This window comes from Sphingobium sp. FG11, assembly GCF_057809915.1.
The window spans coordinates 1-51346 of record NZ_JBMDKW010000020.1 but is presented as its reverse complement, the minus strand read 5'-3'; the positions used below and the strand labels follow the sequence as shown (position 1 = coordinate 51346).

General features: G+C 64.3%; 49 protein-coding genes, 3 tRNA genes, 1 other RNA gene and 1 pseudogene. 29 read left to right on the top strand and 25 right to left on the bottom strand.

Features of this window, described 5'->3' with window-relative positions; translation table 11 throughout:
- Positions 1-138: 138 nt before the first annotated feature.
- On the bottom strand, positions 139-468 hold the full coding sequence (locus tag ACODSN_RS14775; protein WP_489056246.1) for a TIGR02300 family protein: 330 nt from the start codon (positions 466-468) through the stop codon (positions 139-141).
- A 210-nt stretch (positions 469-678) separates the two neighbouring features.
- Here ACODSN_RS14775 and aroA point away from each other — a divergent pair, with 210 nt between their 5' ends.
- The 7 genes from aroA to ACODSN_RS14740 all read left to right on the top strand — a co-directional run bounded on the left by aroA (position 679) and on the right by ACODSN_RS14740 (position 7215).
- The gene (aroA, locus tag ACODSN_RS14770; protein WP_489056251.1) at positions 679-1998 is read left to right on the top strand and encodes a 3-phosphoshikimate 1-carboxyvinyltransferase; all 1320 of its coding nucleotides are present in this window, start codon (positions 679-681) and stop codon (positions 1996-1998) included.
- Positions 1995-2246 (top strand): CBU_0592 family membrane protein, encoded by a 252-nt coding sequence (locus ACODSN_RS14765; protein ID WP_489056245.1) that lies wholly within the window; start codon positions 1995-1997, stop codon positions 2244-2246. The genes aroA and ACODSN_RS14765 overlap by 4 nt, the downstream gene beginning before the upstream one ends.
- Entirely contained in the window at positions 2243-2878 is a 636-nt protein-coding gene (locus ACODSN_RS14760; protein ID WP_489056244.1) for a (d)CMP kinase, read from the top strand. Before ACODSN_RS14765 ends, ACODSN_RS14760 begins: the two co-directional genes overlap by 4 nt.
- Positions 2879-3063: 185 nt before the next feature.
- Positions 3064-4776: a 30S ribosomal protein S1 gene (rpsA, locus tag ACODSN_RS14755; protein WP_489056243.1), complete on the top strand. Its 1713-nt coding sequence runs from the start codon at positions 3064-3066 to the stop codon at positions 4774-4776.
- 162 nt (positions 4777-4938) lie between these two features.
- Complete coding sequence (locus ACODSN_RS14750; RefSeq protein ID WP_489056242.1) at positions 4939-5229, top strand: integration host factor subunit beta; 291 nt, start codon at positions 4939-4941, stop codon at positions 5227-5229.
- Between the two features lie 57 nt (positions 5230-5286).
- Positions 5287-5372: transfer RNA gene (locus tag ACODSN_RS14745), tRNA-Leu, on the top strand.
- A gap of 58 nt (positions 5373-5430) precedes the next feature.
- Positions 5431-7215, top strand: coding sequence for a cation:proton antiporter domain-containing protein (locus ACODSN_RS14740; RefSeq protein ID WP_489056241.1), 1785 nt, complete (start codon positions 5431-5433; stop codon positions 7213-7215).
- On the opposite strand, the gene ACODSN_RS14735 is transcribed toward ACODSN_RS14740, so the two are convergent.
- From ACODSN_RS14735 to ACODSN_RS14725, 3 genes are all read right to left on the bottom strand, one after another.
- On the bottom strand, positions 7212-8150 hold the full coding sequence (locus ACODSN_RS14735) for a glutaminase (RefSeq protein WP_489056240.1): 939 nt from the start codon (positions 8148-8150) through the stop codon (positions 7212-7214). The genes ACODSN_RS14740 and ACODSN_RS14735 overlap by 4 nt on opposite strands.
- Before the next feature lie 23 nt (positions 8151-8173).
- Positions 8174-10831, bottom strand: coding sequence for an alanine--tRNA ligase (gene alaS / locus ACODSN_RS14730; protein WP_489056250.1), 2658 nt, complete (start codon positions 10829-10831; stop codon positions 8174-8176).
- A gap of 111 nt (positions 10832-10942) precedes the next feature.
- A complete protein-coding gene (locus tag ACODSN_RS14725) occupies positions 10943-13027 on the bottom strand; it encodes a malate synthase G (RefSeq protein WP_489056239.1) in 2085 nt (694 codons plus the stop codon).
- A gap of 89 nt (positions 13028-13116) precedes the next feature.
- Here ACODSN_RS14725 and ACODSN_RS14720 point away from each other — a divergent pair, with 89 nt between their 5' ends.
- The 3 genes from ACODSN_RS14720 (at position 13117) to ACODSN_RS14710 (ending at position 17060) form a co-directional block, all read left to right on the top strand.
- Positions 13117-14040, top strand: a complete 924-nt coding sequence (locus ACODSN_RS14720; protein WP_489056238.1) for a LysR family transcriptional regulator — start codon at positions 13117-13119, stop codon at positions 14038-14040.
- A gap of 10 nt (positions 14041-14050) precedes the next feature.
- Positions 14051-16318, top strand: a complete 2268-nt coding sequence (locus ACODSN_RS14715) for an NADP-dependent malic enzyme (protein WP_489056237.1) — start codon at positions 14051-14053, stop codon at positions 16316-16318.
- 76 nt (positions 16319-16394) lie between these two features.
- A complete protein-coding gene (locus ACODSN_RS14710; RefSeq protein WP_489056249.1) occupies positions 16395-17060 on the top strand; it encodes a L,D-transpeptidase family protein in 666 nt (221 codons plus the stop codon).
- 24 nt (positions 17061-17084) lie between these two features.
- Here ACODSN_RS14710 and ACODSN_RS14705 read toward each other — a convergent pair whose 3' ends face one another.
- The 12 genes from ACODSN_RS14705 to ACODSN_RS14650 form a co-directional block, all read right to left on the bottom strand.
- On the bottom strand, positions 17085-17618 hold the full coding sequence (locus tag ACODSN_RS14705; RefSeq protein WP_489056248.1) for a hypothetical protein: 534 nt from the start codon (positions 17616-17618) through the stop codon (positions 17085-17087).
- The gene (gene hisI, locus ACODSN_RS14700; protein ID WP_489056236.1) at positions 17605-17976 is read right to left on the bottom strand and encodes a phosphoribosyl-AMP cyclohydrolase; all 372 of its coding nucleotides are present in this window, start codon (positions 17974-17976) and stop codon (positions 17605-17607) included. Before hisI ends, ACODSN_RS14705 begins: the two co-directional genes overlap by 14 nt.
- A gap of 94 nt (positions 17977-18070) precedes the next feature.
- Positions 18071-18147, bottom strand: a tRNA-His gene (locus ACODSN_RS14695).
- Positions 18148-18402: 255 nt separating this feature from the next.
- Positions 18403-18675 carry an HU family DNA-binding protein gene (locus tag ACODSN_RS14690; protein ID WP_489056235.1) on the bottom strand — a complete coding sequence of 91 codons (273 nt, stop codon included), beginning with the start codon at positions 18673-18675 and terminating at the stop codon, positions 18403-18405.
- Between the two features lie 159 nt (positions 18676-18834).
- On the bottom strand, positions 18835-21231 hold the full coding sequence (gene lon, locus ACODSN_RS14685; protein ID WP_489056234.1) for an endopeptidase La: 2397 nt from the start codon (positions 21229-21231) through the stop codon (positions 18835-18837).
- 187 nt (positions 21232-21418) lie between these two features.
- The gene (locus ACODSN_RS14680) at positions 21419-21742 is read right to left on the bottom strand and encodes a YbaB/EbfC family nucleoid-associated protein (RefSeq protein WP_489056233.1); all 324 of its coding nucleotides are present in this window, start codon (positions 21740-21742) and stop codon (positions 21419-21421) included.
- Positions 21739-23334, bottom strand: coding sequence for a DNA polymerase III subunit gamma/tau (locus tag ACODSN_RS14675; protein ID WP_489056232.1), 1596 nt, complete (start codon positions 23332-23334; stop codon positions 21739-21741). Before ACODSN_RS14675 ends, ACODSN_RS14680 begins: the two co-directional genes overlap by 4 nt.
- 70 nt (positions 23335-23404) lie before the next feature.
- Positions 23405-23502, bottom strand: an RNA gene (gene ffs / locus ACODSN_RS14670) — signal recognition particle sRNA small type.
- 56 nt (positions 23503-23558) lie between these two features.
- Complete coding sequence (gene blaSGM, locus ACODSN_RS14665) at positions 23559-24527, bottom strand: SGM family class A beta-lactamase (RefSeq protein WP_489056247.1); 969 nt, start codon at positions 24525-24527, stop codon at positions 23559-23561.
- Positions 24528-24538: 11 nt separating this feature from the next.
- On the bottom strand, positions 24539-24874 hold the full coding sequence (locus ACODSN_RS14660) for a 2Fe-2S iron-sulfur cluster-binding protein (protein ID WP_489056231.1): 336 nt from the start codon (positions 24872-24874) through the stop codon (positions 24539-24541).
- Complete coding sequence (locus ACODSN_RS14655) at positions 24871-25992, bottom strand: cysteine desulfurase family protein (protein ID WP_489056230.1); 1122 nt, start codon at positions 25990-25992, stop codon at positions 24871-24873. Before ACODSN_RS14655 ends, ACODSN_RS14660 begins: the two co-directional genes overlap by 4 nt.
- The gene (locus ACODSN_RS14650) at positions 25989-27038 is read right to left on the bottom strand and encodes a cysteine desulfurase family protein (RefSeq protein WP_489056229.1); all 1050 of its coding nucleotides are present in this window, start codon (positions 27036-27038) and stop codon (positions 25989-25991) included. The genes ACODSN_RS14655 and ACODSN_RS14650 overlap by 4 nt, the downstream gene beginning before the upstream one ends.
- Before the next feature lie 152 nt (positions 27039-27190).
- On the opposite strand from ACODSN_RS14650, the gene ACODSN_RS14645 reads away from it, so the two are divergent.
- Positions 27191-27847, top strand: coding sequence for an alpha/beta hydrolase (locus ACODSN_RS14645; RefSeq protein ID WP_340233281.1), 657 nt, complete (start codon positions 27191-27193; stop codon positions 27845-27847).
- Between the two features lie 56 nt (positions 27848-27903).
- Here the strand turns inward: ACODSN_RS14645 and ACODSN_RS14640 are convergent, their stop codons facing one another.
- The 3 genes from ACODSN_RS14640 to ACODSN_RS14630 all read right to left on the bottom strand — a co-directional run bounded on the left by ACODSN_RS14640 (position 27904) and on the right by ACODSN_RS14630 (position 29380).
- A complete protein-coding gene (locus ACODSN_RS14640; protein ID WP_489056228.1) occupies positions 27904-28791 on the bottom strand; it encodes a bestrophin family protein in 888 nt (295 codons plus the stop codon).
- 49 nt (positions 28792-28840) lie between these two features.
- Positions 28841-29020, bottom strand: coding sequence for a hypothetical protein (locus ACODSN_RS14635; protein ID WP_489056227.1), 180 nt, complete (start codon positions 29018-29020; stop codon positions 28841-28843).
- A 192-nt stretch (positions 29021-29212) separates the two neighbouring features.
- A complete protein-coding gene (locus ACODSN_RS14630; protein WP_489056226.1) occupies positions 29213-29380 on the bottom strand; it encodes a hypothetical protein in 168 nt (55 codons plus the stop codon).
- Positions 29381-29481: 101 nt separating this feature from the next.
- Here ACODSN_RS14630 and rpiB point away from each other — a divergent pair, with 101 nt between their 5' ends.
- The 4 genes and pseudogenes from rpiB to ACODSN_RS14610 all read left to right on the top strand — a co-directional run.
- A complete protein-coding gene (gene rpiB / locus ACODSN_RS14625; protein WP_489056225.1) occupies positions 29482-29919 on the top strand; it encodes a ribose 5-phosphate isomerase B in 438 nt (145 codons plus the stop codon).
- Between the two features lie 11 nt (positions 29920-29930).
- The gene (gene glyA, locus ACODSN_RS14620; RefSeq protein WP_489056224.1) at positions 29931-31238 is read left to right on the top strand and encodes a serine hydroxymethyltransferase; all 1308 of its coding nucleotides are present in this window, start codon (positions 29931-29933) and stop codon (positions 31236-31238) included.
- Positions 31239-31244: 6 nt separating this feature from the next.
- Complete coding sequence (nrdR, locus tag ACODSN_RS14615; RefSeq protein ID WP_489056223.1) at positions 31245-31706, top strand: transcriptional regulator NrdR; 462 nt, start codon at positions 31245-31247, stop codon at positions 31704-31706.
- Between the two features lie 16 nt (positions 31707-31722).
- Positions 31723-32433 (top strand): annotated as a pseudogene (locus tag ACODSN_RS14610) (RNA methyltransferase); the annotation flags it as partial.
- A gap of 4 nt (positions 32434-32437) precedes the next feature.
- On the opposite strand, the gene ACODSN_RS14605 reads toward ACODSN_RS14610, so the two are convergent.
- On the bottom strand, positions 32438-32734 hold the full coding sequence (locus ACODSN_RS14605; RefSeq protein WP_489056222.1) for a chorismate mutase: 297 nt from the start codon (positions 32732-32734) through the stop codon (positions 32438-32440).
- Between the two features lie 188 nt (positions 32735-32922).
- On the opposite strand from ACODSN_RS14605, the gene rpsD reads away from it, so the two are divergent.
- The 7 genes from rpsD to ACODSN_RS14570 all read left to right on the top strand — a co-directional run bounded on the left by rpsD (position 32923) and on the right by ACODSN_RS14570 (position 38120).
- The gene (gene rpsD, locus ACODSN_RS14600; protein WP_489056221.1) at positions 32923-33537 is read left to right on the top strand and encodes a 30S ribosomal protein S4; all 615 of its coding nucleotides are present in this window, start codon (positions 32923-32925) and stop codon (positions 33535-33537) included.
- 128 nt (positions 33538-33665) lie between these two features.
- A complete protein-coding gene (locus ACODSN_RS14595; protein WP_489056220.1) occupies positions 33666-35330 on the top strand; it encodes a M28 family peptidase in 1665 nt (554 codons plus the stop codon).
- Between the two features lie 70 nt (positions 35331-35400).
- The gene (locus ACODSN_RS14590; RefSeq protein WP_489056219.1) at positions 35401-36384 is read left to right on the top strand and encodes an agmatine deiminase family protein; all 984 of its coding nucleotides are present in this window, start codon (positions 35401-35403) and stop codon (positions 36382-36384) included.
- A 15-nt stretch (positions 36385-36399) separates the two neighbouring features.
- Positions 36400-37248: an N-carbamoylputrescine amidase gene (aguB, locus tag ACODSN_RS14585; protein WP_489056218.1), complete on the top strand. Its 849-nt coding sequence runs from the start codon at positions 36400-36402 to the stop codon at positions 37246-37248.
- An 11-nt stretch (positions 37249-37259) separates the two neighbouring features.
- Positions 37260-37481: a hypothetical protein gene (locus ACODSN_RS14580; protein WP_489056217.1), complete on the top strand. Its 222-nt coding sequence runs from the start codon at positions 37260-37262 to the stop codon at positions 37479-37481.
- The gene (folK, locus tag ACODSN_RS14575; protein WP_489056216.1) at positions 37482-38003 is read left to right on the top strand and encodes a 2-amino-4-hydroxy-6-hydroxymethyldihydropteridine diphosphokinase; all 522 of its coding nucleotides are present in this window, start codon (positions 37482-37484) and stop codon (positions 38001-38003) included.
- A 41-nt stretch (positions 38004-38044) separates the two neighbouring features.
- A tRNA-Lys gene (locus ACODSN_RS14570) sits at positions 38045-38120 on the top strand.
- Positions 38121-38529: 409 nt separating this feature from the next.
- Here the strand turns inward: ACODSN_RS14570 and ACODSN_RS14565 are convergent.
- The 3 genes from ACODSN_RS14565 to npdG all read right to left on the bottom strand — a co-directional run bounded on the left by ACODSN_RS14565 (position 38530) and on the right by npdG (position 41668).
- Complete coding sequence (locus ACODSN_RS14565) at positions 38530-39948, bottom strand: FAD-binding oxidoreductase (RefSeq protein WP_489056215.1); 1419 nt, start codon at positions 39946-39948, stop codon at positions 38530-38532.
- A 128-nt stretch (positions 39949-40076) separates the two neighbouring features.
- A complete protein-coding gene (gene cofD, locus ACODSN_RS14560; RefSeq protein WP_489056214.1) occupies positions 40077-41009 on the bottom strand; it encodes a 2-phospho-L-lactate transferase in 933 nt (310 codons plus the stop codon).
- Complete coding sequence (gene npdG / locus ACODSN_RS14555; RefSeq protein ID WP_489056213.1) at positions 41006-41668, bottom strand: NADPH-dependent F420 reductase; 663 nt, start codon at positions 41666-41668, stop codon at positions 41006-41008. Before npdG ends, cofD begins: the two co-directional genes overlap by 4 nt.
- 270 nt (positions 41669-41938) lie before the next feature.
- Here npdG and ACODSN_RS14550 point away from each other — a divergent pair, with 270 nt between their 5' ends.
- A complete protein-coding gene (locus ACODSN_RS14550) occupies positions 41939-42715 on the top strand; it encodes a sulfite exporter TauE/SafE family protein (RefSeq protein WP_489056212.1) in 777 nt (258 codons plus the stop codon).
- 13 nt (positions 42716-42728) lie between these two features.
- On the opposite strand, the gene ACODSN_RS14545 is transcribed toward ACODSN_RS14550, so the two are convergent.
- Entirely contained in the window at positions 42729-43505 is a 777-nt protein-coding gene (locus tag ACODSN_RS14545) for an N-formylglutamate amidohydrolase (protein WP_489056211.1), read from the bottom strand.
- Between the two features lie 14 nt (positions 43506-43519).
- Between ACODSN_RS14545 and ACODSN_RS14540 the strand changes: the two genes are divergently transcribed.
- Genes ACODSN_RS14540 through ACODSN_RS14530 form a run of 3 tightly spaced genes read left to right on the top strand, consistent with a single transcriptional unit; the run spans position 43520 to position 47300 of the window.
- On the top strand, positions 43520-44458 hold the full coding sequence (locus ACODSN_RS14540; protein WP_489056210.1) for a transglutaminase family protein: 939 nt from the start codon (positions 43520-43522) through the stop codon (positions 44456-44458).
- A 6-nt stretch (positions 44459-44464) separates the two neighbouring features.
- Positions 44465-45280 carry a transglutaminase-like domain-containing protein gene (locus tag ACODSN_RS14535; protein ID WP_489056209.1) on the top strand — a complete coding sequence of 272 codons (816 nt, stop codon included), beginning with the start codon at positions 44465-44467 and terminating at the stop codon, positions 45278-45280.
- A complete protein-coding gene (locus tag ACODSN_RS14530) occupies positions 45273-47300 on the top strand; it encodes a M3 family metallopeptidase (protein ID WP_489056208.1) in 2028 nt (675 codons plus the stop codon). The genes ACODSN_RS14535 and ACODSN_RS14530 overlap by 8 nt, the downstream gene beginning before the upstream one ends.
- A 3-nt stretch (positions 47301-47303) precedes the next feature.
- Here ACODSN_RS14530 and ACODSN_RS14525 read toward each other — a convergent pair whose 3' ends face one another.
- Positions 47304-48065 (bottom strand): competence/damage-inducible protein A, encoded by a 762-nt coding sequence (locus ACODSN_RS14525; protein ID WP_489056207.1) that lies wholly within the window; start codon positions 48063-48065, stop codon positions 47304-47306.
- A gap of 82 nt (positions 48066-48147) precedes the next feature.
- Here ACODSN_RS14525 and map point away from each other — a divergent pair, with 82 nt between their 5' ends.
- The 3 genes from map to glnA all read left to right on the top strand — a co-directional run bounded on the left by map (position 48148) and on the right by glnA (position 51076).
- Entirely contained in the window at positions 48148-48978 is an 831-nt protein-coding gene (gene map, locus ACODSN_RS14520; RefSeq protein ID WP_489056206.1) for a type I methionyl aminopeptidase, read from the top strand.
- Positions 48979-49235: 257 nt separating this feature from the next.
- Positions 49236-49574, top strand: a complete 339-nt coding sequence (locus ACODSN_RS14515; protein ID WP_489056205.1) for a P-II family nitrogen regulator — start codon at positions 49236-49238, stop codon at positions 49572-49574.
- An 89-nt stretch (positions 49575-49663) separates the two neighbouring features.
- Entirely contained in the window at positions 49664-51076 is a 1413-nt protein-coding gene (gene glnA, locus ACODSN_RS14510) for a type I glutamate--ammonia ligase (protein WP_489056204.1), read from the top strand.
- Positions 51077-51346: the final 270 nt, after the last annotated feature.

Genomic DNA, 51346 nt, shown 5'->3' with positions numbered 1-51346 from the left:
AACCGCTGACCTCCTGCATGCCATGCAGGCGCTCTCCCAGCTGAGCTAAGGCCCCAAATTCCGCGACGCCGCTATGGGTTGGCGTCGGAGGCGCTGCCATTAGGTGGCGGCACCCCCCTTTGCAAGCGGAAAATTCACTCAGTTATCGTCGTCGCCGTCGTCGCCGGTGGCTTCGACGCCCAGATCGTCGTCGCCGCCCAGATCGACGTCATTATCCGGCGAATCATCGTCTTCATCGACGTCGATGTCCAGATCGTCGTCCGCCGTTTCCAGCGCGCCATCGGCGGTTTCGATGACCTTTTTGGGCGCTTCCTCATAAGGCAGCGGCTGCTTCGACTTCAGCACAGGCTCGGGTTCCCAGCTGCTGTTGCAGTTGATGCAGACCACCGGGCTGTCATTGCCAAGATCGTAGAAGCGCGTGGCGCATTTCGGGCAGGTACGCTTCGTGCCCCATTCAGCCTTGACCATGTCCGGGCTAATCCTTTTCAACTCAAATAGAAATCACGCGGGCCGATGCTATGTCGCCCGCGAAGCGTCGCGCGCCTTGCCATAGGCAAACCGCGCTGTCAAAAGCCGGGCGCAATTTTTCGGTTCCCCGGCGCACCGATTCCTCCGGCCACATTCGGCCAGCCATTTGCGGATAGTCCTTTGAACGCTTCGTCCGACCACGCCCTGCCCATGACCTTTGCGCCCGCGCCGCCCCTGTCGGGCACGGTCGGCGTGCCGGGGGACAAGAGCATTTCCCATCGATCGCTGATGCTGTCCGCTCTGGCCGTGGGCGAAAGCCGCGTCGAGGGATTGCTGGAAGGCGAAGATGTGTTGGCCACGGCGGCCGCGATGCGCGCCATGGGCGCCGATATCGTCCGCGATGACACGGGCATCTGGCACATTCACGGCGTGGGCGTCGGCGGCCTACTCCAGCCCGAAACCGCGCTCGACATGGGTAATAGCGGCACGTCCACGCGCCTGCTCATGGGCCTGATCGCGTCCCACGCCATCACCGCCACATTCACCGGCGACGCTTCGCTTAGCAAGCGGCCGATGGCGCGCGTGACCCAGCCACTGTCGCTGATGGGCGCGAGCTTCACCGCCAGCCCCGGCGATCGGTTGCCGCTCACCATGCGCGGTGCCTGCCCGGCGGTGCCGCTCGACTATCGGCTTCCGGTCGCGTCGGCGCAGGTCAAGTCCGCGATCCTGCTGGCGGGTCTCAATACGCCCGGCATCACCCGGATCGTCGAGCCGATCCCGACCCGCGATCATAGCGAGCGGATGCTGCGCGGTTTCGGCGCGGAGCTGAATGTCGAAGTCGAGCCGGACGGCACGCGAATCATCACCCTGGTGGGCGAAGCGGAACTGCGCCCGCAGCAGATCATCGTCCCCGGAGATCCCTCCTCTGCCGCTTTCCCGATCGTCGCGGCACTCATAACACCGGGGTCGGATGTCACCGTCACCAATGTCGGCCTGAACCCGACCCGCGCGGGCCTGTTCGACGTGCTTTTGTCGATGGGCGCAGACCTGCGCTTTTCCAACCGCCGCGACGTCGGGGGTGAGCCGGTCGCCGATATCACCGCGCGCTACGGCCCGCTCACCGGGGTCGATGTGCCGCCCGATATAGCGCCGAGCATGATCGATGAATTTCCGATCCTGTTCGTCGCCGCCGCCTTCGCCAAGGGCCGTACCCGCACCAGCGGCCTTGAGGAGTTGCGAGTCAAGGAATCGGACCGGCTCGCGCTGATGGCGAAGGGCCTCGCACAAATCGGCGTACGGGTCTCGGAGACGGAAGACGGCCTCATCATCGACGGCACCGATGGGGCGCCGCTGCCCGGTGGCGCTTCTGCGCCGCTGATCGCCGCCTCGCTCGACCATCGTATCGCCATGAGTTTCGCCGTGGCGGGCCTTGCCACCCGTGGCGGCCTGACGGTGGACGATATGCGCCCCGTCGCGACGAGCTTTCCGGGCTTCACCGCACTGCTGCAATCGCTTGGGGCCTGGGCATGACCTTTGACCTTGCCAACGTCGTGGGGCTGGCCGGCAGCGCGCTGATGGTGATCGCCTTTGCATATAGCAATATGGTCAGAGCGATGAACCTGACCGTATTCAACTTGTTAAATCTTGTCGGATCGCTGCTGCTGATCGCGTCACTGACTGTGCATTTCAACATGGCGTCGATGGCGCTGGAGATCATCTGGGCGCTGATCGCCATTCTCGGTCTGCTCAACACATTCAGAAAGCGGCTCTCGCGATGATCATTGCTGTCGATGGACCTGCGGCCTCGGGAAAGGGCACGATCGCAAGGGCGCTGGGTCGCCATTATGCCCTGCCCTGCCTCGACACCGGCCTGCTTTATCGCGCGGTTGGCCTGTCGGTGCTGAAGGCCGGGGGCGATCCCGATATTGAGCAGGACGCGCTTGCCGCCTGCGCATTCGACGATGCCCTCCTGGAGGAGCCCGCCTTGCGCAGCGAAGCCGTCGGCAGCCTCGCCTCGCGCGTTTCCATCCACCCGACCGTGCGTGAGGCGCTGGTCGCCCGCCAACGCGGCTTCGCCACCCAGCCGGGCGGCGCGATCCTCGACGGACGGGACATCGCCACCGTCATCGCGCCCGACGCCGACGCCAAGATTTTCGTGACCGCAAGCGTCCATGTCCGTGCGCAGCGGCGTTTCAGCGATGGCCTGGCGCATGGCGGCCATCCCGACATGGACAGCCTGATCGCCGACATTCAGGCGCGCGACACCCGCGACATGAGCCGCGATCACGCGCCGCTGCGCATGGCCGACGGCGCGGACTTGCTAGATACCAGCGATCTGACTATAGAGCAGGCCGTCCGACGCGCGATTGCGCTTGTGGACGCCCAGCTGAATGGTCGCCCCCGGTCCTGAAAAGGCGTTAGGCTGACCCGTCAAGGCGCGCGGATTTTCCGGGCGCCCTTTTCGCTTTTCATGCATCGGCGTCCCCGCCTGATCGTCCGACGGATGCCTGTGGGGCATGTGGTTCCATGGGCGGATTGGCCAAAGACCATCGGATACAACCGATTGGCCAGCAATGAATGACGAAGGACGACATAATGGCCTCAGTGGCATTCCCCTCGCGCGACGATTTCGCCGCGCTTCTCAATGATTCTCTCGGTGGCGAAGATGGCGGCTTTGAAGGCCGCGTCGTAAAGGGCACCGTTACCGGCATCGAAAACGACCTCGCCGTCATCGACGTAGGCCTCAAGAGCGAAGGCCGCGTGCCGCTGCGCGAGTTCGCAGCGCCCGGTCAGAAGGCCGACCTCAAGATCGGTGACGAAGTCGAAGTCTATGTCGACCGCGTCGAAAACGCCCATGGCGAAGCGATGCTGTCGCGCGACCGCGCCCGCCGCGAAGCCGCATGGGACAAGCTGGAAAGCGAGTTTTCGGAAAGCGCCCGCGTCGAAGGCGTCATCTTCGGCCGCGTCAAGGGCGGCTTCACCGTCGATCTCGACGGCGCCGTGGCCTTCCTGCCCGGTTCGCAGGTCGATATCCGCCCCGTACGCGACGTCACCCCGCTGATGGACATTCCGCAGCCCTTCCAGATCCTCAAGATGGATCGCCGCCGCGGCAATATCGTCGTGTCGCGCCGCGCCATTCTGGAAGAAACCCGCGCCGAACAGCGCAGCGGCCTCATCCAGACGCTGGCCGAAGGCCAGATCATCGAAGGCGTCGTCAAGAACATCACCGACTATGGTGCGTTCGTTGATCTGGGCGGCATCGATGGCCTGCTGCACGTCACCGACCTGTCGTACAAGCGCATCAATCACCCCAACGAGATGATCAACATCGGCGACACCGTCCGCGTCCAGATCATCCGCATCAACCGCGACACGCAGCGCATCTCGCTCGGCATGAAGCAGCTTGAGAGCGATCCGTGGGAAGGCGCGTCGGCCAAATATCCGATCGGCGCCAAGCTGTCGGGCCGCGTCACGAACATCACCGAATATGGTGCGTTCGTCGAGCTGGAAGCCGGCATCGAGGGCCTCGTCCATGTGTCGGAAATGTCCTGGACCAAGAAGAACGTCCACCCCGGCAAGATCGTTTCGACCAGCCAGGAAGTCGAAGTCATCGTCCTCGAAGTCGATCCCGAAAAGCGCCGCATCTCGCTCGGCCTCAAGCAGGCAATCTCCAATCCGTGGGACAGCTTTGCCGATCGTCACCCGGTTGGCTCGACCGTCGAGGGTGAAGTCAAGAACGCGACCGAATTCGGCCTGTTCATCGGTCTCGACGGCGACGTCGACGGCATGGTCCACATGTCCGACATCGCATGGGGCATTTCGGGCGAAGACGCGCTGGCGCTGCATCGCAAGGGTGAAACCGTCCAGGCGGTCGTGCTCGACATCGATATCGAGAAGGAGCGCATCAGCCTCGGCATGAAGCAGCTTGAGCGCGGCGGCCCTGCGGCTGGCGGCACGGCGGCGGCTTCGGCTGGTCTGAACAAGAACGCAGTCGTTACCGTGACCGTTCTGGAAGTCCGCGACGGCGGTCTGGAAGTCCAGGCTGGCGACGATGGCGCGACCGGCTTCATCAAGCGCAGCGACCTCGGCCGCGACCGCGACGAGCAGCGTTCGGAGCGGTTCCAGATCGGTCAGAAGTTCGACGCGATGATCACCGGCTTCGACCGGGCCAAGAAGCCGACCTTCTCGATCAAGGCGATGCAGATCTCCGAAGAGAAGCAGGCCGTGGCGCAGTACGGCTCGTCCGACAGCGGCGCGTCGCTCGGCGACATCCTCGGCGAAGCGCTGAAGGCGAAGAGCGAGGGCTGATCGCTCCTGCCCTGACCTGAAATGAAAAGCCCGCCGGACCGCACAGTCCGGCGGGCTTTTTCGTGATTTTCACGCGCGCGGCGGTCCCCCTATTGCCCGATTGTCAACAGCTTGCGCTTTCTCTATGCAAGGAAAAGCAAGCTCAGGCGCGTTGGAGGGACGATGATCCGCTCGGAACTGATTCAGAAATTGGCGGATGAAAATCCGGGCCTCACCGGGCCTGAGGTCGAAAAGATCGTCGATCTTTTCTTCAGGGAAATCGTCGATCGCCTGTCATCAGGCGGGCGCGTCGAACTTCGCGGCTTCGGCGCCTTCACGACCCGCGCGCGGGAAGCGCGAACCGGGCGCAATCCGCGCACCGGCGAACAGGTGCCGGTCTCGGCAAAGCGCGTGCCCTATTTCAAGCCGGGCAAGGAAATGCGTGAGCGGTTGAACGTCAAGTCGGAAGCCTGACACACGCCTGTCGCCCTTGACCTTCCGTTCGTCAGCGGTCAGGGACGAGCCGCACATGCGGACGTGGCGAAATCGGTAGACGCAGCGGACTTAAAATCCGCCTTCCCCTGGAAATGCGGGTTCAAGTCCCGCCGTCCGCACCAGATGGCGTAAAGCCGTATAATCACTGGTCATTGGCGACCGATGCCGCAATGATGGCGCATGGCCGATGTGATCAATCCCCATAGCTTCAGCGATTCTCTCGTCATCCTGGGCGCGGCGGGCCTGGTCATTCCTGGGTTTGCCCGGTTCCGCATCAGCCCCGTGATCGGTTTCATCCTGGTCGGGCTGGCGGTGGGACCCGCCGGGCTTGGGGCGCTGGTCGGTCAATATCCCTGGCTGTATCACATTACCATTTCCGATCGCGCGGCGATCCAGCCCTTTGCCGAACTGGGCGTCATATTATTATTGTTCTCCATCGGACTGGAATTGAGTTTCAAGCGCCTGTGGACCATGCGCACGCAGGTGTTCGGCGTCGGCGCGGCGGAATTGATTGGCAGCGGTGCGCTGATCGGGTGTGGCCTGTATCTGCTGGGCCAGTCGGTGTCGGGATCGGTCGGCCTGGGCCTCGCGCTCGCGCTCTCCTCGACGGCGGTCGTGCTGCCGATGGTCGGCACGCAAAGCGCGGTCGGGCGCGCCGCCTTTTCGATGCTGCTGTTCGAGGATCTGGCGCTTGTGCCGATCATCTTCCTGCTGGGCGCACTCGCTCCGTCCATTTCGGTCAGCCCCGACGGCGCATGGGCAGATCTTGCCGGCACGCTCATGAAGGGCGGCCTGACGATCGTCGTGATGCTGGTGCTGGGCCGCTTTTTCCTGCCCCATATATTCAGCCAGGCGGCGCAGACCAAAAGCCCCGAAGTGTTCCTCGCCGCCAGCCTGCTGGTGGTCATCGTCTCCAGCCTCGCAACATCGATCGCCGGTCTCTCCCCGATCGTCGGCGCTCTGCTAGCAGGCATATTGATCGCCGAAACCGACTATCATGGCGAGGTCGAGGTGATGACCGCGCCGTTCAAGGGGCTGGCGCTCGGTGTGTTCCTCATCACGGTCGGCATGAGCCTCGACATCCGCGTGATCCTTGGCAACTGGCCGGCACTGCTACTCGCCGTGCTCGGCGTCGTGCTGGTCAAGACGTTGGTGACGGCGGCGCTGCTCTATTTCTCCGGTGCGCGCAAGGGCGTCGCGCTGGAGGTGGGCGTGCTCATGTCCAGCCCGTCCGAAACGACGTTGATCGTCTTGACCGCCGCCACCGCCGCCAAGCTGATCCTGCCATCGACCGCCGCCTTCTGGCAAATCGTGACCGCGATAGGCCTCACCATTACGCCGCTGCTCGCGCGGCTTGGCCATGACATCGCCCGCCGTCTGGAAATGGCGCTGGGCGAAGAAGCGCCACAGGCCGAGGAAGAAGCCACCGAAGCCGCCGCGGTGGTGATCGGCTTCGGCCGCGTCGGACGCATGGTATGCGACCTGCTCAGGATCCATGGCCAGCGCTTCATCGTCGTGGAATCCGATCCCGATGTCGTGGCCGACGCCCGGCGCGACGGCTACCCGATCCGTTTCGGCGACGTGTCGCGGGTAGAGATGCTCGACAAGCTGCGCCTTGGCCATGCACGCGCGCTGATCCTGACCATGGACGATCCGGTGTTGTCGGTGCGGGTCACGGGCCGGGTGCGCGGCTGGGTGCCCGATCTGCCCATCATCGCGCGTGCCCGCGATACCGATCATGCAGCGCAGCTCTATCGCGCCGGGGCAAGCGACGCGGTTCCTGAGACGCTGGAAAGCTCGCTGCAACTGGCGGAAACCGCACTGGTCGATCTGGGTGTGGCGATGGGACCAGTGATCGCGTCGATCCACCAGACCCGCGAGGATCTGCGCCTCGGCATCAAGGATGCCGCGCAGATGGATGTCGCCCCGAAGCTGCGCCGGCTTCGCCCGGACGAGGTGGGTTAAGCGTCTCCCTCGGTCGGGCTGAACACCGACCAGCCGGTGCGCCGCGCGAGGTCCTCCAGCGCCAGCGTGCCGAGCTGGCTGTTGCCATTTGCGTTGAGGCCGGGCGACCAGACCGCGATAGAAGCGCGGCCCGGCACGATCGCCAATATGCCGCCGCCAACGCCTGACTTGCCGGGAATGCCGACGCGGAAGGCGAAATCGCCCGATGCGTCATAATGACCGCAGGTCAGCATCAGCGCATTGATGCGCCGTGCGCGGGCGGGCGGGATCACCCTGCCCCCCGCCGGATGCGCGCCGTCCAGCATCAGATAGCGGCCGGCAAGTGCCAGCTGACGGCAGCTCATCTCGATAGCGCATTGGTGAATATAGCTGCCGAGCACCAGTTCCGCCGCATGGTGCACCGTGCCGAATGCACGCATATAATTGGCGAGCGCGATATTGCGGAAGCCAGTCGCGGTCTCGGACGCAGCGACCGCTTCGTTGATGGCGATGCCGTCATCTTCGGCCAGATAGCGGACGAAGCGCAGCATCTCCCCGATTGCGACGCGCGGCTGATGTCCGCCCAGATTGACGTCGGCGACGACGATGGCGCCTGCGTTGATGAAGGGATTGCGCGGCACTCCCTTCTCCTGCTCCAGCTGCACGATCGAGTTGAAAGCGTTGCCGGACGGCTCTCGCCCGACCCGTTCCCACAGCTGGTCGCCCACCTTGCCCAGCGCTAGCGTCAGCGCGAACACTTTCGAGATCGACTGGATCGAAAAGCCGGTGTCGGCGTCGCCGCCCGCAATCATTTCGCCGTCCGCCGTGACGATGGCGATCCCGAACTGCGCCGGGTCTATCCCCGCAAGTTCGGGGATATAGTCCGCGACCTTGCCCCGATCATCCGCCGCCCTTATCGCGGCGACGATATCGCTGACGATCCGGTCGAGGCTCATCGGGGGGCTATCGCCGCGCGGCGTCAGGCCGGGACACGCGCCAGCGCCGTCTTGACCGCGTCGATCGCTGCGGCCGCCTTGTCGCCATCCGGCCCGCCACCCTGCGCCATGTCGGGCCGCCCGCCGCCTCCCTTGCCGCCCAGGGCCTCGACGCCCGCGCGCACCAGATCGACCGCGCTGATCGAAGCGGTGAGGTCGTCGGTCACGCCGACCGCGATCGTCGCGCGACCGTCCACCACCGCCAGCACCGCCGACACGCCGCTACCGAGAGCTTTCTTGTTGCCGTCAACGATGCCGCGCAATTCCTTGGGGTCGAGACCGTCGATGACCTGTGCAAGGAAGGGAATATTCCCCACCTGTTCGGGACCGGCGGGGGCAGCGCCCGATCCGCCGCCGCCCAGCGCCAAAGCCTTCTTTGCTTCAGCCAGCTCGCGTTCCAGTTTACGACTCTGCTCGACCAGCGCGGCGATGCGAGCCGGAACTTCATCGGGCGTGGTTTTGAGCGTGGCGGCCGACTGGCGCAGGCGATCCTCACGGTCGGACAGCCACAGGCGCGCGGCCTCGCCGGTCAGCGCCTCAATCCGGCGCACACCAGAAGAAACGGCGCTTTCGCCGATGATCTTGAACAATGCAATGTCGCCGGTCGCACGCACATGGGTGCCGCCGCACAGTTCGACCGAATAGCTATTTGCCTCACCGCGTCCCATCGAAAGGACGCGGACCTCGTCGCCATATTTTTCGCCGAACAGCGCCATCGCGCCCGCGCCGATGGCGTCGTCCGGCGTCATCAGCCGTGTCGTCACTTCCTCATTATGGCGGATTTGCGCGTTCACATCCGCCTCGACCTGCGCGATCTGGCTGTGGGTCAGTGCTTCGGGATGGGAGAAGTCGAAGCGCAGCCGTTCCGGCGCAACCATGCTACCCTTTTGCGTGACATGCGGTCCGAGCAGATTGCGGAGCGCAGCATGCAGCAAATGGGTGGCGCTGTGATTGGCGCGCAGCCGGTCGCGGCGTTCGACGTCCACTGCCAGATGCACGGTGTCGCCCACCTTGACGCTGCCCGCGCCGATCGTCGCCTGATGCGCGTGCAGACGGCCAAGCGGCTTGGCGGTGTCCGCCACATCCGCGACCAGTCCGCCAAGCGAGGTAATCGTGCCCGCATCGCCATTCTGGCCGCCGCTTTCGCCATAGAAGGGCGTCTGGTTAGTGACGATCGTCACCTTGTCACCGGCGGTGGCGGAGTCGAAGTTCACACCGTCCCTGACAATTGCGAGCACTTCGCCCTCGCCGTCGGTCGAACTGTAGCCGATGAACTCCGTGTTACCTGCCTTTTCCGCGATATCGAACCAGATTTCGTCCGACGCTTTTTCGCCCGACCCCTTCCACGCGGCGCGCGCGGCGGCTTTCTGTTCGGCCATGGCGCTGTCGAAACCGCTGCGATCGACGGCAAGGCCGCGCGAGCGCAGGGCATCTTCGGTCAGGTCGTAAGGGAAGCCAAAAGTGTCGTAGAGCTTGAACGCCGTCTCACCGGGCAGCGTGCCGCCTTCGCCCAGATCGGCGGTCGCTTCGTCCAGCAGGCGCAGGCCGTTTTCGAGCGTGCGGCGGAAACGGGTTTCCTCGCGCAACAGCGTTTCCTCAATCAACGGCTGGGCGCGAACCAGTTCGGGATAGGCCGCGCCCATTTCGGAGACGAGGCTGCCGACGAGCCGGTGCATCAACGGGTCTTTCGCGCCGATGATATGGGCGTGGCGCATCGCGCGGCGCATGATCCGGCGCAGCACATAGCCGCGCCCCTCATTCGCGGGCAGCACGCCATCGGCCATCAGGAAGCTGGTCGAGCGCAGATGATCGGCGATGACGCGGTGGCTGGCCTGAAATTCACCATCGGTCGCGGTTTTCGTCAGTTCGCCGGATGCCTCGATCAGCGCCTTGAACGTGTCGATGTCATAATTATTGTGGACGCCCTGCAGGACGGCGGCGACCCGCTCCAGCCCCATGCCGGTGTCGATGCTGGGCTTGGGCAGTTCGCCAACGATTTCATTGGCTTCCTGCTCATATTGCATGAAGACGAGGTTCCAGATCTCGACGAAGCGGTCGCCATCCTCCTCCGGCGATCCGGGCGGACCGCCCCAGATATGATCGCCATGATCGAAGAAGATTTCGGAACAGGGGCCGCACGGGCCGCTATCCCCCATCGCCCAGAAATTATCCTTGGTCGGGATGCGGATGATGCGGCTTTCGGGCAGGCCCGCGATCTTGCGCCACAGGTCGAACGCCTCGTCATCGGTATGATAGACGGTCGCGGTCAGCCGGTCGGGGGACAGGCCCCATTCCTTCGTCAGCAAGGTCCAGGCATGGGTGATCGCCTGTTCCTTGAAATAGTCGCCGAAGCTGAAATTGCCCAGCATTTCGAAGAAGGTATGATGCCGCGCGGTGTAGCCGACATTGTCGAGATCATTATGCTTGCCGCCCGCGCGGACCGACTTCTGGCTGGAAGTCGCCGTCTTGTAGGGGCGCGTTTCAAGCCCGGTGAAAACGTTTTTGAACGGCACCATGCCCGCATTGACGAACATCAGCGTGGGATCGTTATGCGGCACCAGCGGCGCGGACGGAACGATGGTGTGGCCGGCTGCTCCGAAATAGTCGAGGAACGAGCGGCGAATGTCGTTGGTCGATGTCATGAGCGCGATGTAAGCGAGAGCGCTTCGGCGCACAAGCGGGGCTTTTCGGCGCTCGGGCCGATGAGGTCGTCAATCGGGGCGAGCGGCCATAACCGCCCGCCCCGATGCGAATCAGCCCGCTGCCTTGGCCAGCGCACGGTAACGATGCAGCAGCGGTTCGGTATAGCCATTGGGCTGAGCGCAGCCTTCGAACACCAGCGCGCGCGCGGCCTGATAGGCGAGGCCATCCTCCCGTCCGCTCAACGGCCGGTAGAGCGGATCGCCTGCATTTTGCGCATCGACCTTGGCCGCCATCCGCCGTAGCGCCGCATCCGCCTGCTCGGGCGTGCAGACGCCGTGCAGCAACCAGTTGGCCATATGCTGCGACGAGATACGCAGAGTCGCGCGATCTTCCATCAGGCCGACGTCATGGATATCTGGCACCTTGGAACAGCCAATCCCCTGATCGATCCAGCGCACGACATAGCCCAATATGCCTTGCGCATTATTGTCCAGTTCCTGCGCGATTTCCTCGGGCGACCAGTTGCGGCCGGTAGCGACCGGGATGGTCAACAGCGCCTCCAGGGGCGCGACCGGCTCGGCCTTGCGCTCCGCCTGCCGCGCGAACACGTCGAGCCGGTGGTAATGCGTGGCGTGCAAAGTCGCGGCGGTCGGCGACGGCACCCAGGCAGTGTTCGCGCCGCTTTTGGGATGGCCGATTTTCTGGTCGAGCATGTCGGCCATGCGATCGGGCGCGGCCCACATGCCCTTGCCGATCTGCGCCCGGCCCGAAAAGCCGCAGGTAAGCCCGATCTGGACATTGCGATCCTCATAGGCGGTGATCCACGCGCTCGATTTCATCTCGCCCTTGCGGATCATCGCGCCTGCGCGCATCGATGTGTGCATCTCGTCGCCCGTACGGTCGAGGAAGCCGGTGTTGATGAAAACGATCCGGTCGCGCACCGCGTGGATGCAGGCGGCGAGGTTGGCCGAAGTCCGCCGTTCCTCATCCATGACGCCGATCTTGATCGTGTGACGGGCAAGGCCCAGCAAATCTTCGACCGCATCGAACAGCCGGTTGGAAAAAGCCGCTTCTTCCGGCCCGTGCATCTTGGGCTTGACGATATAGATGCTGCCCGCGCGGCTATTGCCGCCTTCGCGCTTGAGGTCATGCATCGCGATCAGGCTGGTGATGATGGCGTCGAGGATGCCTTCGGGCGCGTCGCCGCCCCCCGCGAGTTGGATTGCGGGGGTCGTCATCAGATGGCCGACATTGCGGACGAACAAAAGGCTGCGGCCCGGCAGCGTGAGGATGCTGCCGTCCGTCGCGGTGTAAGCCCGGTCGGGGTTGAGCGCGCGGGTCATCATCGCCCCGCCCTTTTCGAACGTGTCGGTCAGGTCGCCCTTCATCAGCCCCAGCCAGTTGGCATAGGCCGCGACCTTATCCTGCGCGTCAACAGCGGCGATCGAATCCTCCAGATCGCAGATCGCGGTCAGCGCGGATTCAAGGATGACGTCGGCGATGCCGGCCGGATCGGTTACGCCGATGGGATGCGCCGGATCGAACACCACCTCGATATGCAGGCCGTTATGGCGGAACAGCCAGCCCTTCTCGCTGCGTCCGCGATATTGGGCGGGATCGCGCAATATAATGTCATCGCTCGCCAGATCGGCCCAGTTTCCGGAAGCAAGCGGCACCGCCTCATCCAGAAACGCTTTCGCCCAGGCGATGACCTGTGCGCCGCGCTGCGGGTCATAGCCCTTGCCCGCAGCCGCGCCGGGCAGCGCATCGGTTCCATAGAGCGCGTCGTACAGGCTGCCCCAGCGCGCATTGGCGGCGTTGAGCAGGAAGCGGGCATTGAGGATCGGCACGACAAGCTGCGGCCCGGCGAGGCGCGCGACTTCATCATCGACATTCTCGCTGCCGATCGCGAAGGGCGCGGGTTCGGGGACCAGATAGCCGATCTCGCGCAGAAACGCCTGATAGGCGTCCATGTCCAGCGGCTGCCCGGCGCGCTCGTCATGCCAGGCATCGATCTTTGCCTGAAGCGCGTCGCGCTGTGCCAGCAGCGCGGCGTTCTCGGGCGCAAAGCGGGCGAAGATATCGGCGACACCGGCCCAGAACGCTTCGGGCGTAATGCCGGTGCCGGGCAGCGCCCGTGCCTCGATAAATTCCGCCAGCGCTTCGGCGACGTTCAGCCCTGCCTTGTCGATCATGATGGTCTCCTTTGCAGGCGGTCATAGACGCCGCGCATTCCATTCGATAGAGACCATTATGGCAATATAGTCTTTCCTGTGGTGCAATAATGATGGACCCCGATTATGCGCTGTTCGCGACAATCGTCGAGGAAGGCGGGCTGGCGAGCGCGGGACGGCGGCTGAATATTTCGCCCGCCATGGTCTCCAAGCGGCTGATGCGACTGGAGACGCGGCTGGGCGCGCGGCTGATTCATCGGACGACGCGCCGGATTTCGCTCTCCCCTGTGGGCGAGCGGCTGCATGCCGATCTGCGGCAGATATTGGCGGCGCTGGACGAGGCCGAACGGCGCGTGTCCGGTACGTCGCCCGACATAAGCGAGCCGTTGCGCCTCACCGCGCCCACCTCGTTCGGGCGCATGCACATCGTCCCCTATCTCGCGGGTTTTCTCGATCGCCACCCCGGCATCGCCCTGCATATCGACCTGTCGGACGACTTCACCGATCTGTTTGCCGCACGTATCGACCTCGCCATCCGCATCGCCGCCGAACCCGGCCCCGGCCTCGCCGCGCGCCGCATCGCCACCAACCGTCGCATCCTGTGCGCCGCGCCGTCCTATCTCGATCGTTTCGGCACGCCCGACAGCATCGCCGATCTTGCCGGTCATCGCCTGCTGGCTGCTGACGGGCAATTCCCCTGGCGGCTGAGCGGCCCGGACGGGCAGCAGGTCATCGACGGCCAGAGCCATGTCCGTACCAACAGCAGCGAAGTCGTCCGTGAGCTGGCGCGCAGCGGCGCCGGTATCGCCCTGCGATCGCTCTGGGATGTCAGCGACGCGCTGGCGCAGGGGGCGTTGCGGCAGATTCTTCCCGCTTATGAGGGGTCACGCGATGTCGGCCTGTTCGCCGTCTATCCGCAACAGCCCCGACCCCCGCGCGCGACCATCGCTTTCATCGACTATCTGACCGAGGTGTTTACGCCACATCCCCCTTGGGAGCGCGCGGCCATTGCCCCCGGCGCGTCTGGCTTATAAGGCCGTTCCCATGGACGATAACACCCGCAGAGCCGCCCTCGACTATCACCGCCTGCCTCATCCGGGGAAACTGCGGATCGAACCGACCAAGCGCATGGTGAACCAGCGCGACCTGGCGCTCGCCTATTCGCCCGGCGTCGCCGCCCCCTGCGTCGAGATCGCCGCCGATCCGGACAAGGCGCTGGACTATACCGCGCGCGGCAATCTGGTCGCGGTTATCACGAACGGCACCGCCGTGCTGGGTTTGGGTGCGATCGGCGCGCTCGCCTCAAAGCCGGTGATGGAAGGCAAGGCTGTCCTCTTCAAGAAATTCGCCGGCATCGACGTGTTCGATATCGAGGTCGACACCACCGACCCGGAGAAGTTCGTAGACGCCGTGGCGCTGCTGGAGCCGACCTTCGGCGGCATCAATCTGGAGGATATCAAGGCCCCGGAATGTTTCGCGATCGAGGCGGAACTCAAGAAGCGGATGAACATCCCGGTTTTTCACGACGACCAGCATGGCACCGCCATCGTCGTCGCGGCGGCAGTGCGCAACGCGCTGGTATTGCAAGGCAAGACGCTGGCGGAAGCGCGGCTGGTGACGTCCGGCGCGGGCGCGGCGGCGCTGGCCTGCGTCGATCTGCTGGTGTCGATGGGCCTGCCGGTCGAGCATGTGACGATGACCGACAAGGATGGCGTCATCCATGCGGGGCGCGAGGGGATGCTGCCCAATATGGCGCGCTACGCCCGCACCACCAACGCGCGCACCCTGCCCGAAGTGCTGCCCGGCGCGAACGTGTTTCTGGGCCTGTCCGCGCCCGGCGTGCTGAAGGCGGAATGGCTGCCGCTGCTGGCGGACAAACCGCTGATTTTCGCGCTCGCCAACCCGGAACCGGAAATATTGCCGGAAGTCGCCCGCGCCGCGCGGCCCGATGCGATCGTCGCCACCGGCCGGTCGGACTTTCCCAACCAGGTCAATAATGTCCTGTGCTTCCCCTATATCTTTCGCGGCGCGCTCGATGTCGGCGCGACCGGGATCAACGAGGCAATGAAGGTCGCCGCCGCCGAGGCGATCGCCGCGCTCGCCCGCCTGCCCGCGCACAGCAGCGTGGCGCAGGCCTATGGTGGCCGCAAACTCAGCTTCGGGCCGGAATACATCATCCCCACCCCCTTCGACCCCCGCCTGATCGTGGAAATCGCGCCAGCGGTGGCGAAGGCGGCGATGGACAGCGGCATCGCCCGGCGGCCCATCGACCTGGAAGCCTATGCCCGCACGCTGGCGCAGCAGAACAGCCGTTCGGGCCAGCTCATGCTGCCGGTGTTCGAGGCCGCGCGCGGTAGCGGCCAGCGCATCGCCTATGCGGAGGGGGAGGATGAGCGCGTGCTGCGCGCCATTCAGGACGCGCTGGACGAAGGGATCGTGCGGCCCACCATCGTCGCGCGGCGGCGCATTCTCGAAGAGCGGCTGCCGGGCCTTGGCCTTGGTTTTGAACTCGACCGCGACGTCATCGTGGTCGATCCCGAAACCGACCATGCGCTGATGGAATCGCTGGTGCAGGACTATCGCGCCGTCGCCGCGCGCAAGGGCGTGCCCGCCGCCGAGGTGATCCGCCATGTCTATCGCCGCCCGACCGTCACCGCCGCGATGCTGCTGCGTACCGGCCGGGTCGATGCGGCGATTGTGGGCGGTAATTCGGAATATTGGGGACAGGTCGAACATGTGCTGCGTATCATCGACCGCGCGCCGGGCGCGAGCCGGGTCTATGCGCTCGCCGGGCTGATCCTCGATGCGGGCGCGCTGTTCATCACCGACACGCATATGGTGCCCGACCCGACGCCCGAGCAGGTGGCGGAAATGACCGTGCTGGCGGCGGCGGAAATACGGCGCTTCGGCTTGCAGCCGCGCGCGGCGCTGCTCTCTCACTCCAATTTCGGCGCATCGCATTCGCCGAGCGCGCGCAAGATGCGCACCGCGCTCGCGCTTGTACGCAAAGCCGCGCCGGATTTGCTGGTCGATGGTGAAATGCACGCCGATGCCGCGCTCAGCCAGGCGTTGCGCGAACGGCTGGTGCCCGACGCGCGCTTCGAGGGACCGGCCAACCTGCTTGTCATGCCCAATCTGGACGCCGCCAATATCTCACTGACGGCGCTGGCCGCGTCGTCCAGTTCGCCCACGGTCGGACCGATGCTGATGGGGCTGGCCCAGCCGATCCATGTGCTGACGCCCGGCGTCACGTCGCGCGGCATTCTCAACCTTACCGCGATCGCCGCCGCCGAAGTCGTGCGCGAAGGCTGACCTTAACCTTTTTCCGCCATGATCGCGGCTTTCCTGTCGAAGCGAGGATGACGTGCCGCGATTCTTTGCCGCTCTGATGAAGGCCGCCGGTCCCAAGCTGATCGTCGCAGGCGGTCTGGCTGCGGTCGCTTTGCTGGTGACGGCCAATCTGGAACGGGGACGCAGCCTCGCCCCCGCCTCCGCGCCGCCGCCAGCCGACCCCGCACCGCCGCGCGCCGCACCAACCCCCGCCAAGCCCGTCGAGCGCACCAGCGCGCAGGGGATGGCGGTCGATCCCAACACGCTGGTCGTCCGGCGCGTGCTCAAGATTGACGGACCGTTCCGCCATGGCGACTATAAGTGGGACGATGCCGGGGTCCCGGCGGGGCCAGTGGTCATCACCGTGGACTTGAGAGCGCAGACCCTGTCGATCTTCCGCGCGGGGTATGAGATCGGCGCGGCCGTCATCATCTATGGCGCGACCGACAAGCCCAGCCCGCTCGGCGCCTTCCCCATCACGGAGAAGGACGAGCATCATTTCTCGCGCACCTATAATAATGCGCCCATGCCCTTCGCCCAGCGGCTGACCAGCGACGGCGTCTATATTCACGGCAGCGACGTCAAATGGGGCAACGCCACCCATGGCTGCATCGGCGTGCCGACGGCGTTCGCGAAGAAACTGTTCGGCGCAACCAAGGTGGGCGACATCGTCGTCATCACCGATGGCAAGATGCTCGACACCAGCCACGCCAAGACGCTCTGACCGTCGCTGAGGCCTAACCGGCGCTCACTGCGCGTCGCAAAGCGCCTCGCCCTTGCCGTCGCGCGCCTTGAGCGCCGCCCCCGCATCGTTCGCGATCCGGGGGAAGGTTACGCCCTCCAGTGACCCGCGCCCGTCGCACAGATCGTCGCATTTCATGTCGACCACGCCCGGCAGCGCAATCTGGTCGCCATCATATTGGGCGACGACGATGCATTTGTCGCTGCGGGCGAAACTCAGGATCAGCTTGTCGCCCGCACGCCGGGCGGTGCCATGGCCCCGGCATCGTTCCTGGGCGCCGAATATCGCCTCTGCCCCGAAGCGAAATTCGCCATTCTTCGCGGGAACGATGCAGAGCAGATCGCGCCCGGCCTCATGCCGTTGCTGATATAGCCCCACAGGCGACATGCGCGACACATCGGCGACCACGCCCGCCGCGATCGCGGCCCGCTCCAGTCCCGATCCCGAAGGCGCAGCCGCATCCGCCGCGCCAGTGGCGGGCGCGGCGCTCCGCTGGCATCCCGCCAGCAGCAGCAATGCGACAAGGCTAGTCCGCCGGATCAACCCTGCTCAGCCCCTCCGGCCCGACCCGGCGATAGAAGCAGGATCGCGCGCCCGTATGGCAAGTCGGGCCAGCCGGCACCGCCTGCACCCACACCGCGTCCTGATCGCAATCGATGCGCAGATCGTGCACCGCCAGCATATGGCCCGACGATTCGCCCTTTTTCCACAGCGCCCGCCGGCTGCGCGACCAGAAATGGGCAAAGCCGGTCTCCACCGTCAGGGCCAGCGCCTGCGCATTCATATGCGCGACCATCAGCACCTCGCCCGACGTCACATTCGTGACAACTGCGGTAATCAGCCCATTGGCGTCATATTTCGGGTCGAGGGCCAGCCCCGTTTCGCGCGCATCGTGCATGACAGCGCCTATAAATGGCAATGGCCACGCTGCGAAGCCCCAATCGCGATAACGCCTGACATTACAGACGGCTATCGGAGCATCTCTTCAAAAATGGGGCGATCGAGGGGTCTTGAACCCCCGACCTCCGGTACCACAAACCGGCGCTCTAACCAACTGAGCTACGATCGCCACAGGGCCGTACGGCCCAGAAGAGAAGCGGCACATATGCGCCGCGCCCCTGCCCGTCAAGCGGCCAAATGCCCGTCGGACGACGCTTGAAACGGAAAAGGGGCAGGACCTCATGATCCCGCCCCCTTCTCTTTTCGGCATATGGCGCGATGGGGTGATCCCTCTTTCGCGCCCCTCTCCTAAAACGCTTTTCCAGTCCGTCTTGCCGGCCGCCTCAACGGCCGTAAGCGCGCCTCAGGGAGACGCGCCCCTGCTTTAATTGACCGAATCCTTCAGGCCCTTGCCCGCTTTGAACTTGGGCTGCGAGGACGCCTTGATGGTCATCGTCTCGCCGGTGCGGGGATTGCGGCCCGTCGACGCCTTCCGCTGCGACACGGAGAAAGTGCCAAAGCCGACCAGCCGCACTTCGTCGCCCTTCTTCAGTGCACCGCTAATCGCGTCGAACACACCCTCGACGGCCTTGCTGGCGTCGCTTTTGCTCAGCCCGCTGGTTTCAGCGACAGCACCGATCAGATCTTGTTTGTTCATGCCTAAAGAACCCCCTTTATTGCTGTTTGATGATTAGGAATCATGGCGTAGGCGCCGCAATAAGGCCCAGCTTTCATTCGCTGTCAAAGGGAAAGCGATGAACTTACGTCGGTAACGGAGATTTCAATACACCTCCGTTACCCGCTGAAAAGGCGCAATTTAATGCCGCAGTGCAGCATCACCGTCGCGTCCCGGCGCGGGGTTGGGCTGGGCGGCAAGATCATCCTCCTCGGTCCACGCGATCGCTTCGGGTGCTGACACCAATGCACGGGCCAGCACTTCATCGACATGGGCGACCGGAATGATCTCAAGGCCTTCGCGGATATTCGCGGGAATTTCCGCCAGGTCCTTCTCATTCTCCGCCGGGATCAGCACCGTCTTGATGCCACCGCGCAGCGCCGCCAGCAGCTTCTCCTTGAGACCGCCGATCGGCAGGACGCGACCGCGAAGAGTGACCTCCCCGGTCATCGCCACATCCTTGTGCACGGGGATGCCCGTCAGGGTCGAAACGATCGACGTCACCATGCCGATGCCCGCCGACGGACCATCCTTGGGCACCGCACCTTCCGGCAGATGGATGTGGATATCCTTGCGATTGAAGATGCTCGGTTTGATGCCATAGCCCGGCGAGCGCGCCTTGACGTAGGAAAAGGCCGCCTGGATCGATTCGGTCATGACATCGCCCAGCTTGCCGGTCGTGCGGATGGCGCCCTTGCCGGGCACCGTCACCGCCTCGATCGTCAGCAATTCGCCACCGACCTCGGTCCAGGCGAGGCCAGTGACCGCGCCGATCTGATGCTCTTCCTCGCCCACGCCATGGCGGAATTTACGTACACCGGCATAGTCGGCGAGATTGTCGGGCGTGATGACGACCTTGGCATAGACGCCTTCGAGGATCTTGCGCAGCGCCTTGCGAGCGAGACGCGCAATCTCGCGCTCCAGCGTGCGGACGCCAGCCTCGCGGGTATAATAGCGGATAAGGTCGCGCACGGCCTCTTCGGTAACTTCGAACTCACCGTCCTTCAGGCCATGGGCGTCGACCTGCTTGGCGAGCAGATGGCGCTGCGCGATCTCGACCTTCTCATCCTCGGTATAGCCCTCAAGCCGGATGATCTCCATGCGGTCGAGCAAAGGCTGGGGCAGGTTCAGCGAGTTGGCGGTCGTCACGAACATGATGTCGGACAGGTCGACATCGATCTCAAGATAATGATCCTGGAACTTGCTGTTCTGTTCCGGATCGAGCACTTCGAGCAGCGCCGACGCCGGATCGCCCCGGAAATCCTGACCCAGCTTGTCGATCTCGTCGAGCAGGAACAGCGGGTTCATCGTCCCGGCTTTTTTAAGGTTCGTCACGATCTTACCCGGCAGCGAACCGATATAGGTACGCCTGTGGCCGCGGATTTCCGCTTCGTCACGCACGCCGCCCAGCGACTGGCGCACGAATTCGCGGCCCGTCGCCTTCGCGATCGAACGGCCAAGCGACGTCTTGCCAACGCCCGGCGGGCCGACGAGGCACAAGATCGGCCCCTTCAGCTTGTTGGTGCGCGCCTGTACGGCGAGATATTCGAGGATGCGGTCCTTGACCTTTTCCAGCGCGAAATGATCCTCATCGAGAATATCCTGCGCTTTTTTGAGGTCATTCTTGACCTTCCCCTTCTTGCCCCAAGGCAGACCCAGCAGCACGTCGAGATAGTTGCGTACGACGGTGGCTTCGGCCGACATCGGCTGCATGCCCTTGAGCTTCTTAAGCTCGCCGGTGGCCTTGGCGCGCGCTTCCTTGCTGAGCTTTGTCTTGGCGATCTTTTCGGCGAGTTCGGCAAGCTCGTCGCCCTCTTCGCCTTCGCCATTGCCCAGCTCGCGCTGGATCGCCTTCAACTGCTCGTTCAGATAATATTCGCGCTGGGTCTTTTCCATCTGGCGCTTCACGCGGCCACGGATTTTCTTTTCGACCTGCAACACGCCAAGCTCGCCCTCCATGAAGGCGAAAACCATCTCCAGCCGCTTGACCGGATCGGCCTCGACCAGCAGCGATTGCTTGTCGGAAACCTTGACGTTGACGTTCGCGGCGACCGCATCCGCCAGTCGTCCGGCATCATCGATCTCGCGCAACTGCACCGGCGTTTCCGCGGGCAGTTTCTTGTTGAGCTTGGCGTAATTTTCGAACTGCTCGGCCACGGACCGCATCAGCGCCGCTGCTTCGGGTCCTTCCGCCGCGATATCCTCAACATCGCTGACCTCCGCGACGAGGTGAGCGCCGCTGGCGTCTAGCGACTGGAGCTGCGCCCGGTGTTTGCCCTCCACCAGCACGCGCACTGTCCCATCTGGCAGTTTGAGCAACTGTAGCACGACCGCCACGACGCCCGTTTCGTACAGCGCGTCCCGGCCCGGATCATCCTCGGCCGGATCGAGCTGGGAAACGAGGAAGATTTCCTTGTTACCCTCCATCGCGGATTCGAGCGCTGCGACGCTTTTGTCGCGACCGACGAACAAGGGAACGATCATCTGCGGAAAGACGACGATGTCGCGCAGGGGCAGAAGCGGGTATTGCGTAGTCATTCACTCTCCGGGGCCAGATGCGGCCCTGCATGCGGTTCACCGCCATTATGGGGATGACCGTCGCGTCAATCAATCGCTCACCTGCATAGGCGCAGAAGGATGAACGGCCGATTATCCGTTCAGGGTCGGTTTGGAAATGCGCGCAAGAGCGCATTTCGGGAGGCCGCACCGGCCCTCAAACGATCTCTCAGAACGGCAGTTTGAAACCGGGGGGAAGCGGGAGTCCGGCGGTCATCTTGCCCATCTCCGCGTTGCTGACTTCATCGGCCTTCTTGCGCGCGTCGTTGAAGGCGGCTGTCACCAGATCCTCCAATATCTGCTTTTCCGACGGCGCGAGCAGCGTTTCGTCGATTGAAACACCGAGGATCCGCCCCTTGGCCGATGCGCGGACCTTGACCAGACCGCCGCCCGCCGCGCCTTCGACCTCGATCTTGTCGAGACTTTCCTGCGCGCGCGTCAGTTCCTCCTGAACACGGCTGGCCATGCCCAATATCTCGTCCAGATTCTTCATTGCACTGCGCTCCATTGTTCGAGTTGGTCGTCGAGCATCGCGCCGGGAAACGCATTGAGCGCCGCCTTCACGACGGGCAAATCCTCGATCGCCGCCCGCCGGTCCGCCAGTCCCTGCTGCTCTAGATGGCGCATCGACGGCGCCCATGTTTCGTTCGACCGGATATCCCAAGTCGTTTCCGTCTCCTTGCGCAGCGTTTCGGCCAGCGCGCGGCAGAAATCGCCTTCGGGCCATGCGCCTTGCAGGTTCAGTTCGATCGAGGTGGGCGCGAAGCGGACGATGCCGACGCAATCATGCAGGAAGTCCGCCATCCGCCCTTTGCTGCGATCCCATAGCAGATCGATCACGGCCTGCGGGCTGTCCGGCAGCGCCGCAGCCCCATCCTTGTCGGCAGGCTGGGCGGAGGAGGAAATCGGTGCACCTTCGCGCAACAACCGCGCAAGTTCGCCCGGATCGGGCATGGTGGCGGCATGGATCACGCGCAGCAGCGCCATTTCGCATGCCTCGATCGGCAGTACCGCCCCCGCCACTTCGTCATGGCCCTTGAGCAGCAATTGCCAGAGTCGATGCAGCGGTGCGAAGCCAAGTTGCGACGCCCACTCCGCCAGCGCCTCGCGCTCTTCGGCCGACTGGCCCGGACTGGCGATGTCGCGCCCCGCCTTGACCAGCGTCACCGCATGCACCAGTTCGAGCAACCCGCGCATCAGCGCCAGCGGCTCGACGCCGAGCGCATATTGATCGCGTACCGCGCCCAGCAGCGCCCCGCTATCGCCCTCCAGCAACAGACCCAGCAATCGCCGTACCGATCCGCGATCGGACAGGCCCAGCATTTCGCGCACCTGGACAGCGGCGACGACCGGCGCCCCTTCCCCCATTTCCGCATGGGCGATCGCCTGATCGAGGATCGACAGGCCGTCGCGCGCAGATCCCTCGGCGGCCTGCGCGATCAACGCCAGCGCATCCGCCTCCGCGCCGACACCCTCCGCCTCGACGACATGGGCGAAGTGGGCGGCGAGCAGTTCCGCCGGGATGCGGCGCAGGTCGAAGCGCTGGCAGCGCGACAGCACCGTCACCGGCACCTTGTTCACTTCGGTCGTCGCGAACAGGAATTTCACATGCGCTGGCGGCTCCTCCAGCGTCTTGAGCAGCGCGTTGAACGCATTCTTCGACAGCATGTGCACTTCGTCGATAATATAGACCTTGTAGCGCGCCGAAACGGCGGCGTAGCGCACCGCCTCGATGATCTCGCGCACATCGTCCACGCCGGTATGGCTGGCGGCGTCCATTTCGATGACGTCGATGTGCCGCCCTTCGGCAATGGCCTGGCATGGCTCGCACTGGCCGCACGGATCGATCGTCGGGCCGCCCTGTCCGTCCGGCCCGATGCAATTGAGCGCCTTGGCGATCAGCCTCGCCGTCGAAGTTTTGCCGACGCCGCGCACCCCGGTCATCAGAAACGCATGCGCCAGCCGCCCACGCCGGATCGCGTTGCCCAGCGTCTGGACCATGGCGTCCTGCCCGATCAGTTCGCGGAAATTGCGCGGCCGGTATTTGCGCGCGAGCACGCGATAGGGCTGTGGGGAATCGGACATGGCGATCAGTCTAGCGGCTGTGAGCGGGGCTGTCGAAGCCTGAGCGGATGCGGCGGGTTCATGCTGCGCGGAAGGTGGGAGCCGGAACGACCCGCGGCAAAATCGTTGTGGCTGCTTCCGTCAGGACCTGACCAGGTTGGCGACGACCACGTCCGCCCGACTCCCGGCGCGGCATATGGCGAATTGGGCTTCCCATGGCAAGAGGGCGCGCGGACGCGACCTTTTCAGTTCAGCCCGCTACGCTGCGCCTTGCTGAGAAAGCCGAGCGCGGCGGCGGCGGCTTCGGCGATCGCGGCTTCGGCCTTCTTGCCGTCGACCGTCGGACGATCGAGATAGATGGCGAGCAGATATTCCTCGCCCGCCGGCGATTTGACCAGCGCCACGTCATTATAGGCGGTTCCGCATGTCCCCGTCTTGCTGCCCGAGGTCCATCCTTCGGGCAGACCCGCCCTGATCCGGTGATCGCCGGTGGTGCTTGCGTTGAGCCAGCCGCGCAGCCGGTCGGCATCGCCGCTCGCCATGTCCCGCAGCAGCAGGCGCTGCATCAGCCCCGCCATCGCCGCCGGACTGGTCGAATCGCGCGGATCGTCCGGATCATTCTCGTTGAGCTTGGGTTCGGTTCGGTCGAGCCGCGACACGGCGTCGCCATGCGCGCGGAAGAAAGCGGTCAGCCCCTCTGGACCGCCCAGCATCGGCAACAACAAATTGGCGGCGGCATTGTCGCTCACCTCCACCGCCGCCTGCGCCAGTTGCTCCATGGGCAGGCGACCGGCCTTGCGATTTTTCTTCACGACCGGCGAATTGTCGATGATATCGTCCTTGCCGAAGGGGATCTGCCCCTCCAGCCCGAACTTGCCCGCCTGCGCGCCGATCAACACGGCGGCGGCAAGCGGCGCCTTGAAGGTCGAACACATGGCAAAGCGATCGTCGCGGTTGAACCCCAGGATCAGCGCGCCCTTGTCATCGACCAGCGCGATGCCCAGCCGGCCGCCGGTTTCTTCCTCGATAGCCTTGGGATTGCGCACCGACGCCATCACCGATTGCGGGACGATGTAACGCGGCGGCGGCGGCAGGGACGACACGCGCGGCACGGCCTCTTCCGTCTTCGCTTTTCTATCCTTCTTGCCCGCGCCGATCGCCGGGCCGGCCACCACCAGCGCCATCGACACACAGGCGGCGCCGGTCCACCGCATCCAACGCCGCATCACATGCCCTGCATATTATGACATTCGCCCGGCACACGGACGGTCAGGCTGCCCACCTTGTCGTTCAGCACAATCTGGCAGGACAGGCGGCTGGTGCGCGTCGCGGCGGCGGCAAGGTCCAGCATATCCTCTTCGGCTTCGCTCGCCTGGCCCAGTTTCGGGAAATCGGCGGCATCGACGATCACATGGCAGGTTGAACAGGCCATCTGCCCCTCGCATGTCCCTTCCAGCGGCTGACCCGCGGCCTGCGCGATCTCCAGCAGGACGGCGCCGGCGGATGCCTGCACTTCCTGCCGCCGTTCGCCATCGGCACTGATGAAGGTAATACGGGTCATGGCTGCGACGCCTCCTTGCCATTGGTCCGATACGACGCCATCTGCGCGGCGGCCGCATCGTTGATAATCCCTGCTGCATCCTCCAGTTCGGCCGATGTCGTATAGCGGCCAAAGCCGATCCGCACCGATCCGCGCGCCTGCCCATCCGACAAGCCGAGCGCGCGCAACACATGGCTAGGCCTGCCGGAGCCACTCGCGCAAGCGCTACCAAGCGAAAAAGCGACATTTCGGCAATCAGACAACAGCCGCGCGCCATCGATTCCCTCGTGACGCATGTTAAGGTTGCCATGATAGCGCGAATCCGCGCTGCCGTTAAGCGTCCAGTTGGCGAAACAGCGGCGCGCCACCGCCGATAGCGACTCGACATGCGCGCGATCTGGCTCCGCCCGCTCGCGCATCAGCCGTGCCGCCATGCCGAACCCGGCGCAGAGCGCTGGCGAAAGCGTGCCGGAGCGCAAGCCGCCTTCCTGCCCGCCGCCGTGGATCAGCGGGGCGATCCCCGCCCCGTCGCGCAGCCACAGGGCACCAACGCCCTTGGGACCGTGGATCTTGTGCGCGCTGATCGCGACCATGTCGCATTGGGCGGGGATGGCCACGCGGCCATAGCCCTGGACCGCATCGCACAGAAACAATGCGCCTGCCCGATGCGCCAGATCGGCCAGCGCCGCGACCGGCTGGATCGTACCGATCTCATTATTGACCAGCATCGCCGCGACCAGAGCGACGCCGGGAACGATCGCGCGCGCGGCGGCTTCCATATCGACAAGGCCGTCGGCATCCACCGGCAGTACGATAACGGGGCGTCCCGTGCGGCCAAGCGCCTGCGCGGTGTCCAGCACGGCGGCATGTTCGGTGGCAATGGTGACGATCGGTCCCGGCGGTGCGCCCTGGATCGCGATGTTCAGCGCCTCGGTCGCGCCGGATGTGAACAATAGTCGCCCGCCTCCCGGCAGCAACCGCGCAATCTCGTCGCGGGCGACCTCGACCTGAGCGGCGACCGCGCGCCCTGCCCGATGCGCGCTGTGCGGATTGGCGAACTGGTCGCGCAGCAGCGGGACCATGATATCGAACACTTCGGGCGCAAGCGGCGTCGTCGCCTGATAGTCGAGATAGATCATCGCGCCGTTTCTTTGATCGCCGATGGCGCGGCCATGGCGGTCCAGACATGCAGGAAGCGGTCGATATCATCCTCGCTCGTTGCCCGGCCGAAGCTGACCCGGATGACTTCGCTCGCCGCCGCCTCGTCCCATCCCATCGCGCCCAGCACATGGCTGGTCCTGAGTGATCCCGATGAACAGGCGCTGCCAGCCGACACCGCGATCCCCGCCAGATCGAAGCGGATAAGCTGCGCCCGCGCCGACAGGCCCGGCATGCGATAACTGGCGATGGTCGGGATGCGCGGCGCATCGCGCGCGACGATGGCCCCGCCCGCTGCCTCGATCCCGGCGTCGAGCCGCACGCGGAGTTGCGCCGCCTTTGCCAGCCATCCATGCCCTTCATCCAGCGCCGCCGCCATCGCCATGATTGCGGGCAGATTTTCCGTCCCCGCGCGATAGCCCTGTTCCTGCCCGCCCACCGGCGTCAACGACGCGAGATCGCGCACCAGCAGCGCGCCGATCCCCGGCGGTCCGCCGAATTTATGCGCGCTGATCGCGATCAGATCCGCATCGGGCAGCGGCAGCTTGCCCGCGCTCTGGGCGCAATCGGCAAAGAGCAGCGCGTCGCCCCTATCGATCCGGTCGAGCGGCTGGATCACCCCGGTCTCGTTATTGACATGCTGGATGGCGAGGAGCGCCGCGCCTTCATCCGCCGCGATCACACAGCCATCACCGTCCACCGCCAGCTGCTCCGCACCGGAGGTCACGCGCAGAACCGCGTCATGCTCCACCGGCGATGTGACGATGCGCCCCGCCTTGCTGCGCCCCAGCGCGATCGCGATCGCCTCGCTGGCGCCCGAGGTGAAGATCACATGCCCGTCCCAGCCGAGCGCCGTGGCGATCCGCCGCCGGGCGGATTCCAGCATCGCGCGAGCGGCCCGTCCGTCGGCATGCGGGCTGGACGGATTGGCCCATATCGCCATCGCTTCCGCCATGGCGGCTTGCGCTGCCGGAAGGATCGGCGTGGTCGCGGCGTGGTCGAGATAGAGGCGGTCGGCTGCGGCCAAGGGCGGCGTCACTCATTCGTTGCGGAAACGGCGTTGCCTTCTATATAGGCGATCTGCCGCGCGGCGCCAGCTTTTGCCCTGGACCGCGCTCCCGCATTCATTCGCCGCCGGTCCGTCAATGGGCGAGCGGCCAAGAAAAGATCACAGGTGCCATGCCCGACGTCATTTTCCCCGGACCCGAAGGCCGTCTCGAAGGCCGCTTCAGCCCCCCGCCGCGCCCGCGCGCGCCGGTCGCGATGATCCTGCATCCGCATCCGCAGGGCGGCGGCACGATGAACGACCGCATCACGCAAGCGCTGTACAAGACCTTCGTCAAGCGCGGTTTTGCCGTGCTGCGGTTTAACTTCCGCGGCGTCGGCCGCAGCCAGGGCACGTTCGACAACGGCATTGGCGAACTGTCCGATGCCGCGTCCGCGCTCGATTGGGTCCAGAGCTTCCACCCCGAAGCGCAGACCACCTGGATCGCCGGTTTCTCGTTCGGCGCGTGGATCGGGATGCAGCTGTTGATGCGGCGGCCGGAAATCCGCGGCTTCATCTCGGTTGCCCCGCCCGCCAACATGTATGACTTTTCTTTCCTCGCGCCCTGCCCTTCATCGGGCATCATCGTGCAGGGGACGGGTGACGAGGTCGTCACCGCCAGCGCCGTGCAGAAACTGGTCGACAAGCTGCGCACGCAAAAGGGGATCACCATCCATCATGACGAAATCCGTGGCGCAAACCACTTTTTCGAACATGAACTGGATCAGCTGATGAAGTCGGTCGACAATTATCTCGACATGCGGCTCAGCCCGGATTCGCCGATCCGCTGAATTTCGCCGCCATCGTTAGCGAAAGGGGCCGCCATGTCGCGGCCCTTTTCATGTCCTTACCATAAAATGCCATGACGATCGGGCACGATGGGAGCAGGCGCCTGTTCGCCGATCGCTTGCAGCAAGTCGATCTCGATCGTCCGGCACATCGCCGTCAGCGGCACATCATGCACGCTGTCGGCGAATGGATCGACCAGATCGTCGCCGATCGCCAGCACCGCCAGAAACATGAGGCCAGCGACGGTCGATCCGAGCGGGGTCGCCAAACCCAGCGTCTCGACCAGCCCGAACGGCAACAAGATGCAGAATAGATGCACGAACAGCGTCGGGAAGAAGCGGAAATGGTTGGGCAGCGGCGTATTTTTCAGCCGCTCCATGCCCCCCTGCGCATTGGCGATGTCGATCAGCACGCTCTCCATCCGCGATTGCTGAATGGTGTCAATCCAGCCGTTGCGCCGCGCGATATCGATCCGCCGGCCCGTTCCATCCAATATGCCGTTGGGGATATTGGTCCGCGCCAGCGCCAGATCGGCGTCGCCTTTGTTAAGGAACCGCTTCACTTCGGCATCGGCCGATTGCCGCCGCAACTGGCAGCGCAGCGCGTTCACATAGGCGATCTGGCGCTGGACGATGGTGCGCTTGAGGTCGCTTGCCTCCGGGTCGGGCAGGAAGTTGCGCGTCGCGCGCGCAAGACTGCGGCTGGCGTTGATCATCAGCCCCCACAGGCCGCGCCCCTCCCACCAGCGCTGATAGGCGGAATTGGTGCGAAACCCCAGAAACAGCGCCACCGCCGATCCCAACAGCGTCAACGGCAGTTCGGGCGCTCTGAACGGTAAGAGATAGTAGGTGGCAGTAACGACCACATCCCACACGAACAGCAGGGTCAGCGGCTTCCAGACTTCGCGAACGATATGCTTCAGACTGGGCGCGGGAGTGACGATCATAGGGTCTCGCTCATGAAGCAGGCATAATCTACAGGCAGATGGCTATCCATCAATGACCAGCGCCGCTGTCGATCGATGCGATATCCGATGCATGCGACATGGCGATGGCTGCGCCGGTCATCGGGCGAAGATGAAACCATTCGGGATGCTCGATCGACACGAGGAACGCCAGAACGGAAAAACCGAAGGTTAGCATCAGGAGAGCGGCACGAAACGACCCGCCTTTCATCTGACCATTCCGATTTCCAGACGAATGCATAAACGACCTCCTTGTGGTTGGGAGGGTCGATATGGGTTGGCCGTGCTGCATATCCATAGGTCTAATCGTTACGTTTTATTGCTGCGTCGCAGCATTCAGATCGACACTCTATGGGCCGCGGTAAATCCCCACCCTATTGAGACGGCCTGTCAAAATCAGTTTCTAATTATATGGAACTACGGCGATAGCGACGTTGGCGAACATCACGAATCCCGCCAGGATCATCAATGCGCCGCGCTTGCGGTCATTCTTCTTCGCAATCGCAAATATGCCGCCGCCGGTCATCGCCGCGCCCGCCAGCATCAGAATGGATAATATCGTGCCCGTCATGACGACAGGCCATAAGCGGCAAGCTGGACTGTGGCAATTGGGCGGCGCACGACTTAAGAGGCGCGGGAACGAATCACCCCATGAACGTAGGGGCAGCACTCATGAAAATCGCCATCGCATCCGATCACGCCGCCATCGACCTGAAAGCCAAACTCGCGACATGGCTGCGCGAGGAAGGGCATGATGTCACCGATCTTGGCCCTGCAACCGCCGATCGCGTCGATTATCCCGACTTTGGCTACAAGCTCGCCGCTGCCGTCGCCAGCGGCAGCGTTGAACGCGGGGTCGCGCTGTGCGGATCGGGCATCGGCATTTCGATTGCCGTCAATCGCAATCCCGCCTGCCGCGCCGCGCTGGTTTCCGAACCGCTGTCGGCCGCGCTCGCGCGCGAGCATAATGACGCCAATGTCATCGCCATGGGCGCGCGCCTGACCGGCGTGGACATGGCTAAAGCCTGCCTTACCGCATTTCTGACGACCGATTTTGGCGGCGGCCGCCATGCCGGCCGAGTCGAAAAACTGTCGAACCCCGCGCTCTGAAAGGACCGATCATGAGCATTTCCACCCTTTCCCAGTCCATCCGTCAGGCGGGGTTCTTTTCCGAGGATCTGGCTTCGGCCGATGCGGAGATTTTCGACGCCATCGGCAAGGAGCTGAAGCGTCAGCAGGACAAGATCGAGCTGATCGCGTCCGAAAACATCGTGTCGAAAGCGGTTCTGGAAGCCGCCGGCTCCATCTTCACCAACAAATATGCCGAGGGCTATCCGGGCAAGCGCTATTATGGCGGCTGCGAATATGCCGATATCGTCGAGACACTGGCGATCGAGCGGGCCAAGGCGCTGTTCGGCGCGCAATTCGCCAACGTCCAGCCCAATAGCGGCAGCCAGATGAATCAGGCCGTATTCCTCGCGTTGTTACAGCCGGGCGATACCTTCATGGGCCTCGACCTGTCGTCGGGTGGCCACCTGACCCACGGTTCGCCGGTGAATATGAGCGGCAAATGGTTCAACCCCGTGCCCTATGGCGTGCGCGAGGACGATCATCTGATCGACATGGACGAGGTCGCCCGGATCGCCCGCGAATGTAAGCCAAAGCTTATCATCTGTGGCGGCACCGCCTATTCGCGCGTGTGGGATTTCCCGCGCTTCCGCGAGATCGCGGATGAGGTCGGCGCGTATCTGCTTGCCGACATGTCGCATTTCTCCGGCCTCGTCGCCGGTGGCGCGCACCCTTCGCCCGTGCCGCACGCCCATGTCACCACGACCACGACCCACAAGTCGCTGCGTGGCCCGCGTTCGGGCATCATCCTGACGAACGACGAAGCCATCGCCAAGAAGATCAACAGCGCGATCTTCCCCGGCCTTCAGGGCGGGCCGCTGATGCACATCATCGCCGCCAAGGCGGTGGCGTTCAAGGAAGCGATGACGCCCGAGTTCAAGGCCTATGCCCATCAGGTCGTCGCCAATGCCAAGGCGCTGGCGGAAACACTCGCAGAAGCCGGATTGCAGATCGCATCGGGCGGCACCGACAATCACCTGATGCTGGTGGATCTGCGCCCCAAGAACACGACGGGCAAGGCAGCGGAAAAGGCGCTCGATCGGGCTTACATCACCTGTAACAAGAATAATGTGCCGTTCGACACCGCGAAGCCCTTCGTCACGTCCGGCGTTCGCCTCGGCACGCCCGCCGGCACGACGCGCGGCTTTGGCGAAGCGGAATTTCGCGAGATCGGCGGGCTGATCGCGCAGGTGGTCGAGGGTCTCAAGCGCAATGGCGACGATGGCGATGGCCAGGTCGAGGCACATGTGCGCGAGAAGGTGCTGGCGCTGACGGCGCGGTTCCCGATCTACGAAGGCTAAGCCGACTTGCGCTGCCCCTTCTGCACCCATGAAGACAGCCAGGTGAAGGACAGCCGGCCGACGGAGGATGGCGCCGCCATCCGCCGTCGCCGGCAGTGCGAAGCGTGCGGTGCGCGCTTCACCACCTTCGAGCGCATCCAGTTGCGCGACATGTGGGTCATCAAGAGCGAGGGCCGCAAGGAAGCGTTCGACCGCGACAAGCTGACCCGATCGATCGACATCGCCTGCCGCAAGCGTCCAATCACCCCCGATCGCCTCGAAAAGCTGATTTCCGGCATCCAGCGCCAGCTCGAAACCGGCGGCGACAGCGAAATCCCGGCCCGCGCGATCGGCGAGATGGTGATGCAGGGCCTCAAGGGCCTCGACAGCGTCGCCTATATCCGCTTCGCCAGCGTCTATAAGGATTTCACCGATGCGCGGGATTTCGAGGATTTCGCCGGGTCGGTGAAGGAGGTGGGGAGTGAGTGAGGTGAATGACCTGCCTCCCCCGCCCCTCATCATCCTCGTCCGCCCGCAGTTGGGCGAGAATATCGGCAAGGCGGCGCGCGCGATGCTGAATTTCGGGCTGACCGAGATGCGGCTCGTATCCCCGCGCGACGGCTGGCCCAACCCGGACGCCGGCCCGTCCGCCGCGGGCGCGGACATCGTGCTGGAGCGGGCGCAGCTGTTCGACTCGCTGGCCGAGGCCGTCGCCGATTGCGCTCATGTCTACGCCACCACCGTCCGCAAGCGCGGCGTGACGAAGCCGGTGGTGACGCCGCAGGAGGCCGCACAGGAAATCCGCGTGGCGCAGGGACGGAGCGCATTCGTGTTCGGGCCGGAGCGATCGGGGCTGGAAACGGAGGATGTGGCGCTCGCCCGCAAGATCCTGACCGTGCCGATCAACCCGGAATTCGGATCGCTCAATCTCGCGCAGGCGGTGATCCTGTGCGCCTATGAATGGTCGAAACAGGCCGCGCTCGAACAGCCGACGATCACCAACCTTGGCGAACCGGCGCCGCAGGAGGAACTGGAAGGTATGATCGGCCAGTTCACGACATTGCTGGAAAAGGTCGGCTATTTCTTCCCGCCTGACCGCGCCCCCGCCACGAAACTGACGCTGCGCAACCTTTTGACCAAGCCGGGCTGGAATCATCTGGAGGTGCGCACGCTGCGTGGCGTGCTGTCCCACCTGAACCGGCCGCGCGAGCGCTGAAGGGCTACTCCCTGATCCGGTCGAATTCCGCCATTTCGTAAGCGATCGACGCCTCGACAAGCTTTTCCCAGATGTCTTCGATCAGGTCGCACGGCACGCCCTGTTGCTCGGCTTCGGCGCAGGCGTTGGCGATCACTTCCGCCTTGCGTGCTTCGTCGCGCACCTGATCGCGATCCGGCTTGATCCGGGCGGCGGCGCGCATATGCGCAAAGCGCTGCGCCAGCAGGCCGACGATCTGGCGGTCGAGATTGTCGACACCGGCGCGCACCTGCGTCATCGTGGAATAGCTTTCAGGATTCATGATGCCCGCCTAAGCCGCCGCCGCCGCTGAGTCGAGGGTTGACATGATGCCCCCGCTTGCCCATAGGCGCGCCTTCGCGATTGGTCCCGCATCCCGGTGAAGCGGTGGCCCTGCCCCTGAGCGCATGACGCAATATGGACGTAGGCGATGACCGGGAATAACGTTGTAAGCAATTGTAAGGACATATCATGACGAAGCGCACCAGCGCCAAGCATAAGCTCGACCGTCGTATGGGCGAGAATATCTGGGGTCGTCCCAAAAGCCCGGTCAACAAGCGGGAATATGGTCCGGGTCAGCACGGCCAGCGCCGTAAGGGCAAGGTTTCCGATTACGGCATCCAGTTGCGCGCCAAGCAGAAGCTCAAGGGCTATTATGGCGACATCACCGAGAAGCAGTTCAAGAAGAACTATTTCGAAGCGAGCCGCATGAAGGGTGACACCGGCCAGAACCTGATCGGCCTGCTGGAGCGTCGCCTCGACGCGGTCGTCTACCGCGCCAAGTTCGCGCCGACGATCTTTTCGGCCCGCCAGATCGTTTCGCACGGTCACATCTATGTGAACGGCGTGAAGTGCAACATCGCGTCGCGTCTGGTGAAGCCGGGCGACGAGATCACGCTGGGCAAGAAGGCGCAGGAAATGGCGCTGGTGATGGAAGCGCAGGCATTGGCCGAGCGCGACATCCCCGACTATGTCGCCCCCGACGGTGCGGCGAAGGTCAGCTATGTCCGCGTGCCGACGCTGGACGAAGTACCCTATCCGGTGAAGATGGAACCCAATCTGGTCGTCGAATTCTATTCGCGCTGATCGGTTTCGCTTCGGCGATGCAAAAAGGGGCGGTCCTTGCGGGCCGCCCCTTTTTCGTTGGCGCAACGATCTTGCGAGCTGTGGGTTGGGCTGTCATCTTCCAGGCCTTCTTCCGAAAGGGCTTCACGATGCGCCGGTCCTGCCTTCTCATGCCCGCCCTCACTCTCGTGCTGTCGGCCTGCGCCACTACATCTCAGCGCGCCGGCCCTTCCACCATAGCGGCCCCGTCGATCAATACGATGAAAGCGGTCGTGCAGGAGATTTCCGCCGACAGCTATGAAGGCCGCGCGCCCGGCTCTCCGGGTGAGGACAAGACGCTCGCTTATCTGGTGCAGCGCTTTTCAGCGCTCGGTCTCCAGCCCGGCAATCAGGGTAGCTGGTTTCAGGATGTGCCGCTGGTTGAGATCGCCGCGAAGAACATTTCGCCGCTAACCTTCACGGGCGGGAAGGCTCCGCTGTCCGCCGCCTATGGTCCGGAAATGGTGATCGGCACCTACCGCACGACGCAGCCGCATATCGCGATCAAGGATAGCCCGGTGGTGTTCGTCGGCTATGGCATCAACGCCCCGGAAAAGGGCTGGAACGACTATGCCGGGGTGGATGTTAAGGGCAAGACCGTCATCATCCTCGTCAACGACCCCGATTATGAAAGCGCCTCGCTGACCGGGCCGTTCAATGGCCGGGCGATGACCTATTATGGCCGCTGGACCTATAAATATGAGGAAGCCGCGCGGCAGGGCGCGGCCGCCGCGATCATCGTCCATGACAGCATGCCCGCTGCCTATGGCTGGAACGTCGTGCAGTCGAGCTGGACCGGGCCGCAGCATGTCGCCGACAGCGCCAACGGTAATGCCGACAAGTCCGCCGCCATCGGCTGGATTCAGAAGGACAAGGCCGCCGCCCTGATGGCGAACGCGGGTCTCAACCTCGACACGCTCACCGCCGCCGCGAAAAAGCCGGGCTTCCGGGCCATGTCGCTGTCGGGGATCAAGGCATCGGTCTCGTTCGACAATATGATCCGCAAGCATAGTTCGAAAAATGTCGTCGCCCTGCTTCCCGGCAAGACCCGGCCGGACGACTATGTGCTCTACAGCGCCCATTGGGATCATCTGGGTCATTGCGAGAAGGCCGCCGATGGCGACGATATCTGCAATGGCGCGGTCGATAACGCCACGGGCGTCGCCGCGCTGGTCGCCATCGCGGAAGCCAATGTGCGAGCCGGCCCGAGCGAACGCAGCCAGGTTTTCCTGGCGGTCACGGCGGAGGAATCGGGGCTGCTCGGATCGGCCTATTATGGCGAGCATCCGGTGTTTCCGCTCAACCGCACGGTCGGCGGCGTCAATATCGACGCGATGCAGATTTGGGGACCGGCGCATAATGTGATCGTCATCGGACGGGGGAAGTCGGGTCTCGATGCCTATCTCGACCGCGCCCTTGCGACGCAGGGCCGGGTCGCCAGCGACGAACCCACGCCGGAAAAGGGCTTCTACTATCGCTCCGACCATTTCAGCTTCGCCAAACATGGCGTGCCGATGCTCTATTTCGAAACCGGGCAGGATCTGCTGACCGGCGGACAGGCGGCGGGGGCGGCGGCCTATCGGGAGTATGAGGAGCATCGCTATCATGGTCCCAAGGACGAATATGATCCGCGATGGGACTGGAGCGGGGTGCAGGCCGACCTCACACTCTATTATGATGTCGGCCGGGCGCTCGCCAACACGGCCGACTGGCCCAACTGGACGCCGGGCGATGAATTTCGCGCCATTCGCGACAAGGACCGGACGGGGCTGTAGAAGCCCTCTCCCCTTGGCGCGCGCCCGCTGCTAGGGGGAGGCCCCTGCCTCGCCGCCCAAGGATGCCGTAATGAGCTTTCGCATGCCCGCCGAATGGGCGTCCCATGACTGGGTCTGGATCGGCTTCCCGACCAACCCCGCCGAATGGCCCGGCGCGTTCGATGGCGCGCGGCGGCAGATCGCCGCCTTCGCCAGCGCGGTTCATGCGGGCGGGCGCGGCGAAGAGGTCCGCCTCGTCGTTGCGAATGACGCCGACGCGAACGCGGCCCACGCCCTGACCGATCCCGGCGTGACGATCACCGTGCAGGCGCTGGGCGATGTGTGGCTGCGCGACACCGCGCCTATCGCCGTCACCGGCGCTGGCGGCCGCGCGCTGGTCGATTTCGGCTTCAACGGCTGGGGCGGCAAATATCGGATGCCGGGGGATGAGGATATCGGCGCGCGCCTCGCCGCGACGACCGGCTTGCCCACCGCGACCCAGAACTGGATTTTCGAGGGGGGGGCGGTCGACACCGATGGCACGGGTCTGTTCGTGACCACCGAACAATGCCTGCTCAACCCCAATCGCAACCCGGACCTCGATCGCGGCAAGATCGAAACCTTGCTCGCGGGCAGCCTCGGGCTATCGGACATGCTGTGGCTGGGCGACGGCCTGCTGGGCGATCATACCGATGGCCATGTCGATAATCTCGCCCGCTTCGTCGCGCCGGGCGTGCTGGCCCTGCCGGTCGCCACCACCGCCGATGATCCCAACGCCGCCATCTATGCCGACGCGCGCGCGCGGGCAAAGGCGCATGGGGTCGAGGTGGCGGACATCCCCTCGCCCGGCCTGGTGCTGGTCGATGGCGAGGCGATACCGGCCAGCTATATGAATTTCTACATCGGCAACGCCGCCGTCATCGTGCCCGTCTACGGCCAGCCCAACGATCAGGCCGCGCTCGACGCGCTCGCGCCCTTCTTTCCGGGACGGGACATTGTCGGATTATCGAGCGACGCCATATTGTCGGGCGGCGGCAGCTTCCACTGTTGCAGCCAGCAAATGCCTTCCGCCTGAACTATCGGGACAGCCATGACCAAAGTCACCGTAGCCGCGCTCCAGCTTCCCTTCTCCGACGATATGGGCGACAATATCGCCAGGGTCGCCGATCATGTGGCCAAGGCCGCGATCCGGGGGGCGAAGATCATCCTGCCGCCCGAGCTGTTCGAAGGACCCTATTTCTGCCGCGTCGAGGACGAGGCCCTGTTCGCCAGCGCCCAGCCGACCGACACCCACCCGGCGGTGCAGGAGATGCGCAAGCTGGCGAAGGAGCTTGGCGTCTACATCCCGACCAGCTTCTTCGAGCGCGACGGCCATCACTATTACAACTCGCTCGCGATGATCGACGATGAGGGCGAGATCATGGGCGTTTATCGCAAGAGCCACATCCCCGATGGCCCCGGCTATGAAGAGAAATATTATTTCCGCCCCGGCAATAGCGGGTTCAAGGTGTGGCCGACCCGATACGGCACGATCGGCGTCGGCATCTGTTGGGACCAGTGGTATCCCGAAACCGCGCGGGTGATGGCGCTCATGGGCGCTGAGATGCTGTTCTATCCTACCGCCATCGGCTCTGAACCCTATGACGCCGATCTCGACACCAGCCGCATGTGGCGGCGCGCGATGATCGGCCATGCGGTCAGCAACTGCATGCCGGTGATCGCCGCCAACCGGATCGGGGACGAGGATGGCCAGCTTTTTTACGGCCACAGCTTCATCACGGACGAATGGGGTGATTTCGCTGCCGAGGCGGATGCGAAGGATCATGGCGCGCTGGTCGCGACGCTCGACCTTGAACGCGCGCGCAAGCATCGCGCGGGCATGGGCTTCTTCCGCGATCGCCGCCCTGAACTCTACACCCGAATCGCCCAGGATTTATGAGTGCGCCGCAGATGGATGAGAACGCCGACACACGACTGGACGAGGCGCTCAGCCGACCGCAGCACCGGCTGTTGCGGCGGATATTCAATGCCCGGACGACGCCGATCGTCGTGGAAGGATCAGCGCTGCTGACCTATCGGGATGCGTCGCGCTATCTCCTGTCGCTGCCCGTCGATGCGCGCGATATCGCCTATGCGGCCATCAAGGGGCAGGCGCTGGCTGAAGCCCGGTAGATGCCGCAGCGGACCAGCGTCTATGCGCTCGCGCTGGGGTCCAACCGGGCGCTGTCGGCGGTTCTGACGCCTCATCGCCTGATCGATGCCATGGCACTCGCCATCGCCGGGCTGGGACGGATCATCTCCCGATCCCCCACGATATCGACGCCACCGCTCGGTCCTTCCGCCCGCCGCTTCGCCAATGCGGCGCTCTTGCTCGAAACGCCGCTCGCGCCCGACATGCTGCTGGCGCGGTTGCAACGGCTGGAGCGCGATCTTGGCCGCCGCCGCCACCGGCGCTGGGGCGCGCGCAGCGTGGATATCGACATCATCCTCTGGTCGGGGGGAGCATGGCAGTCGCGCTCCCTCACCATCCCCCATCCGGCCTTCCGCCAACGGGATTTCGTACTCCGCCCGCTGCTCGCCATCGCGCCGGGCTGGCGCGACCCGGTCACCGGCCGCACCATCCGCCAGCTTTACGCGCGTTTACAAAAGCCTCGACCGCAAAAACCCCGCCCAAAGCCGCCCGCCAGAGGTTGACCCGCGCCAATCGGGCCACTAGGGCGAGCGGACCTTAACGGGGGTCCATAGCTCAGTCGGTAGAGCAACTGACTTTTAATCAGTAGGTCGCTGGTTCGAACCCAGCTGGACTCACCACCACTCGGCGCGCTCAGGCACGCATTCTCCCCTAAAAGTCGAACGTCTCGCCGACCAGCCGTTCGCTGATGCCCACAACTTCGTCGCGCGATCGGGATCTACGGGATAGGCGCGCGGCCTGTCGTTGGACACGAACGGCGAATCATCGACGCCGGACACCCGGCAATCCGGATTATAGGGTATTCAGACCGCGTCCGGGCGCTCTCGACCAGTTCCACGCTGCCGGGCGCGCTGGTGGCAAATCCGGTGATCGCCTCGCAGCCTTTTGCCAGATCGTGCACCGTGATTGCGCGGCATGCCACAAGCCCCAGACCCGCGCCGGTAATGTACGCGCTTGCCTGTCAGATCCACGGCGCCAGGCATATCGTCGGCCGCCTGATCCTGTTCGATTTGATAATCTATAAGGATGCTAGCCGACGAATATCTTGCCGGGATTCATCAGGCCCTGCGGATCGAGCGCCCGCTTGATCTGGCGCATCGTCTGCACGCCCGCCGCGCCATGTTCGCTGACGAGATGCTTGCCCTTGACCATGCCGACGCCATGTTCGCCGGTGCAGCTTCCCCCCACCGCGATGGCGCGCTCGATCATCGCGGCGTAGACCGTTTCGGCGCGTTCTCGCTCGGCGGGGTCGGCCGGATCAATGGCGAAGAGGACGTGGAAGTTGCCGTCGCCGACATGCCCGACGATGGGCGCGGTCAGGCCGTTTCGATCGATATCGGCACGCACCGCCAGCACCGCATCGGCCAGGTGCGACACCGGCACGCAAACGTCGGATGACCAGACCTGAGCGCCGGGGCGCAGCGCGACCGCCGCGAAATAGGCATTGTGCCGCGCTTTCCACAGCCGGTTGCGATCCTCGGTCGCCGTCGCCCATTCGAAGCCCGATCCACCCTCGCCGCTCGCGATCGCAAGCGCGGTTTCGGCATCTTCCTGCGTCGCCAGTTTCGACCCATGAAATTCGAAGAACAGATGGGGTTTTTCCGGCAGGTTTAGCCCCGAATAGGCGTTGCAGGCGCGCACCTGCATCTCGTCGAGCAATTCGACGCGCGCCACCGGCACGCCGATCTGGATCAACTGCGTGACCGTGTTGACCGCACCGGCGAGATCGTCGAACGCGCAGGTGGCGGCCGCCATCGTATCGGGAATGCCGTACAGCCGCAGCCTGACCTCGGTGATGATGCCGAGCGTCCCTTCGGACCCCACATAGACCCGCGTCAGGTCATAGCCCGCAGCCGACTTGCGCGCGCGGCCGCCGGTATGGATCACCGTGCCGTCCGGCTGAACCACGGTCAGCCCCAGCGCATTTTCCGCCATGGTGCCGTATCGCACGGCATTGGTGCCCGACGCACGGGTGGAGGCCATGCCGCCCAGCGTCGCATTGGCGCCGGGGTCGATCGGAAAAAACAGCCCGGCTGCACGCAACTCGTGGTTGAGTTGCTCGCGGGTGACGCCCGCCTCCACCACGCAATCGAGGTCGGCCTCGTTCACCTCCACGATCCGGTCCATCCGCGCGAGATTGATGCCCAGCCCGCCCATCGGCGCGGTGATGTTCCCCTCTAGCGACGTCGCCGCTCCGCTTGGCACCATCGGCACGCCATGCGCGAAACAGATCTTCGCGATCCGGCTGACTTCTTCGGTGCTTTGCGGAAAGGCCACGGCATCGGGCGGCAGCAGCGTGGGATAGGCCTCACCCCGGCCATATTGATCGCGGATCGCGCGCGCCGTGGTGAAGCGATCGCCCAGCAGCGACGCGAGCGCTTGCGCGGCGGCGGGCGGAATTGCGCTCGCTTTAACCTCGATCTGCTTGTCTGCGACTTCTGTTGTCATGGCCTGCTCCGGTCGCTCGCACGCCGTCCGACCGGACGCCGCCTCGGTCCTTATAGCCGCCGACACAGGCGATGCGCGTGAGTAATTTTCAAGTCACCGCGCCGCAGCAACAGACGCAGTGCGTTAATTCAACGAATGCCGGCGGCTAGCGCCAGCGCGGCTTGCGCGACTCGCACCCGGTCATCGAGCGTGGTCATCAGCGTATCGGTCTGCACCGACGCGATCCCCAGATCGACCTTCGCATCGCGTTCATCGACCAGCATGCCGTCCAGAACATCGCCATAATGGGCCGCGACCGCCTGCGGCGTCACCTGACTACCCAGTTCGCGCATCAGCTTGGCCGTCGGCCCCTTAACGGCCTCTCCACCCACAATCGGGGACACCGCGATCACGGGCGCCTGCGCCGCCCGCAACGCATCCCGGATGCCCGGCACCGCGAATATCGGATCGACGCTCAGATAGGGGTTGGACGGCGCGATCAATATGGCCTCGGTCTCGGGCGCGAGGATGGCTTCGCACACGCCGGGCGCGGGCACGGCATCCGCCGCCCCTTCAAACAGCACCTTCCGCACGACCGGCTGGCACCGCCGTTCGACGAAATAGCGCTGGAACGGCAGCACGCCCTCATCGGTATCGAGATGGGTCGCGACGGGCCGGTCGCTCATCGGCAGCACGTCGATGCCGATGCCCCATGCCCGCGCGAAATCGGCGGTGATCGCCGACAGGCTATCGCCGCGCGCAAGACGCATGGATCGCAGCACATGCAGCGCCAGATCGCCGTCGCCCAGCATGAACCAGTCCTCGCCGCCCAGCGACCGGAGCGCATCGAGGAAATTCCAGCTTTCCCCTTCGCGCCCCCAGCCCTGCGCGACATTCGACTTGCCGCTCAACGTATAGAGCAGCGTGTCGATGTCTGGCGATACATGCAGCCCGAGATGCGTGAAATCGTCGCCGGTGTTGACGATCGCGGTGACGTTCGCGGGATCGAGCAGTTGCTGGAGTCCCAGCACCAGCTTGGCCCCGCCGACGCCACCCGTCAGCACGACGACGCGACCACTCATTCCGGTTCGACCAGCGTCCCGGTGATGACGACGCCCGCGCCGTCCACCTTGTAGGTCTTGTTGAGGAAGATGAGCACGGAGGTCAGCGCCTCGGCCGCCGCCGAATTGGCGAGCGCCCCGGCATGCAGGCCGCGCAGCCCGCAATCATTGGCCAGCGCCACGACCTTCGATCGCGCCGCCTTGTCATCACCGAACACCAGTACGTCGCATGCGACTTCCTCGTCGGTGATCAGCTTGTGCGCGGCGACGCTGTGGAACGCGGACACGACGGTCACGTCCTCGCCCAGCAGGCCCTGCGCCTTGACCGCAGCGCTGCCTTCGGGCGGCAACTGCACGCGCATCACGCGCGGCGGCACCAGCGGCACCGTGGTGTCGACGACGATCTTGCCCGCGACATGGCCGGCGATGCTCTGGAGCGTCCCTTCCTGCGCGGCGAAGGGCACGGTGACGATCACAATGTCCGCCGCCGCCGCCGCGTCGGGGTTGGCGAGGCCGGTGAGGCCAAAGCCCAGCCGTTCGGCGGCCGCGACCGCGCCTTCCAGCCCGCGCGATCCGATGATGACCTTGCGGCCGGCCTTGGCCAGACGCCGGGCGATCGCCGCGCCCAGATCGCCAGTGCCGCCGATTACCGCGATTGTGCCTTGAAATCCTTCGCTCACACCATGCTCCCCGCTGACAATTGTCCCGCGCCACAGGAGGGCGGCGGCGGGCGAACCCGGCTCGTGTCATGCAGGCGGCCATATTGTCAACCCGAATTGGGTAGCAAAACAGGACGGGGTGATCCGCAGCTATCGGCTAACCTAAGTTTTTTTTGTCGCGGCCGGGCACGGCCTCCCCTACAAACCCAGCCAAGCCGACCAATATGGAGCGCGTGTCCTGCCCCACTCAACCCGACCTGACCTGATTTTCCGCGCTTCAGGTTTCGCGCAATGAGCGCGAACCTGCTTTATTCGCTGGCGGGTTTCGGGGTCGGCACTCTGGTAGGGCTGACGGGTGTGGGCGGCGGGTCGCTGATGACGCCGATCCTCGTGCTCATATTCAATTTTCATCCGGCGTCCGCCGTCGGCACAGATCTTCTTTATGCCTGCATTACAAAAAGCGTCGGCAGCTTCGTTCATAACTGGAAGCGATCGGTGGACTGGTCGATCGTCGGCTGGCTTGCGCTCGGCAGCATGCCCGCCGCCGTCCTGGCGCTGGGGGTGCTGGCGACGGCCGGCCCGCCCTCCGCCCAGATCGTCGATCCGATCAAGGTCACGCTCGGCATCATGCTGCTGCTGACCGGCATTGCCCTTCTCGCGAAGAACAAGATCCTATCCTGGTCGCGCAGCCATGGGCAGGATCGCGATCCGAAGACTACGCGTAATCTCACTGTGTTGCTGGGCGCTGTGGTGGGGGCCGCCGTATCCGTCACCTCGGTCGGCGCAGGGGCGATCGGCGCGACGGCCCTGCTGGTCCTCTATCCCCGCAAGCCCATCGCTCGCATCGTCGGCAGCGATGTGGCCCATGCGGTGCCCCTGACCTTCGTCGCGGGCATCGGCCACTGGTGGCTCGGCACGGTCGATTTCGCGTTGCTGGGCGCATTGCTGGTCGGATCGGTGCCGGGCATCGCGCTGGGCAGCATGATGGCGTCGCATGTGCGCGAATCGATCCTGCGCCCGATCCTCGCCTCCATCCTCATCATCGTGGCGATCAACCTAATCGCCTGACGCAAGGCGGCCGTCAGTCCGCCGACGCCGCGCGCCGCGCCGCATGGGCGATCAGTTCGGCCCAATGCGCCTGCCCGGCCGCATCGCCGATCAGGTCCTGCCGCACCTCGATCTCCGCATAGGGCAGCGCGCGCGCAAAGGCATGGCGCGGCACGCTATGGTCGGTCGCGTCCATCACATAGGGCGCATTGTCGCCCACCGTCAGCCCCGTTTCCTCGCGCAACGCCCGCAGCAGCCGCAGCGCGAAGATCACATCGCCCTGCCAATGCAGCACGCCCACGTCCCACGGTCGCCACACGCCGCCCAGAACCGGGGTGAAGCTGTGCAGCGCCAGCAATATCGTCCGTTGCCCGCGATCGGCCCGTTGCGCCAACAGGGCTGCGATCGCCGCATGATAGGGCGTGTGAATTTCCACGATCCGCCGCTGCCGATCCATCGCGCTCATCCCCTCATTACCGGAGACCCGCGTGCCGTCCGCGACCGCCGGAATCGCCTCTTCCACCGAGGGATCGCGGTTGCAGTCGATCACCAGCCGCGAATAAGGCTGGTGGATAAACGGAGCGTCGAGCAGGGTCGCCAGCGCCTCGCCCATGCCGCGCACGCCGATGTCTATCCCGATATGGCGCGACAGTTCCTCACCCGCGAGGCCCAGTCCGCCGAGCTTCGCCGGAACGGCATTTCCGGCATGGTCGCCGGTCAAAAGGAACGGCGATGATCCTTCCGCGTTAAGCAGCACGAATGGCGCCGGATCATCCGGTCCCAGCAAATGTTCCGGCGCGCGCCCGGCCATCAGGACCCGCCCCCATGCCGTTGCTGACGATCCGCCATGTTACCCGCTACCGCTACCGGCAACCCGTCTCGCTTGGTGAGCATCGCATCATGATGCGCCCGCGAGAAGCCTTTGACCAGCGGCTCCTGTCCGCCCGCCTGGAAATCACGCCCGAACCGCGCGAACTGCGCTGGCTGCATGATGTGTTCGGCAATTCTGTCGCCATCGCCCAGTTCGATCGCCGCGCCGACGACCTGATCGTGGCCAGCGAGGCGACGCTCGAACATGCGCCGCTCGCGCAGGGGCAGGTCGATGTCGAACCCTATGCCCGGCTGTTCCCCTTCACCTATTCGTCGGAGGATATGCCCGACCTGCTGCGCTCGATCGAGCGGCAGCATCATGATCCCGAACGCATCGTCGACAATTGGGCGCGCGCCTTCGTGCGTGACGATGGCGCCACCGGCACCGTTGCGATGCTGACCGACATGGCGACCAGTATCCGCCGCGACTTCACCTATGTTTCGCGCCACGAAAAGGGCACCCAGACGCCGATCGAGACATTGAACCAGCGCCAGGGCACCTGCCGCGACTTCGCCGTTCTGATGATCGAAGCGGTCCGCGCGCTCGGCTTCGCGGCGCGTTTCGTATCGGGCTATGTCTATAATCCTTCCCCCTCCGAAGGGGTGGTCGGCGGCGGGAACACCCATGCCTGGGTCCGCATCTTCCTGCCGGGATCGGGCTGGGTCGAGTTCGATCCGACCAACGGCATCATCGGCAATCGCGGCCTCATCCGCGTCGCCATCGCGCGCGATCCCTATCAGGCGTTGCCGCTGTCGGGCACCTGGTTCGGCCCGCCCGCCAGCTTTCTGGGCATGGACGTCACCGTCGATGTCCATCGCGCCGACCCATCGCAATATGCCTTGACCGATCATAGCGCCATCAACAGCCGGCGCGCCGGCCCAACAGGGAAGTAGATATCCATGCTGATACGCTGCGGATATGATATTCGCTTTGAAACCGACGAGCCGACCGCGATGATGGCACTGCTCAGCCTTCATCCCTCGCGGCATCAGGATCTGGAATCGCCCCAGCGGCTGATGGCCGATCCGGACATCCCGCTCTATCAATATGAGGACGGTTTCGGCAATGTCGCAACGCGCCTGACGATCCCGCGCGGTGGCGTCACCCTGTCCTGCGATTTTACCATCGCCGACAGCGGCGAACCGGATCGCCGCCCGCCGGAAGGTGCGCAGGTTCCGGTGGAGGATTTGCCCGACGACGTCATCCCCTTCCTGCTGGGCAGCCGCTATTGCGAGACGGACCGGCTGATGGACGTCGCCTGGTCGAACTTTGGCCATATCCGCGACGCCCGCGACCGGGTGGAAGCGATCGTCCAGTTCGTCCATCATCATATCGAATTCGGCTATCATCACGCCCGCAGCGACAAGACGGCGTGGAATGCCTATCAGGAACGGCAGGGCGTGTGCCGCGATTTCGCGCATCTGGCCGTGACGCTGTGCCGGTGCATGAACATCCCGGCGCGCTACTGCACCGGCTATCTCGGCGATATCGGCGTGCCCCCGGTCGATGCACCGATGGATTTCAGCGCATGGTTCGATGTCTATGTTGCTGGCGACTGGTATACGTATGACGCTCGCCACAATCGGCCGCGCATCGGCCGCATCCTGATGGCACGTGGCCGCGACGCGACCGATGTCGCCTTGACCACGGTCTTTGGCCGCACGACATTGGTGCGGTTCGACGTTCATACCGACGAGGTAAGCGAGATTGACTGACATCGCGTCCAATCCCCTGCTCCTGCCATGGGACGGCCCGCTTGGCGCGCCGCCTTTCGCGGCGGTGCGGACTGACGATATCCTGCCTGCCCTGCATGTCGCGACCAGCTGGCACCGCGAAGAGATCGCCGCGATTACCGGCAATCCCGATCCGGCCAGCTTCGATAATGTCATCGCCGCGCTGGAGCGTTCGGGCGCGGCGCTGGCGCGGGTGCGACGGCTGTTCTGGACGCTGTCTTCGGCGCAGGCGACGCCCGAGATTCGCGCCATCGAGGGCGAAGTGTCGGCGCTGATGAGCGCGCATGCGACAGCGATCGGCCATGACGCAGTTCTCGCCGCGCGCGTCGCCACGGTCCATGCCGCGCGTCACGAAGCCGGTCTCCTGCCCGAACAAGTCCGTCTCGTTGAGACGACCCATGCAGGCTTCCTGCGGGGTGGTTCCGCGCTGGACGAAGCAGGCAAGGCCCGCTTCGCTGCGATCGACGCGCGGCTCTCGGCGCTGTCGGTCGCATTCGGCCATCATGTCATGGCAGCGACGGCGGACTGGGTCATGGACCTTGGTCCCGATGATCTCGACGGTCTGCCCCCGACCATGCGCGAAGCCGCAGCGGGCCGCGCCGCCGCCAAGGACGCGCCGGGACGCTTCCACATCACGCTCGACCGCGCCGATTATGAAAATTTCCTCGCCTTCTCAACGCGCCCCGACCTGCGCGAACGGCTGTGGCGCGCCTTCACCGACCGCTGCGATGGGGGCATGCATGATAATTGGCCGATCATCGCCGAAACGCTGGCGCTGCGGCATGAGCGGGCGGCCTTGCTCGGCTATCGCGACCATGCCGATTATGCGCTCAAAGACAGTATGGCGCATACTCCTGACGCCGCGCAGAAGCTGCTCGAACAATTGTGGGAGCCGGGCAAGCGCCGCGCCGGGCAGGAAGCTGCGGAGTTGCAGGCGCTGATCGAGGCGGATGGCGGAACCTTCGCGCTCGCGCCGTGGGACTGGCGCTTTTATGCCGAGCGCGTGCGACGTGATCGTTTCGCGCTGGATGGCGCGGCGGTGGCGCAGCATCTGCGGCTCGACGCCGTGCGGCAAGCCGCGTTCGACACCGCCCGCCGCCTTTACGGCCTCACTTTCACCCGCCGCTTCGACATGGCCGGCTATCATCCCGAGGTCTGGGCCTGGCAGGTGGACGATGAGGCCGGAACCCCGGCCGGCCTGCTCTTCACCGACTATCTCGCGCGACCCGAAAAACATGGCGGCGCATGGATGGGCAGCCTGCGGGTGCAGGAGCGGCTGGATGGGGAGGTGCTGCCGGTCGTGTATCTGGTCGCGAATTTCGCCGCCGCCCCGCCACCGGACACCGCCGCCACGCGCCTGTCGATCGATGAAGCGCGCACGCTGTTTCACGAATTCGGCCATGCGCTGCACGGGCTGCTCTCGCGCGTCACCTATCCCAGCCAGTCCGGCACGGCGGTCGCGCGCGATTTCGTGGAATTTCCGAGCAAGTTCATGGAAAACTGGATCGTCAGCCGCGAGGTTCTGTCGGGCTTCGGCGTGCCCGACGACCTCATCGCCGCGATTCGGCAGGCCGAAGCCTATGGCCAGGGTTTCGCGACGGTCGAGCTGATTGGTTGCGCGCTCGTCGATCTGGCCATGCATCGCGCGGGACTGGACGCCGCCGCCGATCCGCGCGCTTTCGTTGAGGCGGAACTTGCGCGCATCGGCATGCCGGACGCCATCGGCCTGCGCCACCGCATGCCCTATTTCACCCATATTTTCGACGGCGGCTATGCCAGCGCCTATTATAGCTACATCTGGTCCGAAGCGCTCGATGCCGACGCATTCGAGGCGTTCACGGCAAGCGGTGACATCTTCAATCCCGCCCTGGCCCGCCGTTTCCGCGAAGAGATATTGAGCAAAGGCGACAGCCGCGACCCGATGGAATCTTTCGCCACCTTTCTGGGGCGGGCGCCCGATCCCGCCGCGCTCATGCGCGCGCGCCACCTGGTCGATGCCTGACTTCTAAATCCCGCCCTCGACCACGGGCCAGCCGCCCGCCTCCAGCCCTGCGCTCAGATCGGCGACGCATTGCGCCAGCCGCTCCTGATCGGTCGATCGCACCACGAAATTCGCGCCGGTCCTGCCTTCCCGGAAAAAGGGGTAGCTGCCGATCTGGCAGCCTTCATGGGTCTTTTCCGTCTGCCCCAGCAGATCGGCGATCTCGCTTTCCGCAACCCAGCAGCCAATCTGCGCGGACAAGAGCGGCAAACCGCCATCCAGCGTTCCGGTCAGGCTGTCGAGCATCCCTGCGGTGATGTGCGGCACTCCCGCCATGATGAAGATATTGCCATGCCTTATGCCCGGCGCGCCCGACATGCGGTTTTCGATCAGACTCGCGCCCGCCGGCACCCGCGCCATGCGCAGCCGTGCATCGGTCAGCCCGCCGCGTGTCGCATAATAATTCTCCAGCACCTGCCGGGCTTTGGCATGCACTTCCACCTCAACGCCCAGCGCTGCGGCGATGGCGTCGACCGTGATATCGTCATGTGTCGGGCCGATGCCCCCCGTCGTGAACAGATAGTCGTTACGCGCCCTCAGCGTGTTCACCGCCTCTACGATTGCCGCCTCGACATCAGGCACCACCCGCACTTCGCGCAGCCGGATGCCCTGCACATTGAGCCACGCGGCGATCTGCGCGATATTCTTGTCCTGCGTGCGTCCTGACAGGATTTCGTCGCCAATGACGATCAGCGCTGCGGTCCAGATGCGGTCGGGATTCACCATGCGCCGCCCATAGCCTGTGGCAGCGCCTCTGCCTAGCCGCACCCCCTCGCATCTTGACGCAAACCGCCCTATAATCTGTCGCATGACCGAATATATGACCATGACCGCCGACGCGCCGGTATCCCGCTCCAGCGCCATCAAACTGTATGACGCAGCCGGTTTCGACGGCATGCGCCGCGCTGGCCGCCTCGCCGCCGAAATCCTCGACGCGCTCGTTCCCCATGTCGTGCCGGGCGTCAGCACGGGCGAACTGGACGATATCGTACGCCGCATGACGCTCGACGGCGGCGGCGTGCCGGCGACGCTGGGCTATCGGGGCTACACCCATAGCTGCTGCATTTCGCTCAACAATGTGATCTGCCACGGCATCCCCGGCGAACAGACACTGCGCGACGGCGACATCCTCAACATCGACGTGACCCCGCTGGTCGATGGCTGGCATGGCGATTCGAGCCGCATGTATATTGCCGGCGAAGCGCCCATCAAGGCGCGACGCCTGATCGACGTGACCTATGAATGCCTGATGCTGGGCATCGAGCAGGCCAGGCCCGGCAATCATCTGGGCGACATCGGCCATGCGATCCAGCAACATGCGGAAAAGCACCGCTATGGCGTCGTCCGCGATTTTTGCGGCCATGGGCTGGGCCAGGTGTTTCATGACAGTCCCGAGGTCGTTCATGTCGGCCGTCCCGGCACCGGACCGGAATTGCGGCCGGGCATGTTCTTCACGATCGAGCCGATGATCAATATCGGCAAGCCCGGCGTCCGCATGCTCGACGATGGCTGGACAGCCGTGACGCGCGACCGAACCCTGTCGGCGCAATTCGAACATAGTATCGGCATCACCGAAACCGGGTGCGAGATTTTTACGCAAAGCCGTGTTGGCCTTGACGCTCCGCCTTATGGCCGCTGATCGGCTCGAAGCGCTGCTTAAAAAATGGGCATCGCCGCTGCTTTATGCCCGGAATCAGGGCAATATGGACAAAGATTGCTGCATCGCCGAAAGCATGTTCCGGCGATTCGCCAGTTTGGCACGGTAATTGTTTGTTAAGGGGTAGAGAGAGCCGCCAAAGGCATGATCTACGCCGCTGACGAGATATGATTCGGAGAGATGAGGAGCGCGGGATTCTGCCGCAATCCGCTGATGCTAATGTGTTGGGATTTTTAACGATGAAAAAGATCGAGGCGATCATCAAACCGTTCAAGCTGGATGAAGTGAAGGAAGCGCTTCACGAAGTCGGCGTATCGGGCATCACCGTGACCGAAGCCAAGGGCTTTGGTCGGCAAAAGGGGCATACCGAACTATATCGGGGTGCCGAATATGTGGTCGACTTCCTGCCCAAGGTGAAACTGGAGGTCGTGGTTGACGACGCTCTGGCGGACCGGGTGGTCGAAGCGATCTCGAACGCCGCCCAGACCGGCCGCATCGGCGACGGCAAGATTTTCATTTCAGCGATCGAAGGCGCGGTGCGCATTCGAACCGGCGAGCGCGACAGCGACGCCATCTGACCAGCCGTTTATGCCGGCATCAGGGGGCTGGCGGACACCTATCCACTTTACCCCTTCGGGGGGGTAGTCAATGAGAAGGGCAAATGCACATGGCCAATACGCCTAAAGACATCCTCAAGATCATCGAAGAAAAGGAAATCGAGTGGGTCGATGTCCGTTTCACCGACACCAAGGGCGCCTGGCACCACCTGACCATGTGCGCGGGCGTCATCGGCGAGGATGAGCTGACCGACGGCCTGATGTTCGACGGCTCCTCGATCGAGGGCTGGAAGGAAATCAACGAATCCGACATGATCCTGAAGCCGGATCTGGACGCGGTCTATGTCGATCCGTTCAGCGCGACGCCGATGCTGATCCTGGTGTGCGACATCGTCGAACCGGAAGACGGCTCGCTCTATTCGCGTGACCCCCGCTCGACCGCCAAGCGCGCCGAATCCTTCCTCAAGTCGACCGGCCTTGGCGACACCGTGTTCATCGGTCCGGAGCCGGAATTCTTCATGTTCGACGACGTGAAGTTCGATAACACCTATAGCAGCAGCTATTACAAGCTGGACGATGTCGAACTGCCCACCAACACCGGCACCACCTATGAAGGCGGCAATATGGGCCATCGCCCGCGCGCCAAGGGCGGTTATTTCCCGGTCGGTCCGGTCGATGTCACCACCGACATCCGCGCCGAAATGGTGACCACTCTGCTCGAAATGGGCCTGCCCATGGACAAGCATCATCATGAAGTCGCAGGGTCTCAGCATGAACTGGGCCTGACCTTCGGCAAGCTGACCGAAACCTGCGATCGCATCCAGATCTACAAATATGTCGTGAAGATGGTCGCTCAGGCCTATGGCAAGACCGCGACGTTCATGCCCAAGCCGATCAAGGCGGACAATGGTTCGGGCATGCACACGCACATCTCGATCTGGAAGGACGGCAAGAACACTTTCGCGGGCGACGGCTATGCCGGTCTCTCCGAAACCTGCCTCTATTTCATCGGCGGCGTCATCAAGCATGCCAAGGCGATCAACGCCTTCACCAACCCGACCACCAACAGCTACAAGCGGCTGGTGCCGGGCTTCGAAGCGCCCGTGCTGCTCGCCTATTCGGCGCGCAACCGTTCGGCTTCGTGCCGCATTCCTTACGGTGCCGGCACCAAGGCGAAGCGCGTCGAGTTCCGCTTCCCCGATCCGCTCGCCAACTCCTACCTTGCCACCGCAGCGCTGCTGATGGCGGGCATCGACGGCATCGAGAACAAGATCCACCCGGGCGGCCCGATGGACAAGAATCTCTATGATCTGCCGCCGGCCGAACTGGCGCAGGTGCCGACCGTTTGTGGTTCGCTCCGCGAGGCGCTCGATGCACTCTCCGCCGATCAGGACTTCCTGCTCAAGGGCGGCGTGTTCACCAAGGATCAGATCGACGCCTATCTCGAACTGAAATGGCCCGAAGTCTATCGTTGGGAAATGGCCCCGTCGCCGGTCGAATTCGACATGTATTATAGCGGCTGATCCACTCCCGGATTACATGAAGAAAGGCCCGGTTGCGCGAGCGACCGGGCCTTTCTTCGTGCCGGGAATACCGATAACACGGATTACACTCGCCTGCCCATTCATGTGCCTGCGATCATGATTTTTTGCGATTTCGGATGGGTCGTCGGGCTATCAGGCGAACCAGCTTATCCAGCGAACATCCTAGACGGCGCGGACAAATTCCGTCTACTTAGAATGGCGGAGAAGGGTGGAAAGGGGACGGTCGGCTTCCGGCCGCTCCGAGCGTGT

Coding starts and splice junctions, on each gene's coding strand:
- ACODSN_RS14775 (WP_489056246.1), bottom strand. CDS start 468: ATGGTCAAGGCTGAATGGGGCACGAAGCGTACCTGCCCGAAATGCGCC.
- aroA (WP_489056251.1), top strand. CDS start 679: ATGACCTTTGCGCCCGCGCCGCCCCTGTCGGGCACGGTCGGCGTGCCG.
- ACODSN_RS14765 (WP_489056245.1), top strand. CDS start 1,995: ATGACCTTTGACCTTGCCAACGTCGTGGGGCTGGCCGGCAGCGCGCTG.
- ACODSN_RS14760 (WP_489056244.1), top strand. CDS start 2,243: ATGATCATTGCTGTCGATGGACCTGCGGCCTCGGGAAAGGGCACGATC.
- rpsA (WP_489056243.1), top strand. CDS start 3,064: ATGGCCTCAGTGGCATTCCCCTCGCGCGACGATTTCGCCGCGCTTCTC.
- ACODSN_RS14750 (WP_489056242.1), top strand. CDS start 4,939: ATGATCCGCTCGGAACTGATTCAGAAATTGGCGGATGAAAATCCGGGC.
- ACODSN_RS14740 (WP_489056241.1), top strand. CDS start 5,431: ATGGCCGATGTGATCAATCCCCATAGCTTCAGCGATTCTCTCGTCATC.
- ACODSN_RS14735 (WP_489056240.1), bottom strand. CDS start 8,150: ATGAGCCTCGACCGGATCGTCAGCGATATCGTCGCCGCGATAAGGGCG.
- alaS (WP_489056250.1), bottom strand. CDS start 10,831: ATGACATCGACCAACGACATTCGCCGCTCGTTCCTCGACTATTTCGGA.
- ACODSN_RS14725 (WP_489056239.1), bottom strand. CDS start 13,027: ATGATCGACAAGGCAGGGCTGAACGTCGCCGAAGCGCTGGCGGAATTT.
- ACODSN_RS14720 (WP_489056238.1), top strand. CDS start 13,117: ATGATGGACCCCGATTATGCGCTGTTCGCGACAATCGTCGAGGAAGGC.
- ACODSN_RS14715 (WP_489056237.1), top strand. CDS start 14,051: ATGGACGATAACACCCGCAGAGCCGCCCTCGACTATCACCGCCTGCCT.
- ACODSN_RS14710 (WP_489056249.1), top strand. CDS start 16,395: ATGAAGGCCGCCGGTCCCAAGCTGATCGTCGCAGGCGGTCTGGCTGCG.
- hisI (WP_489056236.1), bottom strand. CDS start 17,976: ATGCACGATGCGCGCGAAACGGGGCTGGCCCTCGACCCGAAATATGAC.
- ACODSN_RS14690 (WP_489056235.1), bottom strand. CDS start 18,675: ATGAACAAACAAGATCTGATCGGTGCTGTCGCTGAAACCAGCGGGCTG.
- lon (WP_489056234.1), bottom strand. CDS start 21,231: ATGACTACGCAATACCCGCTTCTGCCCCTGCGCGACATCGTCGTCTTT.
- ACODSN_RS14680 (WP_489056233.1), bottom strand. CDS start 21,742: ATGAAGAATCTGGACGAGATATTGGGCATGGCCAGCCGTGTTCAGGAG.
- ACODSN_RS14675 (WP_489056232.1), bottom strand. CDS start 23,334: ATGTCCGATTCCCCACAGCCCTATCGCGTGCTCGCGCGCAAATACCGG.
- blaSGM (WP_489056247.1), bottom strand. CDS start 24,527: ATGCGGTGGACCGGCGCCGCCTGTGTGTCGATGGCGCTGGTGGTGGCC.
- ACODSN_RS14660 (WP_489056231.1), bottom strand. CDS start 24,874: ATGACCCGTATTACCTTCATCAGTGCCGATGGCGAACGGCGGCAGGAA.
- ACODSN_RS14655 (WP_489056230.1), bottom strand. CDS start 25,992: ATGATCTATCTCGACTATCAGGCGACGACGCCGCTTGCGCCCGAAGTG.
- ACODSN_RS14645 (WP_340233281.1), top strand. CDS start 27,191: ATGCCCGACGTCATTTTCCCCGGACCCGAAGGCCGTCTCGAAGGCCGC.
- ACODSN_RS14640 (WP_489056228.1), bottom strand. CDS start 28,791: ATGATCGTCACTCCCGCGCCCAGTCTGAAGCATATCGTTCGCGAAGTC.
- ACODSN_RS14635 (WP_489056227.1), bottom strand. CDS start 29,020: ATGAAAGGCGGGTCGTTTCGTGCCGCTCTCCTGATGCTAACCTTCGGT.
- ACODSN_RS14630 (WP_489056226.1), bottom strand. CDS start 29,380: ATGACGGGCACGATATTATCCATTCTGATGCTGGCGGGCGCGGCGATG.
- rpiB (WP_489056225.1), top strand. CDS start 29,482: ATGAAAATCGCCATCGCATCCGATCACGCCGCCATCGACCTGAAAGCC.
- glyA (WP_489056224.1), top strand. CDS start 29,931: ATGAGCATTTCCACCCTTTCCCAGTCCATCCGTCAGGCGGGGTTCTTT.
- ACODSN_RS14605 (WP_489056222.1), bottom strand. CDS start 32,734: ATGAATCCTGAAAGCTATTCCACGATGACGCAGGTGCGCGCCGGTGTC.
- rpsD (WP_489056221.1), top strand. CDS start 32,923: ATGACGAAGCGCACCAGCGCCAAGCATAAGCTCGACCGTCGTATGGGC.
- ACODSN_RS14595 (WP_489056220.1), top strand. CDS start 33,666: ATGCGCCGGTCCTGCCTTCTCATGCCCGCCCTCACTCTCGTGCTGTCG.
- ACODSN_RS14590 (WP_489056219.1), top strand. CDS start 35,401: ATGAGCTTTCGCATGCCCGCCGAATGGGCGTCCCATGACTGGGTCTGG.
- aguB (WP_489056218.1), top strand. CDS start 36,400: ATGACCAAAGTCACCGTAGCCGCGCTCCAGCTTCCCTTCTCCGACGAT.
- ACODSN_RS14580 (WP_489056217.1), top strand. CDS start 37,260: ATGGATGAGAACGCCGACACACGACTGGACGAGGCGCTCAGCCGACCG.
- folK (WP_489056216.1), top strand. CDS start 37,482: ATGCCGCAGCGGACCAGCGTCTATGCGCTCGCGCTGGGGTCCAACCGG.
- ACODSN_RS14565 (WP_489056215.1), bottom strand. CDS start 39,948: ATGACAACAGAAGTCGCAGACAAGCAGATCGAGGTTAAAGCGAGCGCA.
- cofD (WP_489056214.1), bottom strand. CDS start 41,009: ATGAGTGGTCGCGTCGTCGTGCTGACGGGTGGCGTCGGCGGGGCCAAG.
- ACODSN_RS14550 (WP_489056212.1), top strand. CDS start 41,939: ATGAGCGCGAACCTGCTTTATTCGCTGGCGGGTTTCGGGGTCGGCACT.
- ACODSN_RS14545 (WP_489056211.1), bottom strand. CDS start 43,505: ATGGCCGGGCGCGCGCCGGAACATTTGCTGGGACCGGATGATCCGGCG.
- ACODSN_RS14540 (WP_489056210.1), top strand. CDS start 43,520: ATGCCGTTGCTGACGATCCGCCATGTTACCCGCTACCGCTACCGGCAA.
- ACODSN_RS14535 (WP_489056209.1), top strand. CDS start 44,465: ATGCTGATACGCTGCGGATATGATATTCGCTTTGAAACCGACGAGCCG.
- ACODSN_RS14525 (WP_489056207.1), bottom strand. CDS start 48,065: ATGGTGAATCCCGACCGCATCTGGACCGCAGCGCTGATCGTCATTGGC.
- map (WP_489056206.1), top strand. CDS start 48,148: ATGACCGAATATATGACCATGACCGCCGACGCGCCGGTATCCCGCTCC.
- ACODSN_RS14515 (WP_489056205.1), top strand. CDS start 49,236: ATGAAAAAGATCGAGGCGATCATCAAACCGTTCAAGCTGGATGAAGTG.
- glnA (WP_489056204.1), top strand. CDS start 49,664: ATGGCCAATACGCCTAAAGACATCCTCAAGATCATCGAAGAAAAGGAA.